This is a genomic window from Pyxidicoccus xibeiensis, assembly GCF_024198175.1.
Lineage (GTDB): Bacteria > Myxococcota > Myxococcia > Myxococcales > Myxococcaceae > Myxococcus > Myxococcus xibeiensis.
Genome location: NZ_JAJVKV010000001.1, coordinates 1,491,118 through 1,548,788, shown reverse-complemented (window position 1 = coordinate 1,548,788; position 57,671 = coordinate 1,491,118). Strand labels below are relative to the sequence as shown.

Here is a 57,671-nt window from a genome sequence, read left to right as displayed (position 1 = left end):
GGCCACGGCGGCAGGGGTGGCCAGCCGGGCCAGGGCCTCGACCGCGCGCCTGGCGGCGGCCGCGTTCTCCGAGCGCAGGAAGGCGGACAGCACCTCCACCGCCCGGTCATCCGAGCGCCACGCCAGCAGCTCCGAGGCGCGCAGGCGCAGGTCCTCGTGCTCGCTGGCCATGGCCCGGCCGAGGGCCTCGGTGACGCGGGCGTCGTTGGCGCTGGCCAGCCGCTCAATCACACCCACGCGCAGGTCGGCGTGCTCGCTGCCCAGCGCGGCCAGCAGCGGCTCCAGGCTGCCGGGCGGGCTGAGCTTCTCCAGCAGCTCGAAGGCGTAGCGGCGCACGTCCGACAGGGGCGAGTTGAGCGCGGCGGTGATGCGCGGCTTCGCCACGTCTCCACGTCCGGCCAGCTCGTCCAGCGCGGCCCGCGCCACGTCCGGGGCCAGCGAGGCCAGCGCGAGGGCCAGCGGCTCGTCGCTGCCGGCGGGGAACAGCTCCTTGAGGCCTGCCAGCGCCGCCTTGCGCACCAGCTGGTGCGGGTCCTCCAGGGCGCGCAGCAGGGCGGCCACGGCGGCGGGCGTGCCGGCGTAGCCCTCCTGCGTCAGCTTCACCACGCGGTCCACCGCGTCGCGGCGCACCCGGTGGCCCTCGTCGTCGCCCGCGGACACCTGCCGCAAGAGGCCCACGTAGGCGCCGAAGGCCAGCCGGCGCAGGTGCTGCTTCTCGGCGCTGGCGGCGGCCTCGGGCGAGGCGCCCGGCACCCCCGGCTTCACGGCGGAGAAGAGGCGCCGCAGCCAGCTCTTCGCGGGCGTGGGCTGCACGGGCGACACCGTGGGCGCCGTGTCCGGCTTCCAGGGGGCCTCCAGCGTGCGCGGGCGGGCCACCTTCTGGGCCTCGCGGAAGTAGTCCACCGGCTTGTTGCGCAGCAGCAGCACCTGGGCCGCCGCGTAGCGCTGCTCGGGCTGGTCGCTGGAGAGGGCCTCGGCGAGCCCCACCATGCGCTTCGCGCGCTCCTCCTCGGCGGGCCAGTCCTTCATGTCGCCGACCTTCTCCGGGCGCGGCGGCAGCAGGCCCTCCACCAGCTGGGCGCGCGAGGCGTCCGGCTCCGTGCGCAGCTCCAGCGCGCGGGCCGCGGCGTAGCGCACCTCGGGCCGGCCGCTGGACAGGGCGCTGGTGAGCAGGTCCGGCGGCTCGCCCCGGCGGTTGGCGCGCAAGTCACGAGCGAGGACGATGGAGAACACCATCTCCTGCACCTCGGCGGCGCGGTCTTCGAGGCCGTGCAGCAGGCCGCCGTCACCCTCCGGGCCCAGGGCCGCGAAGGAGAGGATGGTGCCGAGGCGGATGGGCAGGTGGTCGTTGCGCAGGTTGCCGGTGAGCACCGGCAGCGCGCGCGTGTCACCCAGACGCGACAGGCCGTCCGCGGCCCACGAGCGCACCGCCACGTTGGCGTGGCTCAGCGCATCCAGCAGGTAGCCCTCGTCGCCCCGGCGGCTGGCGGTGGCGAGGCCACGCGCGCCCTGCTCCTGGAGGTCGCCCAGCTCGTGCGGCACCAGCACGGTGGCGAAGAAGCTCAGCAGCCGCCGGGAGCCCAGCGTGGCCAGCGCGCGCGCGGCGCGGATGCGCAGGGGGATGAGGAAGCCGGCGGGGTACTGGCGCTCCAGGTCCTTGTCGATGATGAGGACCCGCATCGGCTCGATGATGTCCTCGGCGCCGCGCCTCGCCAGCAGCTCCGCGGCGTGGACGCGCACCTCCAGCGAGCCGGCGGCGAGGCCCGCCAGCAGCGGCCCGTTCTCGGTCTTCACCAGCCCGTCCAGCGCGTCCAGCGCGGCGATGGCGACCTCGTCCACCTCGTCGAGGACGCGCTTCAGCAGGGCCGAGCGCAGCGGCTCCGTCACGGAGGTGTGGGTGGCTCCCTGCGCTCCCACCTCGCGCACCGCCGCCTCGTTGGAGGCGAGCGCCGCCAGGTGCGGCTCGACCTGCTCCTTGCCGACGCGCTTCTTCCACGCCTGGTACGCGGCGATGGCCACGCCCGCGTTGCGGTCCTCCACCGCCTTGCGCAGCCGCTCCAACGCCCAGCCCTCGGTGCGCTCGGCCAGCACCTCCACCGCGCGGGTGCGCATGTCCGGGAAGCGCCCGGTCAGCGCGCGGTCCAGCGCCTTCTGGGGCTCCTTCTCGTTCCATGCCCACAGCGTGCGGAAGGCCTCGCTGCGCACCTTGGCGGACTCGTCCTCCAGCGCGTCGCCGAGCAGCCCCTCCGCGCCCGGCGTCGCCACGCCCAGCTTCACCAGCCGGTCCAGGCCGCGCACGCGCACGTCCTCGTGGCCGGAGCGCAGGGCGGCCTCGGCGGCGGACAGGGGCAGGTCCGCGTCCAGCGCCACCACGGCGTCCAGCGCGGCGGAGCGCACGTCCCCGTTCGCGTCGTCCAGCATCCACACCAGGCGCTCGCGGGCGCGGGCATCCTGGAGCGCCTGGAGCGAGGTGGCGGCCTGCCGGCGGATGGCGGCGTCCGGCTCGCGGGACAGTTGGAGGAGCGCGCCCAGCGCCCGGCCGTCACCGAGCTGCGCCAGGCCGCGCGCGCCGCGCACCGCCGTGTCCGGCGTGCGGCAGGCCATGGCGGCCAGCAGCGGCTCCAGGTCCGGCTCGGCGAGCGCGCCACCGACGGTGCCCTGCGCGGGCAGCGCGTCGCGGGCGGCCTGCACGTCCGCGTCGGTGAGGGGCACGTTGGCGGCGACCCCCTGGGCCCGGCGCGCACGCTGGGCCAGCCGACGGGTCACGTCCTTGGTGGCGCGAGCGAAGTCCTCGTCGCGCGTCTCCAGGGCGTGGGCCAGGGCGCGGCGCTCCAGCACGCGCACGGTGAAGGCGACGCGGCGCACGTCCGCGTCCGCGTCATCCAGCGCGCGGGCCGCCAGCGGCTGGAGCTGCGCGTGGCCCAGCAGGCCCGCTCCGGCGGCGCGGATGAGCACCTCCACCTTGAGGTGCGCGGGGCCCCGCTCGAAGGCGGTGCGCAGAGGCTCGGTGCTGCTGCCCGGCGTCACCTCGGAGAGGGCGTCCAGCGCGGCCAGCCCCACGGCGGCCTCGGAGTCCGCGAGCTTCCCGGCGATGAGGCCCGGCACCAGCGGGGACACGCCGCCCAGCTTCGCCAGGCGCTCCAGCCCCGCCACCCGGAGGTCCGCGAAGCGCGAGTCCAGCGCGGCGCGCGGCGCGGCCAGGGGCGACTCGGTCTCCAGCTTCTCGAGCGCCTCCAGCGCGGCCCGGCGCACCATGGGGTGGTCGTCGTTGAGCCGCTCGCGCAGCTTCGGACGGGCGCCGGTGCGGCCCTTCGCCGCCAGCTCCTGCGCGGCCAGCCGGCGCACCTCGGCGTCCTTGTCCGAGGAGAGCACCTGGAGGACGAAGTCCAGCGCCTCGGGCTCCTCCAGCGCGGCGGCCTCGCGCACGGACGTCTCGCGCTTGGGGCGGCCGGCCTTGAGGGACTCGGTGAGCAGGTCGAAGCCGTGCTGGAAGGTGACGTGGTCGTCCGCGGGCTTGCCGTCCGGGGCGATGCCGAAGCGGTGGGTGCGGCGGTCCTCGCCGGCCGCGAAGACGGCGCCCAGCGTGCTCTTCGCCTGGCGCGGGTTGGCCGGCGGCACGAAGGCGAGCGCGTTCACCGGCTTGCTGCCGCAGTCCAGCGTGCGCGGCTTGCGGCGCTCGTCCAGGCGCCACGCCTTCAGCTTGCCGTCGCTGCCGGCGGACCAGACGCGGTCACCGGGCTCGTCCCCGCCGGGCTCGGCGGCGGGGGTGGGCGGGAAGAGGAGGGCGAGCACGGCGCCGGCATGGCCGGAGTCCTTGTCGCCGCGCACCTCGAACTCCACCGCGCCGACGAGGTACCAGATGCGCAGCTTGCCGTCGTCGCCGCCGGACACCAGGCGCCCGTCGCGCGGGGTGAAGGCGAGCGCGCGCACCGCGCCCTCGTGGCCGGTCATGTCGCGCCGGGCGCCGGTGGCCACGGTGAAGGAGCGCACCACGCCGTCATCACCGCCGCAGGCGGCGTACGTGCCGGACGGGTCCACCGCCACCGCGCGCAAGGGCTGGGGCGAGGCCTTCCAGTCATGCACCTTGCGGGTGGACTCCCAGTCCCAGGCGCGCACGGTGCCGTCCGCGCCCGCGCTGAAGAGGAGCTTCCCGTCCGCGCCGGAGGCGAGCGCGGTGCAGCCGCCCGGGTGCACGCCGTGGAGCTGGAACTTCACCTGCCCGTCGGAGAGCGTGCCGAAGCGCACCGCCCCATCCGCGCAGCCGGCCGCCCAGCGCTCCCCAGCAAGCGAGAGGGCGAGCACCGCCGAGGGCAGCTCCGTGCTCCAGAGCACCTTGTTGCCGCTCAGGTCATACGCGGTGAGGCGGCTGGCCGCGGACGCGCGCGCCCCGCCCACCAGCAGGACGCGGGCATTGGCCGCGAGCGCACGGACCTTCTCGATGTTGCCGATGGCGAGGACGGACATGACGCTCCTTGCGGGGCGCCCTTCTTAGCACCCCGCACCGTCCGGGTGGAGGAGGATGACTCCCTGTCAGGGGGAGCAGGCCCCGGAGTAGAGCGCGGACCGGGAGAGAAATGGAAACCCCGGATGAGGTAGGCTCGCCACCTGCATCCGTGGGGGGCTCCTCCTCTTGTCCGTGCAACACAGCTCCATGGTGACGATGCGCAGCTTCACGGCGCTCGCAGTGCTCCTGACGTTCCTGGCCCCCGCGTCGCGGGCCCAGGACGTCGACGTGCCCGTGGTGGGCGCGCTCCACCGCGAATGGGGGCTGGACGACGGGCTGCCCCAGAGCTCGGCGCTGGCGCTGGCCCAGACTCCCGACGGCCACCTCTATGTCGGCACCCAGGAGGGCCTGGCCCGCTTCGACGGGAGCGCCTGGACGGTGCTGGACCACTCCTCCGCCATGCCGTGCGAGGACGTGTCGTCGCTGCTGGCCGAGTCGGATGGCACGCTGTGGGTGGGGACCGCCGGGTGCGGCCTGCTGCGCTACGCCCGGGGCGTCTTCAGCCACCACCCCACCCGCGCGAAGCAGGGGGATGATCGGGTCAACGCCCTGGAGCGCCTGCCGGACGGCACCCTGTGGGTGGCCACCGACCATGGCCTCGCGTACCACCTGCCCCAGGAGGACGGGGGCTTCGAGCTGACGTACGTGGCCGCGCTCGGCACGTCGAGCATCCTCGCGCTGGCCCCGGCGGCGGAGGGGGGCGTGTGGGTGGGCACCCTGGAGGCGGGGCTGTGGCGCGCGAGCGTGACCGGCGCCGAGCGGGTCAGCCCGCCGGGGTCGCTGAAAATGGTGACGGCGCTCGCGGCGGATGACGACGGCACGCTGTGGGTGGGCACTCGCGAGCAGGGGCTGTGGCTGCGCACGTCCACGGGGAGCCTGGAGCCGGGCCCCGCCGAGGCACCCGGGCGCATCCGGGCCCTGCGCGTGGCGCGCCACGGCGGGCTGTGGGTGGGCACGGATGCCTCGGGCTTCGGGCGCCTGAAGCGCGGGCGCTTCACGCGGGCGCAGGACGTGCCCCTCAACGCAGGCGTGGTGACCTTCCTGGAGGACACCGAGGGCAGCCTCTGGGTGGGCACCTTCTCCGCCAGCCTCCACCAGCTCCGCCGGCCCGAGGTGGAGGTGCTGGGCAAGCCCGAGGGGCTCCCCGACGACTTCATCTGGGGCATGTACGAGGACCAGGACGGGGCGATGTGGATTGGCACGACGGGCGGCCTGGCGCGCCGGGACGTGGACGGCCGCCTGACCTTGTATGGGGCCGCGGAGGGCCTGCCCCCGGGCCGCGTCTACGACATCCTCCGGGACAGGGAAGGCACGCTGTGGCTGGCCACCAGCCTGGGCCTGGCGCGCTTGCGGGAGGGCCGCTTCGAGGTGCTGCCCGAGAAAGAGGGGCCGCCGAGCGGCAAGGCCTACGCGCTCTATGAAGACCGGGAGGGCAGCCTGTGGGGCGCCACCTGGTCGGGGCTGGCGCGGCGCAAGGACGGCCAGTGGCGCGTCTTCACCGTGGCGGACGGGCTGTCGCGCAACAACGTCAGCAACCTGCGCGAGGCGCCGGGCGGAGGGCTGTGGCTGGCCACCTCGGCGGGGCTGGACCTGCTGACCGACACGGGCGTGCGCCGGGACGGGCCGGAGAAGGCGCTGGCGGGCCGGGACGTGAACGGCATCTTCCTGGATGCGCAGGACCCGTCCATCGTCTGGGCGGCGACGGACGACGGGCTGGCGCGCCTGGACGGCCGGGGCGTGGCCGTGGCGCGCAAGCGCGACGGGCTGCCCGTCAACAACCTCCTCTCCGTGGTGGACGACGGGCGGGGCTACCTGTGGGTCGGCACCAACCGGGGCATCTTCCGGGTGGCCAAGAAGGAGCTGACGGAGTTCTTCGCCGGCAGGGCCACGCGCGTCAGCGCGGTGACGTATGGGCGCTCGGAGGGGATGCGCAGCGTGGAGTGCAACATCTTCTCCAATGGCTCCCTCGTCCGCACCCGTGCGGGGGAGCTGTGGTTCGCCACCATCTCGGGCGTGGTGCGGGTGCCCGCGGCCGCCGAGCCCCGGCCGCGCGCGCCGCCGCCGCTGCACGTCACGCGGGTGCTGTCGCGCGGGGAGCCGGTGGACCTGGAGCAGGGGCTGCCGCCCGAGGTGCCGGACGTGGAGCTGCACTGGGCGGCGCTCACCTTCGTGGCGCCGGACAAGGTGCGCTACCGCTACTGGCTGGAGGGCTACGACACGGGCTGGGTGGAGGCGAAGGACCGGCGCGTGGCGTACTACACGAACCTGCCGCCGGGAGAGTACCGCTTCCGCGTCCAGGCGGAGTCCACGGACAAGCGCTGGGGGCCGGTGGAGACGGGCGTGCTGCTGCGCCGGCCGTCGCGCTTCTTCGAGGCCCCGGGCTTCCTCGTCACGGCGGGCCTGGTCGTCGCGGGCGGCATGCTGGGGGCGTACCGCTGGCGGGTGGGCCGGCTGCGCGCACGGCAGAAGGAGCTGAGCGCGCGGGTGGAGGAGCGCACGCGGGAATTGGCCACGGCCAACGCGGAGCTGCGCGAGGCGCTGGAGACGTCCGCCGAGGGCGAGCGCAGCCTGCGGCGGCTCATCGACCGGCTGCCCGTCGCCATCACCGTCTACCAGGACGACCGGGTCGTCTACGTCAACGACGCGCTGCTGAAGCTGCTGGGCTACGAGCGCTTCGAGGAGCTGGAGAGCAGGTCCCTCTTCTCCCACCTGCCCGAGGACGAGCTGGTGGTGCTGAAGGAGCGGCTGGCGGCGGTGCTGCGGGGCGAGATGCTGCCGGAGCGGCTGTCGAGGGTGCTGCGCCGGGACGGCTCGGTGGCGCTGGCGGAGGTGTGCGGGGTGTCGCTGCGCTTCGGGGGGCGGATGGCGGCGGTGTCCGTGGCGCGGGACGTGACGGAGTCGCGGCGCATGGAGGAGCGGCTGCGGCTGTCGGACCGGATGGCCGGCGTGGGCACGCTGGCGGCCGGCGTGGCGCACGAAATCAACAACCCGCTGGCGTACGTCATCGGCAACCAGCAGTTCGCGCTGGAGCGGCTGGAGCCGCTGCTGCAGGAGGCCGACGGTGAGGTGGCGCAGGTGCCGGTGGAGGCGCTGCGCGCCATCGCCGACGCGCTGATGGACGCGAGCGAGGGCGCGGGCCGGGTCCGCCACGTGGTGCGCGACTTGAAGACCTTCAGCCGGGGCGACGAGGAGACGACGCACCCGCTGGACGTGCGGCACGTGGTGGAGAGCGCGCTGGCCATCTGCCACAACGAGGTGCGCCACCGGGCGCGCGTGCGGCGCGACTTCCGGGACGTGCCCAAGGTGGTGGCCAACGACGCGCGGCTGGGGCAGGTGTTCCTCAACCTCGTGGTGAATGCCGCGCAGGCGATTCCCGACGGGCAGGCGGAGCAGCACGAGATTGCCCTGTCCACGTACACGGACGCGCGGGGGCGCGCGGTGGTGGAGGTGGCGGACACAGGGAGCGGGATTGCGCCGGAGCACCTGGAGCGCATCTTCGACCCGTTCTTCACCACGAAGCCGGTGGGGGTGGGCACGGGGCTGGGGCTGTCCATCTGCCACGGCATCGTCCACTCGCTCGGGGGAGAGATGCAGGTGGAGAGCCAGGTGGGGAAGGGCACGCGCTTCCGCGTGATACTCCCCGCCGCGGGCACGCCGGTGGAGGTTCCGAAGCCGCGTCCGGTGGAGGTGCTGCCGCCGGCCTCGCGGCGGGCCCGGCTGCTGGTGCTGGACGACGAGCCGCTGGTGGCGCGCGGCATGGCGCGGCTGCTGGCCGGGGAGTGCGCGGCGGAGAGCACGTCGAGCGCGAGGGATGCGCTGGCGCGGCTGTCGCAGGGAGAGCGGTTCGACCTGCTGCTGTGCGACGTGATGATGCCGGAGATGAGCGGCGAGGCCTTCTTCCAGCGGCTGGCGGAGGTGGCCCCGGACCAGCGGGAGCGCGTGGTGTTCATCACCGGCGGCGCCTTCACCCCCGAGGCCCGCGCCTTCCTGGAGCGGCTGCCTCCCGGGCGGTGCGTGCAGAAGCCGGTGGCGTCGGAGGTGCTGCGGGCGCTGGTGCGGGAGCAGCTGGCGCGGGCGTGAGCCGGGAGGAGGCGGAGTGGGACTGTTCGACAACCGCATCTGGCTGCGCGAGGCCCGGCGCCGCGCCCTCTTCGTGGGGAGCTTCGGCCTCTTCCGCTCCTGGATGCGGCCCGTGGTGGAACTGGAGGCCCTGCGCGAGGAGAAGGACCTCGAGTCGCTCGATGTGCTGTTCTCGTTCGGGAGGTACGAGCGAGTGCTCGCCCTCATCGACAGCGCGGGGGCCGGCCTGCCGGCGCGCGAGCTGACGGTGCGCAAGGCGGCGTGCCTGTGCCTCCTCGACCGGGACGAGGAGGCCCGGCGCACGCTGGTCGAGGCGTCGTCCCGGAGGGGAGACGCGCTGCTCACCCTCGCGATGGGGTGGCTCGCGAAGCTGCGCGGGTGGAAGGACGTCGTCCTGCCGCTGGACCTGAGCGAGGGGGCGGGGGACTTCGACTGGATTCTGGCCGCACGGTTCTCCGAGGAGCCCTCGCGCCTGGACGCGGAGCGCGCCGCGCGGTGGGGACGGGCCAACCGGCTCTTCGAGGAGGACCGCGCCCTGGTGGAGGCCCCGATTCCGGAGGTCGAGGTCTTCGCGCGCTACTTCCCCCACGACCCGGTGCTGGCGCTGTGGACAGCGGCCGTCACGGCCCGCGGCGGCACGTTGTCCGCGGAGGCGGTGGCGATTGCCACCCGCGAGTGGCCGGAGCTGTGGTGCGTGCTCGCCGTGGACCCGCTCTTCCGTCCCTCCGTCATGCCGCCGCGTCCCGCCGAGCCCGTGCTGCCAGCGCTGCTCTCCGAGACGATGCAGCTGTGGAACGTGGTGTCGGTGCTCCCCGACCCGAGCGAGGACGTCATCCCGCTGGGGGACTACTGCCCCGAGCCGTATGACTTCGACAGCCATGGCCTCTTCACGTTGGAGGACTCGAAGGGGTGGCTGAGCATGTTCGAGAGTCGGGAGCGTGCGCCCCCGTTCCGAATCACGGTGGGCCAGCAGCCGGACCGCTTCCTCGGTCGCTACGACACGGACGTGCTCGAGCCGCTGCGCACCCTGGCCCCTCACAGTGGCGATGCGTGGTTCTTCCTCCGGGACGTCAACCTGGACTTCGCGGACGAGCTCTCCCTCCGGGGCGGACGCTACGGGTTCCGCCGCTGGTCCCTCGAAGGCATGGAGTCCGACCCGGACGGCCCGTCGGTCCTCCGGATCCACGTGCTGCTGCGACAGCTTGGCCAGCGTCCGGAGGCGCGGTTCCACTCGGTGGAGTTCCAGCGCGCGCTCCGGAGCCTGGGCTGACGCCTCACTTCTCTTCGAGCGCCCCGTAGCGCACCACGCGGAAGCGCGCGCCCTGGGCCTCGCGGATGCGGGCGGCGAGCTTGTCGTGCAGCTCGGGCGTCCACGTGCTCCAGCGCTCGAAGAACTTCGCCGTGGCCGCCCTGTCACCCGAGTGCTGGAGCGCGACCACCTCCTTGAGCAGCGACGACACCGTGTCTGCGTACCTGGTGTAGTCGATGCTGAGCCGCGCCGTCTGCGGGTCCGCCTTGATGAGGCCGCGCTCCAGGAACCAGTTGAACTGCACCAGCTGCATGCGCTGGTACGGCTGGTCCTCGCGCGGGCGCACGTTCTGCAGCGTGCGGCGGATGCCCGACGCCTGCACCGTGCGCAGGGTGGCCGCGTCCAGTGAGCCGTTCTTCTGGAAGGAGTGCAGCGCGAAGAGGCTGACCAGGTCGGCCTTCATCTCCTCCATGGCGTCCGCGTAGTCCTCCAGCGCGACGTCCAGGGTGCGGCCCTTCACGTCGCGGTCCGGGCCCAGGTAGTGCCCCACCTCGTGCCAGAGCGTGCGCTGGAAGTTGCCCTCGGACGTGAGGTCCTTCGCGTGCACGTCCGCCGTGGCCGTGCGCCACACGCGCTCGTCGGAGGCGAACAGCTCCGTGTTCTTCATGATGTTCTCGCGCAGCAGGATGGTGCGGCCGTAGCGGCGCGAGTAGAGCGGGTCGTTGGGCAGGATGCTCGCCGTGTTGGTGCCGCGCGCCTGGCCGAAGTCCGCCACCACCTCGTACACGCCCACCGGGATGTCCTCGCGCACGCGCTTCTTCGCGGGGTACGGCAGCGCGTCCTCCACCGCCTGGAGGCCGCCCAGCCGCTGCCGCAGCGTCTGCGTCGCCGGCTCGTTCAGCAGCAGCACCGACAGCGAGTGGAAGGCCTTCACCCCGTAGAGCGCGTCGTCGTACGTCTCGTACGCGCCCACCTGCACGTTGAGCCGCCGGAAGCGGCCCGTCACCCAGGACGCGTCGCCGCTCTCGTAGTCGTTGCTGAGGAAGTCCCTGGCGCGGTTGCGCAGGTAGCGGGCGAGCTCCTCGTCGCCCGGCTCCAGGCGCTCCGCCGCGCGCATGAGCAGGCCGTAGGCCTTCACCAGCTCCGGGCCGTAGGCCACGGCGTAGGGCACCGCGTACAGCACCTTCGCGTCCGGCTGCTTCGCGCGGGCCTGGAGCCGCTGCTTCAGGCCGGGGTGCAGCGTGTCCAGCACCGGGTGGGCCTGGAGCACCTTGAGGTCCTGGCGCAGGTTGGCGGCGGTGGCGCGGCGCACCACCGTCAGCTCGTGCAGCAGGGCGTCGCGCTGGTCGGGGTGGGCGGCGAGGAAGGCGTCCACCTCGGCGCGGGTGGCGTCCGGCGGGTAGACGTTGCGCGCGGGCACCTGCGGGTCCACGGGCAGGAAGGCCTCGCGCGCGTTGGTCAGCGTGCTGGAGATGGGGCCCTGGTACAGGCGGTACAGCGTGAGCAGGTCCTGCGTGCGCTTGGGACTGCCCAGCTTCTTGTCCAGCGCCTGGAGCTTCGCGTGGGCCTGGAGCGCCTGGTGGTGGCGCGAAGTTTCATAGAGCTCCTGGAGGAGCTGGCCGACCTCCAGCAGGTCCTTCACCGCCGCCTGCTCATCGGCGGAGAGGCGCGAGAGGTCGGGCGCCAGGCGCACCTCCTCCGTCTTGGCGAGAATCTCCGCCACCTTCTCCTCGGGCCAGTAGCCCGGGGGCAGGGTGGGGGCGGGGGCCGCGGCATGCGCCGCGAGCGTGGCGAAGACCGTGACGGCCAGGGTCAGTGCGTGGGGGAGTCGCATGGCGCGCAAGACTGCCACGACTGCGCGGGTATTCCCGTGAAACACCCCGGGGACTGGGGCGGTACGGCCCGACAGGCGCAGGAGCGTGGCGACGACGAGGGGCCAGGGCACGCGCGGTGAGCCTGGCAACTCCGCTGAGAGTCCCGCTCTCGCTCACTTCTTGCGGAGGACCTCCGCCGGCAGGTTGCGCCGGAAGGGCCTGAGCAGCGCCGTGACGAGCGGCGCCATGGGGATGGGCAGGGCGACGAGGATGAGGATGAAGACGAGACGGACGAGGCGGACGACGAACTTCAGCAGGGCACGCGCGCGAGCGCGCACACCCGTGGCAGCGGGCTGCATGGTGGACTCCTGGGGCTGAGAGGGGTTCCGGAGACGAGCTGCTTCCGGAGCGGCTCAGCGCAGGAGCGCGCGATGGAGGAGGAAGAGGCGGCGAGACGCGGAGCGGGCGTCCGTGGCCGGAGCGGGCACCGTCGAGGAGACGGACACCACGAGCCGGAGGGGCTCCACCCTCACGGGGGCTACCTGGACGCGCTGCTCACGAAGCGGGGCGGACAGCCGTCCGGCCAGCAGGACGGCCACGGGGGCGTCCGGGCGCGGCACGGCATGCGCGGGCGTACCGCCGAGGGCGAGCGCGAGGCACGCCATCAGCAGTCGCAAGCCGCGCAGCAGGTGGTGCGGTGCCCGGAGCATTCAGCCTCAACCTTGCCACCCGGGCAGAGCTGTCAAGGTGTGGGGCTGGGGAGGGACTCGAGGCTCCACCGGCACACTGTTCGGAAATGTCGGGACATTTTCGGCGCAAAACCCCCGACATTTCCGAACAGGGACCTGCGGCCGGCCATTCGGCAAGCGCGAGCGGGCGGGCCGCGAGAGCCCATCAGCGCCGGTCGCCGCCCCGGAGCCCAGCGGCGCGGAGGTAGTACCGCGCCGTCTGTGCGAGGAACCGCAGCGGAAGGCCCGGGTCCGACAGGGCGCGGCCCAGCTCACCGCCCAGCTCCGTGAAGAGCGTGCGGAGGACCTCCAGCTTCCGCAGGTCATCCAGGTCCGACGCATACCCGAGCGCGGGCAGGCGACGCCGCCACACGGGGTTGCTGGCCAGCGTGGCGCGCACCGCGTCGAGCACGTCCAGCAGCGTGGGCGCCATCAGCCCGATGGAGATTGACAGCGCCTCCTGCTCGGTCGTCTGGGCCATGTGCCAGTGGCCGGCGGGGATGTAGATGAAGTCCCCGGCTCCCAGCGCGTGCGTCTCCACGGGCGTCGTCTCCTGCGCGGCCACGGCGCCGCTCGGCAGGGCCTCCGGGAGGGGCACGGGGTGCAGCGTGTTCTCCCGGAGGAGGTAGTCCTTGCGGCCTGCTGTCTGGAGGATGAAGACCTCCTCCGGGTCGCAGTGCCAGCCGAAGCCGTGCTGCCCGGCGGGCGTGCAGTAGAGGTGCAGGTTGATGCGGCCATGCAGCTCCGCGCTGAAGGTGCGCGCGAGCTGTGACAGGCCGGGGTGGTGCTGGTCCGGCTGGCGGAGCACGAGCGTGTAGCCCTCCGCGAACAGCTCCCGCGCCTGCTTCGCCGTCGAGGGCCGCTCGCCCGTGTACGGCACGCCCCGCCGCGCGAGCAGCACGTCACACGGCGTCTGCTCGATGAGCTCGTCGACGACGCTCCACGAGCCCAGCTCGCGCAGGCGCTCGGCCGCGGCCGGTCCGGTAAAGGGACGCTTCTGGTAGTGCTCCCGCAGGAAGCGCTCCCGGGGAAAGCCATTCAGCAGTTCGTCGAGCACCATGCGGTGCCAGCGTAACCACACCCGGGCAGGCACGCCGATGACTCCCGCGAGCCGCCGTCCCAGGGCTGCTTATCAGGCGACGAAGCGCCGCATCGCAGGTGACGCCGAGGCGCGAGGCAGGCCTCGCGGTCCTCGAGCCAGGCGGCCAGGAGTGCAGGCGACTCCCGCCCGCCCCGTTACAACCCGCCGAGCTGCGCCTCCGGATGCGCCGAGCGCAACTGCACCAGCGAGGCGAGGCAGCTCTGCCACTCGCCCTTCGCCAGTGAGCCGGTGAACTCGCCCAGCACGGGCGCCACCACGCGGGCGAAGGCCTCGTCCTCCAGGCCCAAATCCCGCACCAGCTCAATCACACGGCGCTTGGCCACGCTGGCGGACAGGCGGCGCTGCACCTCACCCTCGCGCGCCTCCTTCGCCCGTCCCGGCGGCAGGCCGAAGAGCATCCGCCGCAGGAACGTCCGCAGCGCGTCCACGTTGGCGAAGCGCTCCGTGGCGGCCACGGGGGCCTCCTTCGCACCCGAGGGCTTCCACCCCTCCGGCAGGTGCGTGGGGCGGTGCTTCTCCCAGAGCAGCCGCACGGCGAACAGGCCCACCTCGCGGTCCGCGCTCTGCATCAGCCACGCGAGCCGCTCGGCGCCGCCCAGCCGCGCGTAGTGCCGGCGGATGAGCTCCACCGCCACCTCTCGGGTGCTGCGCTTGGTGCTCTCCGTCAGCGAGAACACCTTCACCGGGTCCAGCTCCTCCGGGTGCAGCACGTGCCGCGCGTCCGCGCCCTCCTCGCCCGCCTTCAGCAGGGCGTCGTAGGCCAGGTTGCGGACCTCCTTCGCCTCCGCGTCCGCCAGCTCGTACACGCGCGTGTGCCAGCCCCAGGCCCGCAGCTCCGCGCGGACGATGGCCAGCGCGAAGCGGCGCACGTCGTCGCGCGAGTCCTGCAGCGCCGGCCACAGCTTCTCCGGCGTGTACGCCTTGCGAGGCGCCTTCGGCTTCAGCTCGTACGACTTCGACTCCGGCTGCTCGGGGCCAATCACCGGGTGGTGGCAGCGCAGGTACGTCTGCGCGAAGCCGCGCACCTGCACCGGCTGCTTCGCGCCCAGCGCCAGCTCGAACAGGCGCTCCAGGCCCGCCGCCGCGTCGCCCGCGTCGCTGAAGTCCGCCGGCATCACGTTCTCCAGCAGGTACCGGTGCGCGAAGCCGTGCAACTGCGGGTCCGCGCGCCGGGCCAGCGCCAGCAGCCAGGGCACCGTGAGCTGGCGCGGGGTGAACAGCTTGCGGTTGCCCAGCAGCGCCAGCGCCACCGCGCGGTGCTTCGAGCTGAAGACGAGCCCCTTCACCCGCTCCACGTCCAGCCCGGGCAGGCTGTCCGCGCGCATCAGCCAGTTGCCCACCGTGCCGCCGATGCGCGGGTGCGCCGTCTTGTCCAGCAGCCACTCCGGGCCGATGACGGCGGGCGCGTACGCGGAAAGCGCCTTCACCGCCAGCCCCTCCACCGGGTGCGGACGCTTCTCCAGGCGCGGGTCCTCCAGCAGCTCCTTCCAGAAGGCCACCGGCAGCTCCGTGGCCGCGTACTTGGAGGAGACGAAGCCCTTCACCCAGGCGAGCTGCTCGGAGCTGCCCAGGTACAAGTCCCGCAGGAAGGCGGCGGACAGCTCCGCGCGGTCGAAGGACTGCTCCAGCGAGCGCGCCGCGAAGCCCGTCGTCGGCTTGAACGACAGCAGCCGGCCCAGCAGCTCCAGCCCCAGCTCGCGCGGGTTGCGCTTCTCCAGCGTGGCCGCGGCGTAGGCCTTCACGTCGTTGGCGCCCTGGGCCACCAGCTCCACCAGCCGCTCGGCGGGCAGGTCCTGCGCGTGGGCTCGGGCGTACTCAATCGCATACGTACGGGCCCGGTCGCTGGGGGACAGCAGCAGCGCGAGCACCGCCTCGTGCAGGCCGAGCGCGCGCAGGCGGCCCTGGTGGAACTCGGGCGAGCCCTGCAGCGTCTCCACGAGGAAGTCGTGGGCGCTGGCCAGCGGGCGGCGGGCGAGCCTGTCCAGCCACGCGGGCGTCACCTTGCGCAGCGTCTCCGGGTGGTCCTTGCGCAGGCCCTGAATCGCGAAGCGCGCGGCCGGGTCCGAGTAGCAGGTGTCCAGCAGGCGCATCAGCGCGTCCGGCGAGCGCTTCCACGCGTCCGGGAAGGCGCGGTGCTTCACCATGTCGGCGGGCGGCTGGATGGAGAACGACGTCGCCGTGTAGTTGCCGCTGCCGTGCGCCCAGATGTGGTGGGCCACCCAGACGGAGTACCAGGACGCGTCCGCCTCGTAGTGGCGGAGCACCTCCACGGCGAACTGGGGGTAGAGCTCCGGCACGGCGGCGCCCAGGTGGCGCAGGTAGCGCCAGGCGCGGCGGCGCAGGTAGGTGAGGGTGCCGGCGGAGACCTCGCGGTTGTACCCGCCGCGGCCGCGCTCCACGTCGAAGCGCCAGGCGAGGACGCCGAAGACTTCCGCGTCGTGGCGGGCCTCGGCGAGCTTGTAGATGCGCTTGAGGCCGCCCCACAGGCCGAAGCGCAGGTCCGCGCGGCGGATGATGTCCACCAGGGCGGCGCGCGAGGCATCGGTGTTGCGCGCGTAGAGGGCGACGAGCAGGTCCGCCAGGGCGAGCCGGGGCGGGTGGGCCACGTCCTTCTGCGCGAGGTAGCGCTGCCACGCCTCGGTGGAGGCAGTGCGCCGGCTCTCGGAGCCGTGGCGGGCCTGGGCCTGGGTGAGCGTCCGCAGCAGCTTGTCGAAGGTGAAGGCGTCCTTCGGTGGCGGAGTCTCGGAGGCCTTCTCCGGCTGGGCCAGGAAGGCGATGACGGCCTCGGCCAGGTCCGGGGCCTCGGCCTGGACCAGCCGCTCGAGGTCCGCGGAGTTGAGGGCATCACTCGTCGACGTGGACATGGGTCTGGGGACTTAGCACGGCGGGCCGTATGGGAGGGGGCTCCCCAGACGGGCGGGCGTGCGTTCAAACGGCCCCTGGCACCCGTATCCGGACGCGAATCTACCCATCTGCTCGCACCAACTCAGGTTGATTTTCAACGAAATCAAATGGTTGCGAAAGCGAATGGAGCCGTTATCTACTCACGAATCTACTCATGAGTGCTCCGACCAGCGACCAGCTCCTGCAGACGATTCAGCGCCTGCAGCCGGTGCGGGTAGAGACGCTTCAGGAGCACTTCGGCGTCTCCCAGCAGACCCTGTCCCGGTGGCTCAAGGCCGCAGGGGACGCAGTGTGCCGGATGGGGCGTACCAAGGGAGCGCTGTATGTCCGCACGCGGACCGTGCCCCAACTGGGCACGCGGGTGCCAGTGCACCGGGTGGATGAGGCCGGGCAGATCCACCGGCTGGGCACACTCCACTTCCTGTCCGATGGAGGCTACTGGCTGGAGTCCGTGACAGGCCCCGGTCAGCGCTTCGAGGGACGGCCGCCGTTCGTGGAGGAGATGCGGCCCCAGGGGTACATGGGCCGGCGCTTCCGATTCCATGGCCCGAGCACGTTGGGGCCCCCGAGACGCTCATCGCGCCCTGATGACTGGGGCGACGACCAGGTGCTCGACGTCCTGAGCCAGTACGGCGAGGACTGCGCGGGGGACCTCATCCTGGGCGAGCAGTCCCTGAACCGCTACCTGTCCCTGCGCATCCTGGCCCCGGAGGTGGAGCGCGCCAACTATCCCGTGCACGCTCGTGGCTACCGTAGCGAAGGGGCGAGCTCATCGGCGGGAGGCGAGCAGCCGAAGTTCACTGCCTTTACAGGAGCGCGCCACGTCCTCGTGAAGTTCGCGGACGCGAGCATGGGCCGTGCGGGACAGCGCTGGCGGGAGCTGCTTGCGTGCGAGCAGTTGGCCCTGGAGTGCGTCCGCGCCGCTGGATTCGAGGCAGCCGACGCCGAGTGGTTCGACCTGGGCGACTACCGCTTCCTGGAGGTCGGCCGGTTTGATCGCATCGGTAGACTGGGACGGCGTGCCCTGCTGTCGCTGCGCGCCATCGACAACGAGTACGTCGGCCTGGGGAGGGGGAGCTGGACGCAGGTCGCCCTGCGCCTGCTCGTAGACCGCCGGCTCCCCAAGGAGGATGTCCGGCGCATCCGCTGGCTCGACACCTTCGGCCAGCTCATCGGTAACACCGACCGTCACCTGGGCAATGTCTCCTGCTTCGTGGAGTCTCCCGGGCGGTTTCGGCTCGCGCCCATCTACGACATGCTGCCCATGGTCTTCGCGCCGGACGGTGCGCACCTTGTCGAGCGCACCTTCACGCCCGAGCCACCGAATGCGCACAACCTGGACGTCTGGGCCGATGCCGCCCGTCACGCACTGGCGTACTGGGACCGGCTCGTCGCCTGCGCGGACTTGAGTGAGGACTTCCGCCAGCGCTGTGCCACCAGCCGGGAGGCCCTCGCCACACTCGCCTCTCGACTGCCCGCGCTCTGACCGCGCCGCATCACTTCCAGAACGCGATGATGTCCAGGAGGTCCGCGCCCGGGCCGACGATGGAGCTGCTGCTCCGGTTGTCGAACCAGGTCATGTCCACCAGCAGCGCCGCGCCGAGAATCAGCTGCCGCAGCCGTCCGTCCGTGCACTCCGGCGCGAAGTCCAGGCGGAAGGTGTCCGCGTCGGTGAACAGCTCCTGCAACACGCCGTTCCACTTCTTGCGGATGAGCGCCACCTCCACGCCCCGCTGCATCACCCGGAACGTCCAGGGCTTCAAGAGCGGCCCCTCCACCGTCGCCAGCACCGTGCCCGACGGTGTCAGCAGCTCCAGCTTCCGGCCCACCACGGAGAAGCGCTGCTCGATTCGCCCCAGCAGCCGCCCGTCCCACGCCTCCACGTTGGCGTGCGCCAGCAGGAAGCTCCACGGCCGCTCAATCGCGAGCGCCACCGTCCCGCCCAACGTCATGCACTCCATCCGCGCCTTGTAGAAGGGCCAGAAGTTGCGCTTGAGCGCCGAGCCCCAGCCGTCTCCCGTCTCGCCCACGTACACCGTGGGCCGGCCCGTGTCGTCGCACACCTCGTACTGGTTGCGCGCCTCCCACGGCACGAGGACTTCCACCAGCTCGCGCAGCTGCCGCATGCGCAGCCCCGGCCCCTCCAGCAGCCCCGTCAGCTGCAGGCGCAGCTCCCGGCTCATGTAGCGAGGGTCCCCGGGCAGCCCCTTGCCCGCGCCGGAGGGCTCCTCGGGAAGCGGCTCGCCCGCGGGCTCCGGCACGTGCCCCGGTGCCCGCTGCTCCCGGCTGCCCCAGTCCAGCTCCAGCTCCCCCGCGCTCGCCAAGTCGGGTTTGTTGCTCATGCGGGCAAGCCTAGCCGCGCGCCACCTCGGGAGGCGAGCCGGCCCCCGGACTCACCGGCTGTCGGGCACCGGCGTCCACACCGTGCGCAGCTCGTGCTCCAGCGAGGCCCCCTCGGGGATGTCCAGCTCCTCGCGGTGGACGGCGTACCGCTCCCGGTCCAGCTGTAGCAGGAAGAGGAAGGTGTAGCGCCCACCGGGCAGGCGCTCGTACACCAGCTCGGACGGGCCGCCGCCGCTCCGGGTGCGAGGCATGGACTGGTGGCGCGTCAGCGTCAGCAGCTCTTCATGCGTGGCCTCCGGAGACACCGGGCCGGGGACGAGCGCGGTGTACATGCCCGCCACGGGGTTCGGCAGCTCCAGCCGGAAGTGGAGCCTCAGCGTGGCGCCACCCGCCCGCTCGGAGATGGCCAGCGTCACCGGGCCCGTCGGGGGCAGGTACACCCGCTGGGGCATGAACTCCACGCGGCGCCCATCCGCCCCCGTCGTGCCGAGCGAGTGCACCGCGTAGTTGCCCGCCTCCATCCCCTGCAGGGCGAAGGTGCCCCCGGCCGTCTTCACGCGGGTGGTGGAGCCGGACCAGCTCAGGGGCTCCAGCATCACCGTGGTGTCCATGGGCCGGCCTTCGCGGTCCGTCACGGTGCCCTCCACCCGCGCGCCGCTGAACAGGCGCAGCTCCAGCGTCTCGTCACCCACTCCAATGCGTTGGCGCAGCAGGGGGTAGCCCCTGTGCTTCACCTTCAGCACCAGCGCGCGGGCCTCCAGCGGTGGCAGCGTGAAGGTGCCGTCCACGCTGGTTTGCGCCTCTGCCAGGGGCGAGTGCTCGGACATCCACTCGTCCTCGCCCACGATGCTCACCTGGACGCTCGCGCGGGCCACGGGCTGGGACGTCACTCCGTCCACCACCCGGCCCTTCACCTGGCGCCCGCGCGTGAGCCGCACCAGGCCCAGGTCCAAATCCCTGCCGCGCGGCACCTTCACGTCGAGCACCGCGCGCGTGAGGCCGGGCGCGTCGAACCGCAGCTCCATGGAGCCCGGGTTGTCCATGGGGAGCTCGAAGGCGCCCCCCGGGTCCCGGAAGGAGAGCTGGTTGATGGTGAAGGGCGAGACGGGGGTGCCGTCCTCCCGCACCACCCGCCCGCGCAGGTAGCCCTGGTAGAGGAGCACCAGGCGCACGTCTCCCGCTCCCGCCCGCGTCACGACCCCCGGCCGCGCCTGCCCCTTCCCGAGCTCGGGCTCGTCGAAGGTGTAGCCATTCTTCGACGCGGAGAGCACGCACGGCCCCTCCACCAGGGCGTCCACCGTGAAGCGCCCGTCCGGGCCGGTGGTGGCCGTGGACGGGCGGTGGCCATCCCGGTCCTCGGGCTGCTGCTGGAGCGTGTACGCCCGCACCTCGGCGGCCTCGACCGGGCGCCCGTGCTCGTCCACGACGACGCCCGACACCGAGTGCCCCGTGTCCAGCCGCAGCGACACCTCCACCGGCTCCGCGCCCGAGACGGAGAAGGCGTGTGACGTGCGGTGAAGGGTTCCGCCCCGGTCCAGCACCGCCTGGAGCGTGTGGCCGCCGGGAGGCAGCCCCTCGAGCGAGAAGTGTCCCTGCTCGTCGCTCATGACCAGCCGCTCATCGTCCTCGCCGTCCGAGGGGAGCTTCAGGGTGATGCGCACCTGGAAGAGCGGCGCGCCGCGGGCGTCCACCACCGTGCCCTCCACCTTCGCGCCCGTGCGCACCACCAGCCGGACTTCCGTCGTGGGAGCGTCCGCCTCCGCCTTCGTGAAGAGGTGGCTGCCGCCGCCGGCGGTGATGACGTAGCGCCCCGGCTCGGGGAGCTCGAAGAGGAAGCGCCCGTCCTCGTCCGAACTCGTGCTGCGCGCGTCGTCGGAGAGGTCCACCTCTTCCTCCAGCGGGGGCGGCTCCTCCTCCTCCACGGCGGACCTGCCCTGGTGGAAGATGAGGGGCGCGTGGTGGTTGGGCAGGTGGCGCCGGACGTTGCGCCGCCGCCGCGTGGGTCTGCCGGCCTTCATGGCCTCCACGTCCACGTCCGCCAGCGGGCGGCCCTCGGTGTCGATGACGATGCCCGCGAGGACGACGGCGCGCTCGAGGGTGAAGACGAGCGGTGGCCCGGAGGCGGACACCTCCACGTCCTCGGGCTCGAGCGCCAGGAACCCGTCGGCGTCCACGCTGAAGGAGTGCGCGCCGGGCACGAGCGGGCCGAGGCGGAACCGGCCATCCGCTCCGGTAATGGCGTCTTCGGCGGTGGGGGCGTCCTCGCCGGGGTAGGTGGACACCACGGCGCCGGTGACGGGCTGCCCGGCCTCGTCCAGGACGAGGCCCTCGACATAGACGAGGGTGCCCAGGTGCACGGTGATTTCCACGTCCGTCGCCGTCTCGTCGAGGTCCGCGTTCGCATAGCCGTGCAGGCCGTCGCGCTCCGCGAAGACCTCGTAGCTGCCGGGGGAGATGTCCTCGAGGACGAAGCGGCCGTCGCCGTCCGTCACCGCGACGTGCAGGCTGTACGGCAGCCGGACCTCGGCGCCGGGGGCCGGCCTGCCCTCGAGGAGCACCTGCCCGCGGATGCGCCGGGGCCGGTGGAGGGTGATGGACTCCAGGTCCTCGTAGGCCACGTCCAGCAGGTACGTCGGCAGCAGGCCGGGACTGGAGGCGACGAGGCTGTACTCGCCCGTGGGCAGGGGGCCGAGGCTGAACCGGCCGTCCGCGTCGGTGCTGGCGTCGAAGTAGCGCGAGTGCGCCGTGTGGAAGAGCTTCACCTGTGCCGAGGCAATGGGCCCGCCGGCCTCGTCGACGACGCGGCCCGCGATGGCGAGCCCCAGCTCCAGGACCAGGTCCACCCCGTCGCTGCCGGTGGCGACCTCCGGCGCCAGGGCGGAGTCCTCCCCGGCGAAGGCCCACAGCGCCACGGTGCCCTCGGGCAGCGCGTCGAGCACGAAGCTGCCGTCCTCCGCGCTGGTGGTGTGGGCGAGCATGGGGGCTCCGCCGCGCTCCGCCAGCACCAGCTCCGTCAGCACGTCCGTGGCCTCGCCGACGCAGTCGATGGAGGACATCGGCACGTCCGGCGTCTGGACGTCACAGGGGAGCGCGGACAGCGACTCGCCCGGCATGGCCCGGGTGGCGGACACGTCGGCGCCCGCGACGGGGTTGCCGCTCTCGTCCACCACGCGCCCGCGAACGGACAGGGTGCCGCGAGGCGGCGGGGTGGGCTCGCTCGGGCCCGGGAGTGTCCGGGTCCGGGGAGAGCGGGCCTCGCGCGCGGGGGCCTCCACGGGGTCATCATCGCGGCTGCCGACGAGCGCCACGACGGTGCCCAGCAAGAGCACGCCGAGCGCGACAGCCACCGCCGAACGCTTCCCCATGGCGTCGAATCCTCCCAACGGCGCCCACGGTAGCAGGCCGGGAGGGCTGGCTTCACCGGGGGGGGCCTACGCCTGGGTGCGTGAGGACGCCTCCGCGTCCATGCGGGCCTTCTCCGCGATGATGACGTCTCTCACGTACTCGCGCAGTGTGGGTACGTCGGGAAAGCCGGCCGGGTCCACGGGAGGCATCACCTGGACGCGGCAGTGGGACGAGGCCTCCATCACCAGGCCGTGCTTGGGGAGCGTGCGGGCGGTGCCGGTGAGGACCACGGGGATGATGGGGCACTTCATCTTCATGGCCAGGGTGAAGGCGCCGTCCTTGAAGGGCTTCACCTGGCCGTCGAAGGAGCGCGTGCCCTCCGGGAACATGAGGATGGGCACGCCGCGCGCGAGCCAGTACTCACACAGGTGCATCATCTTCGCGATGCTGACCTTGTCGCCGCGCACCAGGGGCACGTAGCGGTTGAGGCGCATGTTCCAGCCGATGAAGGGCAGCCGGAAGTTCTCCGCCTTGGAGACCCACTTGAAGGGGCTGTAGAGGCCGAAGAGGACCAGGATGTCGCCCAGCGACTCGTGGTTGGCGACCAGCACCGCCGGCTCGTGCCAGGGCAGGCGCTCGCGCCCGTCCACGCGCAGGTGCCACAGCGGATTCACATAGAAGTAGAGCTGGGCCCAGAAGCACGAGTACAGGTGCAACACGCGCCCGTTCCGGTCGAAAGGGAGCGTGACGAGCCAGAGCACCACGGCGCCCGCGAAGAGCACCACGCAGGAGACGCCGAGGAACGCCCAGAAGAAGATGGAGAGCAGGAGTTTGATAGCGCGCGCGAGTGTGCCACAGGCTGGCGCGGAGGGAAGGAGACTTGCTCAGCGCCCCGGCGGCCCGGCCTTCGCGAGCAGCTCCACGAAGGCGGTGAGGTACGGCGGCGGGCGGACGGTGCGGGGCCAGGCCGCGTGCCAGTGCCGGCGCAGGCCCCGCCGCGTCACCCGCACGGCGGCCAGCGTGCCGCGCGCCAGCTCCGGCGCCACCGCCCAGCGCGCCAGCAGCGCCACGCCCAGCCCCGCCTTGGTCAGCTCCACCATGGCCTCCGTCAGCTCCACGTGGGACACGCGCGACGGCGTCACGCCCGCGGGCACGAGGACCTGCTGGAAGAGGGTGCTCTGCGTGAGGGGGATGCTGTAGAGCAGCACGTGCTCGCGCGCGAAGTCCTCCGCGTGCAGCACGCTCCGCTTCGCCAGCGGGTGGTCCGGGGCCATGACGGCCACCAGCTCGTCCTCGAAGAGGGGCGCGCCCGCGAGCCGGCGGTGGCGCACGGGCTCGCTGACGATGCCCAGGTCCAGCGCTCCGGAGAGCAGGGCCTCCACCGGCCGGCGCGTCGCGTCCACGGCGATGCGCACCTCCACGCCCGCGTGCTTCGCGGAGAAGCGCCGCAGCACGGAGGGCAGCCAGTGGTAGGCCGTGTAGCACTCGGTGGCCAGCCGCAAGAGGCCGTGCGTCGACTGCGCGAGGCGGGACACCTCCGCCTCGGCGGACTCCACCTCCGCCACCACCTTGCGCGCGGCGTCCAGGACGCGCTGCCCGGCGCCGGTGAGCACCATGCGCCGGCCCTGCCGCTGGAACAGCTCGGCGCCCAGGCGCTCCTCCACGTCGCGCAGCTGGTGGCTCAGGGCGGGCTGGGACAGGTGCAGCACGCGCGCCGCCGCCGTCACCGAGCCCGTGTCCACCACCGCCGCCACCAGCCTCAGGTGTCTCACGTCCAGGACCATCCATTCGATTCTTGCATGGATTCATGCGGAGGATGCGCTGGACGCATGTGGACAACTTGGGGACAAGTGCGGGCAGACAGCCTTCCGAGGTGCCCCCATGAGCTTGAAGACACAGTCGCTTGCCCCCGATGCCCTGGTGGTCATCGGGGAGGCCTACGCGTCGAACGCCACGCTGTTCCTGCACGGTCGCGACGTGCTGATGGTGGATGCGCTGGGCAGCCGGGCGGACGCGGAGGCGCTGCGGCGCTTTGTCCAGGACGAGCTGCACGCGCGGGTGCGGCTGGCGGTGTGTACCCACGGGTTCAGCGACCACCTGGCGGCGCTCCAGGTGTTCCCGGAGGCGCTGGTGCTGGCGCACGAGCGCTTCGAGGACACCTTCCAGGCGGAGCGCTTCCGTACAGATGAAGAAGCGGGCTTCTTCCGCGCGCCCGAACTGCGGGTGGGTGGGCCCCTGCACCTCCAGTGGGGACGGTATGCGCTGGAGGTGTTCCCGAATGCCGGGCACACGGCGAGCACGCTGAACATCGACGTGCCCGCGCTGGACCTGCTGTTCTCCGCGGACACGGCGGTGGGGCACATGGCGTACGTCGCCTACGGGGAGCCGGCGGCCATCGACGCGGCGCTGTGGCGCTCGGAGGCGCGGGGCCGCTCGCGCGTCATCCAGGGGCACGGCGGGGTGGTGTCACCGCGCACGCTGAGCTCGGCGCGGCATTATCTGCGGGCTCTGGAAGGAGCGGTGCGCGAGGCGCGTGGGGCGCCGGAGCGCGTGCGGGCCATTGCGCTCGCGGCGTGCCTGCCGGCGGACGTGCGGGGCAGTGAGGTCGAGGCGTTCTTCCACTCGCGGAACCTGGAGGAGGTGGTCGCGCGGCGACTGTGGGCGTGAGGCCGGGGAGGGACCTGGGGTGACAGTTGCTCCCAGCAGGACTTCACGGGTAGGGTGAGGCCGCGAGCGCGACGTGTGTGGCAGGCGAAGGCGAACCGCCGAAGTTGCCTGCACACCGCCGAAAGTCGCAGGTCGACTTCCGACTCCGTGGTCCTCCTCGAGAGCAGGTGCGCTTCGATTCGGCCCAATATGAAAATCGCAATCAAACCGCTGACGGCTTCGGACTTGTCATTCTTCAAGAGTCACGCGGAACGCGCCGGACAGAAGGCAATTGCGCTGGATGGCGGCGTCTTTGTTGATGACTTCTACCCCGGGCTCAGGAAGTCGTTTGAACGGGTCATCGTCTCCCTGGTGGTTGTGGGTCCTGGAGGAAGGACCGCACACCGCTTGACGCGAAGGGTCCAGCGTTCGCCAGGCCCGAATGGCTGGTGCCTGGGTGGTGAGTTGATATGCGACTCAGACGACGAGTCCGGTCGCTTTGACTCGCTGGCTGTAGGCGATTACGGAGTTCTCGCTTTCGAAGGGGCTGGGCGGCCAGCCGTCGTGACGCTTGTTCTCGTGTCGGCGCACGATGATTCGCAGTTGCACGAAGCGATTGCGACTCGCAGCATCTTCGCCGAGCGGAATACCCTGGTCGCGGTGTCGGACTCCCTTGTGGCGGAGTTGCGGGCGGTCACCGAGGGAGCGTATCCGGGAGAGCATCCTCTTGAGGTGCTCGGTCTTCGCGACACGATCGAAGACGTGTTGTTCGGTAACACTTCGCCTGTGCTGACTTCAAGACGGCCCTCGGGCCGCTCCATGAGGATGTCACATGAAGATTTGCGTAGGCGAATCCTGGATGCGGAGGAAACCAGCCAGCGGGGCGAGGACTTGTTTGGGATGTGGCTCGTCGCAACGGGGCACGGAGAGGATGACTTCGATTGGGTCGCGCAGACTCATGTGCGATCGGCATTCGATTATGAGGTGCGCGCGGCCAGATGGGTGGACGGAGTGCCGCACGTGTTCGTTGACGTGAAGACGACGCGCGGTCCATGCGAACGGCCATTGCATATGAGCATTGGCGAGTTGCGCTTTGCTGCATCGGTCGACAACTATCGCATTGCGCGGGTGTATGAATTGGGGGGCAGTCCGACAAAGTTGCGGATTCTTTCGGGCGTCAAGGTGGTTGCCGAAAGAATCATCGCGGGTCTCGACAGTCTGCCTGCGGGTGCCACGGCGGACAGTATTCAGATAGACCCGGGGATGTTTGATACTGAGTTGGAGGCCGCGCTTGCGTGAGTGGTAGCGCGCTGGGGCCGTGAGAGGAGTGTCTCCGTCGGTGCTTCGAGTGAGCTGGCGTACTGCCCTGGGCGCTTTCATCGCCCTCCTGCTCCCGCTACCCCTGGTGCTGGTCATGGGCAGCGTCCTGCATGACAGGCAAGGAGAGTCTTCTTCGCGGCCAGGCGCGGCACGTACCGTCCCCATGCTCTCGTATGAGGAGCGCCTGAGTCGGCTGACGTACCACCGTGAATGCAGGAAGCACGCTGACTGCGAGGCGCCCCTGGCGTGCTTCATGGACCTCCAGCGCAGGCAGAAGTACTGCACCGACAGCCACTGCACGACGGATGCGCAGTGCTTGGAGGGACAGCGCTGTCACGACTTGGCCACTCCCTGGAAAGGGCTCCAGGTGCGCTGGTGCGTGGCCGTGGGTGTCCGTCAGGAAGGTGAGGCCTGCCTGGACCACGCGTTGGATCCCCGTGATGCTTGCCGGCCCGGCCTGTCGTGCTCAAGCAAGGTGGGCTGGTGTAGCCGCCCCTGTGGCCTGGACGAAGCCATACACTGCTCGGAGGGCTTCTTCTGCGCGAACGCGGAGCAGGGACGCTACTGCTTGCCAACCTGTGAGGCGCGCGGATGCCCGGAGGGCCAGCGGTGTATCCGGCACGAGGACGGTGTCTCCATGTGCGCCGTCGTCCACGGCACCGACTGCCAGCACACGCCCTGTCCCGAGGCACACGAGTGTGAGGTCGACATCGAGTCTTCCCGCCCGGCGGAGGTCTGGATGCGGTGCTTCCCTGAATGCGGCGGCAAGCGCGCCCCCTGCCCGGACGGACTCATCTGCGACCGCGGGGTGTGCCAGCCTCCCTGCGACCCGAACGCCCCCGACACCTGCGCCAAAGGCTATCACTGCACCCGCAGGTCGAAGCTCAGGAGCCCCTACCTCTGCGAACCCGACTACTGGCCGAAGCAGTAGTGCCCAAGGTCTTCTCTCGGGAGCCCGCGTTTGGGAGACACGGTTCGCGTCCACTCAGGGGAAGTTGACGTTGCGCAGCATGACGGTGTGGCCTCCCGCCTCCGCTTCCCACAGGCTGAGTGTGAAGGGGCCCTGGCGCAGGTCCTGGACTCGCGCCTGCATGATGATGCGTCCCTTCTTCCCGGCGGGGATGGGCGTCTCCTGCCAGGGGATGAGCCGGACTGGCGCCGAGCCCTCCCCGCCCAGCAGCGCCGCGCCAGCCACCCGCCAGGGCCGGGTGGCGTCCGTGTTGTTCACCTCCACCTCCACCGCCACCCAGAGCGCGGACCGGTAGGTGGTGGCGCGAACGACCCTGGGCACGTCTCTGGCGCGCGGAACCGCTTCGTTGATGATTTTGCGCGCCGCGATGCCGCTCTCGTCCAGCAGACGCGCCGCGAGAATCCCCGCGAGCCCCTCCGGCCGCCCCAACTCCGCTCGCAGCCCCTCCAGGGTGCCCTCGCACCTGCGCAGGGCGTCCCGCGCCGCGAGTGCCTCTTGCTGGAAGGAGGCCAGCGTGCGCGGGCGCCGCAGCACCTCCACCTGCTGCTCGGCCAGCGACGCGTGCGCCACCAGCACGAAGTCCGCGCCCCGGGGCAGCGCGCCATCATCCTGGAAGCGCACCGTCAACTTCAGCCGCTCGCCTGGCGTCACCCGCTCCGAGGGCACCAGGAGCAGCGAGTCTTCCAGTACGCGCACCCGCGTGAAGCGCTCGCGTCCCTCCAGCTCCACGTCCGCCAGCGGCGAGTCGAACAGCAGGTTCGTGACGCGGCCGGGGCTGACGCGGACCTCGGTGGCTGTCTCGGTCGCGACCGCCCCCAGGGGAACGTGACGCACGCCCGCCACCTCCCACCCGGCGGCTTCCAGTGGGGCCGCGCCTCCCGCCAGCAGGGGCAGCAGCAGGGCAAGGGCGGCGGTGGGGCAGGGCACGGAGCGACCTCCGAGGTCGGGCCAGGGACAGGGGAGCGGGGACGTCGTCTCCTACCATGCCCGCCGCGGCATCCGCCCGGGCTGACTACCGGAAGCGCTTCACCGCCCGCAGGTCCACGGCGTTGAGCACTCGGGGCGCCACGGGCGTGCTGCCGTCCCGGAGGACCAACCCCGCCTCGTCCTCCGCTGGTTCCTCGAACTCGATGCACACGGGGAACACACGCCCGTCCGGCAGCCGGGCCTCGGTGAAGCGCCCGTACACACGCCAGCCCCCGACGATGAGGCGCCCGGACAGCAGGGTGTCCTCCGGCATGTCGCCGAAGGCGTCGGTCGTGCGCAGCGTCTGCCAGCCCACCCGGACGTCGATATACCTGTCGCCGAGTGTCTGCACGATACGCCCCTTATCCCCCACGGCGATGTCCAGCTCCTGCTTCATGGCCTCCACGGCGCCGTCCGGGCAGGCGGCGGGGCTGAGCGGCGGCGCGGGTCGCACCTGGGCACCGGCACCGGCGCCGCCGTCACCAGCACAGGCCAGGGTGACGCAGCTGGCGGCGGTGCCTACCGCCTTCGTCAGCGGACTCATGCCCCGGGGCCGCGTCTTCATCGGAGGTGCGGGAGTGGTGTCGTCTGGCTTCACGGCGGTGTCTTCCTGGGGTGGCGTCGCGGTGGTGTCGACGGCCGCGGGGGTGGCCTCCGGCGCTCGCCGAGCCACGGCCCGCGCAGCTTCCGGCGCCTGCCCGGAGGGCGCCACTTCCCGGCCCGCCGCAGCCGGCGCAGGGCGTCCCCACGGAGGAAGGAGCATGGCGAGCGCGGCCAGCAGCGGCACGAGAAGCACCAGCCCCAGCAACACCCTTCCCGACAGCCGGGCGCGAGGGCTTCCGGAGGAGGCTGTCGCGGGGCCGGTGGAGGGTTCCCTCGGAGCGCCCGCTGCTTCCCGCTCCGAGGCGGAAGGCGCATCGAGTCTCGGGGCTTCCTCGGTGGCGTGTGATTCGACCGGAGGACGCGGGCCCCGCCGGGGTGGGCGCAGGGGCTCGCGGACCCAGCGCTCCAGCTCCGCTTCGACGTCCACTGGCACCTCGCTGTCCCCGTCGGTGGTGAGGTTGTCGGGCGCGTAGGCCGCGCACAACGTCACGTCCCACTCCGGCCCTGCGTCCGCCAGCAGCGCCTCCAGCGCGGCGCGGACCTCCCCGGCGCTCTGGAGGCGCTTCTCCGCGTCCCTGGCGAGCAACCGCAGGCACAGCGTGCTCAGCGCCTCGGGCACCCGCGCGTTGACCTCGCGCGCCGACTTGCAGCGGCCCGCCAGCAGGTCGTTGACACCTTCTGGATGGTCCGTGTCGTACGGCCGCGCCCCCGTCAGCAGCCGGTAGAGCATGACGCCCAGTGCCCACAGGTCGTGCAGCACCGTGGCTTCATAGGGCACCGACTCCCGTCGCTCGTAGCCCGCGCTCCGGTACTCCCAGGCCTCCGGCGGCTGGTAGGCAGGAGTGCCCGGCGGCAGGCCCAGGGGCGTCACGGGCGCGGCGCCCTCGTGTCCTCCCATGCCGAAGTCGATGAGCGTCACGTGGTCGCTCGCGCCCACCAGCACGTTGGCTTCCTTCAAGTCGCGGTGGAGCACTCCCACTTCGTGTACGGCTTCCAGCGCGCGGGACAGCTGCGCCAGCACCCGCACCGCCCTCCTCACGGTGGGGTTCTCCGCGTCCGCCCACTGGTCCAGCCGCCGGCCCTCCACGTACTCCATGACGATGTAGAAGAAGCGGGGCGCCTCCAGCGGGTAGTAGCCGCAGCCCAGGAACCGCACCACGTTGGGATGCTCCAGGCGGTTGAGGATGTCCACCTCGCGCCACCGCCACGCGCCCACGCGCCGGAGGTTCAGGAACTTCACCGCGAAGAGGAGTGGCCCGTGGCTCGCGAGGTGCACGGTGCCGAAGCCACCGGCGCCCAGCTGCTCCCCCATCACCAGTTCGCCCAAGCTCATTCCCGACCGCAGGGGCGGTGGTGTCGCCACGCTCACAGGTCTTCCTCCAGCACCATGAAAGGGCGCCCCAGGGCGTCCGAGGGCCTGGCCGCTCGCGAAGAGACGGGCACCGCGCGGCGCGACGGTAACAGACTCCCAGGTGCGAGCTCGTCACCCGGCGGCAAGCGCCTTCCCGCGGCGCAGTTCCTGACGCGTGCTACGCTGGCCGTGTGCCGGGGGGCGCAAATGCGACGGTTGGCCTGCTGTCTCGGGATGCTCACGCTGAGCCTGACGTCGGGCTGCCCCACCGCGCACCGGCGGGACGGCACGCTCGACCGGGCCATGCGCAAGGACATCAAGGAGGGGCTGGACACGGGAAACTGTGACCAGTCGCTCTACGAAGAGCATTGCAGGGGCAAGGAAGACAGTGAGGAGTGCCTCAGTTGGTGCTTCGAGTGAGCTGGCGTACCGCCCTGGGCGCTTTCATCGCCCTCCTGCTGCCGCTACCCCTGGTGCTGGTCATGGGCAGCGCCCTGCATGACAGGCCGCAGGGGACATCTTCGCAGCCAGGCGGAGTGGGCACCGTTCCCATGCTCTCGTACGAAGAGCGCCTGAGCCGGCTGACGTATCTCCGTGAATGCAGGAAGCCCGCCGACTGTGAGGCGCCCCTGGCGTGCGCCAGCGACATCCAGCGCAGGCAGCGCTACTGCACCGACAGCGAGTGCACGACGGACGCGCAGTGCCTGGAGGGACAGCGTTGCCACGTCCTGAACGAACCGGATGGCGAGCCTCGGGTGCGCCGGTGCGTGGCCGTGGGCGTCCGTCAGGAAGGGGAGGCCTGCCTGGACCACGCGCTGGACCCCCGTGACGGGTGTCGGCCCGGCTTGTTGTGCGCGAACCGGGTGGGCTGGTGTGGCCGGCCCTGCCGCCTGGATGAAGCCACGAGCTGCCCGGAGGGCTTCTTCTGTGGGGACGTGGAGCCGGAACCCCTCTGTCAGCCAACTTGTGAGACCCGTGGGTGCCCCGAAGGCCAGCGGTGCATCCGGCACAAGAACGGTGTCTCCGCGTGCGCCGTCCTCCACGGCACGGACTGCCAGCACACCCCCTGCCCCGAGGCGCAGGAGTGCGACATGGGGTTCGAGCCTTCGCGCCCGGCGGAAGTCTGGATGCGGTGCTTCCCCAGGTGCGGCCGGAAACGCGGGCCCTGCCCGGACGGCCTCACCTGCTCGCGAACGCTGTGCCAGCCCCCTTGCGACCCGAACGCTCCCGATGCCTGCACCACAGGCTTCCACTGCACCCGCAGGTCGAAGCTCAGGAGCCCCTACCTCTGCGAACCCGACTACTGGCCGAAGCAGTAGCGCCTCATGTCCTCCCTGGAGTCCGGACTTGAGTGCGCGGCGGCACCGGGTTGTGGCTTCATCCGCGTCAGAGCCTCCGGACCGGGCGCGTCGCTGGGGCACCCGGAGGTGGATGGATGTCCGCGCGAATCGCCCCGAGCCCCGATGACACGGACTGGCGCCTGGCTCCGGCCGTGCCGGGCCTGCTGCTGGACGTCCCATTCGTGGGCTGCTGGCGCCAGCGGCCGTCCCTGCATGTCGAGGCCGCCGCCTACGCCCGGCTCCGCCTGACGAGCGGTGGACAGCCGCTGCTCTGGTCGCGCATCGACTCAGGGTGGGAGGAGTGTGGGTTCCTTCGCGGGCCCGCACCGATGCCCTGGCGCCTTCCCTCCATCACCGCGCCGGAGGTCCGGGACGTCCGCCCGGCTCCCGCGACGGCGGAGTGGTACACCGCCTGGTCCCACCGCTTCGTGCGGGAGCTGGAGCGCGCCGAAGACTCCCTGCTGCACTCCGGCCGCTGGTGCCTGCGGCCCCTGCTTCCGGTGCCGGCGGACAAGGCCGCTCGCTATCCGTGCATTCCCTCCGCTCACGGTGGCGACACGCCCGGTGCGCCTCACTCCCTGGAGAAGGCGCTTCGCTTCGAGCCCTTCTGGACGGAGGCTTGGGACTGGATGGGAGATGAGCGGCCCGAGGTGCGGAGCGGCGCGGTGCTCTCGCTCCGAGCGCCCTCTCCCGAGAGCGACGGCCGGGTGAAGGCGTGGCGCAAGCACGCTCGCGACGGAACGCTGCCGCCCGTGCTGCTCCTCTACGTCCAGCTCGTGGGCAAGTGGCTGGTGGTGGACGGGCATGACCGGCTGCATGCGGCGCTGCTCGAAGGACTGGCTCCTCCCCTGCTGGGGCTCTGGCCCGTCCTGGAGCGGCCGGTGATGCACGGAGGTCAGCGCCGCGAGTCCGCCACGATTGGCGCAGAGGCCCGCCTCCGCGCGCGCCAGGGCCCCAAGGACATCGACGCCGCGAACCAGACGCTGCTGCGGGGGTTCGAGACCTACCACCGCGTGGCCATCACCCGCGCCTGGTGGCTCACGGGCGGCTACAAGACGTGGAGGCGCGAGGTGCTCGCGGCGCGGGAGCAGCGGCCCTTCCCCGCGGACCCCGACGAGTGGGAGTGGTTTGCTGGCGCGAGGTAGCCCGGCGTCGCGCGGCTGCTCGCGGTGCGGTGCGCAGGACGAGCCTCACGCCACCGCGCGCGGCTGCTCCAGCGCTTCGCGGGACACTGGGAGGGCCACGGTGTCCACCCAGCGCAGCAGCTCCGGTGACGCGAGGCGGGGCAGGATGACGAGCTGCGTGGTCTCCTGGGCAATGACTCGCAGCGGGCGCTCCACCTCCAGCAGCAGCGTGCCCCGCGTCGTCATCCTCGGCGCCGCGTGCGTCAGCTCCACCGCGCCCGCCAGCACCAGGAGGTGTGAGCCCGGCTCCACCACGCACTCCTGCTTCGGCGCCAGCTCCACCTGCTTGCCGTGCCGCAGCCACGCCAGCCGCGCCTTGCGGCCCAGGTGCGCGTAGCGGCTCATCCCCCGCACCAGGTCGTCGAAGCGCCGCTCCGCGAAGGTGCTCCACACGCCGCGCCGCAGCCCCGCGTCCGCCTCCAGCAGCGGCTGCAGCGCCGCGCGCGGAATCCGCACCAGCGTGGACGCCGCCGCCGTGCGCACCGACGCCGAGCGACGCTCGCCCCCCAGCATCGCAATCTCGCCGAACACCGTCCCGCTGCCGAGCTGGTTCACCACCTCTTCGCCACTCCCGGACTCCGCCGACAGCACGTAGGCCGCGCCGCGCGCCAGCAGGTACAGCTCGTCGCTCGCGTCACCCTTGCGGAACACGTAGCGGCCCGCTGGCAGCTCCATCACCTGGGCCCGCGCGGCCAGCGACTCCAGCGCCTCCGTGCCGAAGCTCCGGAACAGCTCGGACGCCTTGAGCTGACGCGCCACCTCCGAGCGCCGCAGCCGCGCGCTCCCCGGCATCCTCCGCGCCATGGCGCGCACCGCGTCCACCGGCTTGCTCAGCGAGCGCCCGCTCAGCACCCGCAGCACGCTCAGGACGTTGGCCACCGTCGCCGGCACCAGCGTCACCAGCCCGTGCCCGTCCGCGTAGCCCGGGTTCGCCTCGAGGAAGAAGCGCGCCGCCGGCTTCTCGCACTGCCGCCAGTAGTCCTGCTCCACCTCGGACTCACGCGTGCGCCAGCCCACCATGCGCAGCAGCGGGTTGGCCGGGTCCACCCGCTCCAGGCCGAACTCCGTGGCCAGCCCGTCCATGAACGTCAGCAGCTCCGACGGCACCGGCTGCCCGAGGCGCGGCCATATCTCCCCGCAGTGCTTCGCCAGCATCGAGTAGCTGGACGGGTGCACCAGCGAGCCCATGTAGTACGCCCGCCGGCCCGGGTGCCTCAGCAGATACTTCAGCACCAGCGCCAGCCCGAAGCGCGTGTTGGTGTTCGCTCCCCGGTACGCCCTCAGCGAGCCCGCCTCCGCGCGAAACACCGCCGTCGTCTCGCCGCCCAGCGGCTTCTCGAAGACGTGCAGCGCGAAGTACCCGACGATGTCCCCCGCCTCGTTCTTGTGCACCTGAATCCAGGTCTGCTCCGCCTTCGACTCCACCACGTACTTCGCGAACGACTCGCGCTCCACGCCGTCGAAAATCTGCTGGTGGACCGCGTACAGCGCGTCCGTCAGGTGCTGGCGCTCCGCCAGCGACAGCGACTTGGGGACCACGACTTCGGTGCTCGCGATACGGGGCATGGCGGTTCCTCTCGGCACGACTGGCCGCCATGCATTGCAATCGTGCTGCCATGGTCCGTGCTGGCTGGAACGGGGACGGGCTCAGGGCCCTCGGGACAGAAGGACGTTCCGCCCGTGTCGGGAAGTGCTCCGCCCGTGAGGGGAGGCGCGTTGCCCGGGAACGCGGGCGCGTGTGCCCGAGACGCAGGCACGCCCGCCCACACGGCCCACTGGCATTCAGGCCCGCGTTTCCCCCAGACGCGGGCGCGTCCGTGAGCGCCGCGCGTCACCGGGAGCCGCACCCGGCTTCACCCGGGTGTCGGGTCGCTGATGCCCCAGTCGGCCCCGCGGCTCAGGGCGACGCGGGCCGCTTCAGGCCACGGCCTCCGAAGGCATGGAGCGTCCGCGTGCCTGCGGTGTACCGCCCCCGGATGCGAGCGCCCCTGGGGACGACGAACTCCCGCCCGGCGCCGAGCGTGAAGTCCGTGCCGTTGATGCTCAGCACGTAGGTGCCCTCGAGGACGACAAGGTACTCCTCGAAGTCCTGGAGGTGCTCGCCGGTGTCCGCGTCGCTCTTCGCATGGCAGAGGGTGAGCTGGTTGCCGTCCGCGCCGTCGAACATGTGCACCTCGACGCCCGGGACGCGCAGCGCCGCGCCGTCGAGCCGGTTCCCCGGCGTCGTGAGGAACGTGGGGAAGCTGCCCAGGCCGAAGCGCGCCGCGTACTGCGCGTCGAGCACCGCCATGCGCTCCTTGTCGAAGCCCACGGAGGGCTTGCCGTCGAGCAGCGTCTCCAGATTCTCCAGGCACATGTGCCAGCCAGTGCCGTCGCGGTGCGCCCGGGCGCGGTCATCGAAGGTGCTGGTGAAGACGAGCAGGCAGCCGGGGCCCTCGGGCTTCAGCTCCCAGCGCAGCACGTCTCCCTCCCAGGAGAACTCCAGGACGCGCGGCGGGTCGAACACGGAGACCTTCCCCGTGGTCGGCGGGCCGGACTCGCCCGGGAAGACAAAGCGCAGCTCCGCGCCGGCCTCGCGCGCGCCCTCGATTCGGGCCGGGAACCAGTGGCTCAGCTCCGCGTTGTCCGTCAGCGCGCGCCACACCTTCTCCGGCCGGTGTGCGAGAAGCCGCTCGTAGCGCAGCTCGAACAGGTTGCCTTTCTTCTGAAGGGTTCCGTCCTTCATCGCTTCCTCCTGTGGGGCGGGCTCGGGGGGGTGGCGGGCCCGTCGTCCGCCATGGTGTCCAGGTGGCGCTCCAGCGCATCCAGCCGCCTGGACCAGAGCGCGCGGTACGGCGCGAGCCACGAGTCCAGCTCCAGCAGCGGCTCCGGACGCAGCCGGTACAGCCGCCGCTGCGCGTCCTGCTCCACGTCCACCAGCCGTGCGTCCTTGAGCACGCGCAGGTGCTTGGACACGGTGGGCTGCGTCAGCCCCAGCCGGTCCACCAGCTCGCCCACGGGGCGGCGGCCCTCGCGGAGCAGGTCCAGGATGCGGCGGCGGTTGGGCTCCGCCACGACGTCGAAGGCGCTCAGCATGTCCTGTATATGCTTATGGAGGCATATGCCTGTCAAGGCATGTTCATGTGAAGCGCAGGGCGGCTCCTGGGACGGGCGGGGCGGCGGCGTCAGAAGCCGCCGAACACGAAGGGCGTCCAGGCAGGCGTCACGTCGCGCACCAGGGTGCCCCCGGCGGGCACGTCCAGCTCCTCGCGGTGGACGCCCTGGAGCGAGCGCTCCACGAGGAAGAGCGTGGCGCGCCCTGGCGGGAGGTTGCGGAACGTCACGTCGCCCGGAAGCGCTCCCTCATAGGGGAACGAGCGGGCCTCCACGGGAGGGAAGTCCCGGAACAGCCGGGGCGGGGGCGCGACGCCCGGGTACAGGACGGCGAAGCCCACCGAGTCGTCCACGCGCAGCTCCAGCGTGGCCCCGGTGCGCCGCGCCGTCAGGTCGACGCGCACGGCTCCCTGGGCGGGGACCTGGACGTGCCGGGGCTCGAAGACGACGGAGCCCCGGCGGGGGCCGGGCACGAAGGCGAGCACCCGGTAGTCGCCGGGCTCCACGTCCTGCACCACTCCCGAGCCTCCGGGGACCGCGTAGGGGCGCGCCGTGAGGAGTTCTCCCTGCCGGTCCAGGTAGACGTGGGCCGTCATCGGCTTGCCCTGGGCATCCTGAATCGAGAACTCCACGCGGGCGCCCTGCACGAGGAGCACCGTGAGGTCCTCCGCGGCGTCCGTCCCCAGCTCGATGCGCCCGGGACGGTAGCCGTCCGCCTCCACGAAGAGCGGGAGCGGCCCGGCCTCCACGTGGGGCAGGGTGAAGGCCCCGCTGGCATCCGTGCGCACGACGTCCCGGTGGTTCTCGATGGGGAGGGTGGCGATTCTCGCGGGGGTGGCGAGGACGCTGGCGCCCACGACGGGCTCGGATGTCGTCGCGTCCAGCACCCGGCCCTGCACCCGGCGGCCCGGGCTTATGCGGATTTCACCCAGGTCCACGTCCATGCCCGCGCTCACCTCCACCTCGCGCAGCACCGGGGCCATTCCCTTCGCGGACAGCTCCATGCGCCAGGTGCCCGATGTCTCGACGGGACGGGAGAAGGCTCCGCGCGGGTCCGCCAGGTCCTTCCCGTTCAGGCGGAAGCGGGTGATGGGGGCACCGTCCGGCCCGGTGAGCCGGCCGTGGATGTGGCCCAGTCGCTCCAGGAAGAGGCGCACCTCCCCGCCTCCCGCGAGCACGTGGAGCCGCTGCAGCTGTGGCTGACCTCCCGTGGAGCGGGCGGCCACGAAGCGATGGTCGTCCGCGCGGACCTCCAGCCAGACCTCGTCGCCCGCGAGGTGCCGCAGCGTGAAGCGGCCGTCCGTCCCGGTGAGGGCGGAGGGCGGGAGCCCCACTGTCTCAGCCGCACGCCGCCACGTGGGCTCGGCATGCTGGGGCGGCAGCGGGAAGATCTGCACCCCGGACACCGGCTGGCCCTGCGCGTCCACCGCGAGCCCCGTGAGCGTCCAGCCCGACTCCAGGCGCAGGGACACCTCCAGCGCCTCGTTCTCTCGCAGCTCGACGGGCCGGGACGTGGAGCGCTCCACGCCGCCCGACACATGCGTCGCCTCCAGCACGAAGCGGCCCGGCTCCAGGCCCCAGAGGGAGAAGTGCCCGCGAGCATCCGTCAGGTCCTCGTCCTCTGCCCCGGTCGCTCCCTCCGCGCGCCACAGCGCCCTCAGGTCCTCGCCCTCGGCCGCGGCCGCTCCCTCCGCGCGCCACAGCGCCACCGTGGCCCCGGGGAAGGGGACACCGTGCTCATCGGTGAGCGTCCCCGACACGCGGGCCTTGCGCGGCAGCACCACCCGGACGTCCTTGGAGGGAGCGGTGACGAAGAGGTGCTCGCGGACGCGGCGCTCCTTGGCGGTGACCTCCAGCGAGAATTCGCCCGGCGCGGGGGCCTCCAGCACGAAGTGGCCCTCCTCGTCCGAGAAGCCGAAGCCCACGCTGTAGGTCTCTCCATCGCCGTCCTCGAAGTATTGCTTCAGCTCGAGGGCGACGCCGGCCACCGGATGGCCCTCGCCGTCCACCACCACGCCTTCGATGGGGACGGAGGACTCGAGCGTGAAGTCCACGCGCGCGTTCCCTGGCCCGGACTCCACGACCTCGGAGGCAAAGAGGTACCGGGGCACGGAGACCCGGACGCGATGTCTGCCGGGCTCCATGGGGCCCAGCGCGTAGTGGCCCGCGGCGTCGGTGAGCGCCTCGTGCTGCGTGGCGTACACCCGCGCGCCCGGGACGGGGGTGCCGGCGGCATCACGCACCGTGCCCTCGACGCGCAGTGCGCTGCCCAGCTCCAGGATGACCTCGGAGGGGAGCGCGTCCTGCTCCACCTGCGCGAAGGCATGCCTGTCGCCCAGCGTGGCCGAGAGCCGGTACGCGGCAGTGCCCAGCGCCTCGAAGGTGAAGCGCCCCTCCGCGTCCGTGGTGGCCACCTGCTCCAGCGTGGAGTCCTGCCGGTCGTCGCCCGTCGGCTTGCCCAGGCGCTCGGCCTGGACGCGCACGCCCGGCGCCGGACGGCCTTCGCCCAGGACGCGGCCCACGAGGCGCCGGGGACGATGGAGCGTCACCTGCTCGTGCTCGGCGCCCTTGCCGAGCTGCGGGAGCCAGCCCTCCTTCGAGAAGGCGGTGCGGTACTCCGCCAGCGGCAGCGGGCCGAGCCGGTAGCGGCCGTCCGCTCCCGTCTCCGTGTCGAAGAAGCGGGTGTGGCCGGTGTGCACCGCCGTCACCTGGACGCCGGCCAGGGGCGCGCCGTCCTCGCTGGAGACGCGGCCCTCCACCGTGACGCCCGCGCCGAGCACCCGCGTGAGGCCCTCCGTTCCGGCCGGCACCTCCGGCCACATGCCCGCGCCGCGCGCATCCATCGCCCAGAGCGCGAAGCTCCCCGGGGGCAGTCCCTCGAGGGTGAAGGTGCCGTCGCTCTCCGTGACAGTCTCGGCGTACACGGGGGCTTCCCCCTCGCGGGCGATGACGAACTCCAGCAGGGGGCCGGCGGCCTTGCTCAGGCACTTCTGGAGGGGTTCCTTCCATTCCGGTCGCTGGAGCACGTCGCCGCAGGACAGCTCGGACAGCGTGTGTCCTGCCTCGGGCCGCGTGGCGGAGAGGCGCACTCCGGCGAGCGGACCGCCGTCTCCGAGCAGGACGCCGCGGATGCGCAGGTTTCCGTCCGGGAGCGGCACGGCAGGGGGGAGGATGAAGCCCGTGCCCGTCCGGGTGGCGCTCCGGGACGGGCGCTCCGGCCTGCTGGAGGGCTCCTGCTTCCGGCTCAGGAGGGCTCCCAGCCCGAGCGCGATGGCCAGCACGGCAACGGCCACCGTCATCCCCTTGCGCATGCTCCCTCCTCGAGTCGCCCGAGAGTGTAACACCCGGGCGTCACGGCTCCGGGCGACGGAGGAGGCTGAGCGTCAACGGGGCGGAAGGGCGCTACGCCTTGCGCTGCTGGCTCTCGACCTCGCTGCGGAGACGGTCCTCCTGCGCGCGGAGCTCGGGGGTGAGCGCATCCCCGAAGTCGCTCGCCTCGAAGATGGGGCGGAGCTCGAGCACGGCCTCCTCGCCCGGCATCGGGTCGGGGCAGCGACGCGCCCACTCGACAGCCTCTTCCATCGACCGGACCTGCCACACCCAGAAGCCGGCGACGAGCTCCTTGGTCTCGGCGAAGGGGCCGTCAACGACGGTGCGCTTGTTCCCCGAGAACTGGATGCGCTTGCCCTTCACGCTCGGGTGAAGGCCATCGCCCGCGAGCATGATGCCTGCCTTGACGAGCTCCTCGTTGTACTTGCCCATCTCGGTGAGCGCCTTCTCGCTCGGCATGACGCCCGCTTCGCTGTTCTTCGTGGCCTTCACAATCACCATGACCCTCATTGATATGTCCTTTCGTTCAGGCGCCGCTGGCGCCGATGGGGTGTTCATATCCGCGACGAACGGGGCCGGGGGAGATCGACACGGCCGCGCGGGGATTTTTCTCCGCAGTGGGATTTCCGGTGTCGCCTGGCGGAAACCTCAGTGATGACGCGCGTTTATCCAGTGCGCCCGTTCGGCTGCCTCCGCTCCGGCCGGTCAAATCAGCCCGCCTGCAGCACGGAGGGCTGGGCCTGCTGAGGGGGGCTCGCGCGGGTCTCCAGCTCGTGGACCCGGGCCCCTTCGGCGGCGAAGGCCTCGCGCAGCCAGGGGTGGCAGGTGAAGGCAATCACCTGCTGGCGGGCGGAGAGCTTCGCCAGCAGGCGGATGGCGCCCCGGGCCCGCTCAGGGTCGAAGTTCACCAGCACGTCGTCCACGATGAGCGGCAGGGCGCCGCGCGTCTCGCCGAAGTCGCGCACCACGGCGAGGCGGAAGGCCAGGTAGAGCTGCTCGCGCGTGCCCCGGGAGAGCTGGGCCGCGCTCCAGTCGCGCTCGCCGTCGCTCACGCGCAGCTCCCGCTCCTCGCTGGTGGGGATGAAGACGCGGCGGTAGCGGCCCTGGGTCAGCGCGGCGAAGTGCTCGGAGGCGAGCTGCACCACGCGGGGCTGCTGGTCCTCCTCGAAGCGATGCCGGGCCCGCGCCAGCAGGGCCAGCGTCAGCCGGTCCGTGGCGTAGCGCGTGGCCAGCTCCGCGGCCTTCGCGCGGAGGGCTTCCTCCTCGATGCGCAGCCGCGCCAGCACGTCGTCGTTCTCCCAGCGCTCGAGCTGGCCGTGCACGGCGCCCAGCTCGGTGAGCACGGCCTTCAGTCGCTCCTGGGCTTCGGCGTGGCGTCCGCGCCGTGACTCCAGCGTGGAGCGCAGGCCCTCCTCGCCGCCTGCGTCACGGAGGGCCTCGCGGACCGGGGGCTCGGACAGCCCGGTGCGGGCCTCGATGCGCTGGGACAGCTCGCGCGCGCGGTGGGTGAGCTGGGCGTACCGGTGGGCCTGCGCGGCCCGGCGGCGGAATGTCTCTTCGTCGGGGCTGCCGCCCTCGGACAGCAGCGCGGCGATGGCCGCTTCTTCCTCGTGGCACAGGCCGTCCAGCCGAGCCTTCTCCGCGAGCAGCTCGCGGCGGCGCTCGTCCAGGGCCCGGCGCTCGCTGTCCTGCTCGCGGGCCGTCTCCAGCGCGGCGGCGACGCGTGCGGCTGTCAGCGCGAGGTCTGGTGTCTGCGTCGCGGGAAGTCCCGGCGCACCGGTCCCCGCTGTGCGCACCGCACTCTCAGCGGGCGTCTTCAGGCGCATCGCAACCTGGGCGGGCTCCGCCATGCCCGCTGCGCTCGAGGCGGGCCCGGCCAGGCGTGCCGCGCTCGGAGAAGCCTCCGAAGCGTCCACGATACCGGCTGTGTCGGAAGCCAGGTCCACCGGACCCGGCGCTCCCGCCTCCGTGGCCAGCCCGGCGGCCACCGCCTCCTTCCACAGCCGCGAGGCCACCTCCGCGCACGCCTGCTCATCCACCGCCAGCGCCGCTTCCTCCGTGCCCACGTCCAGCAGCCGCTGCCGCAGCGCCGCGGCATCCCGCCACAGCGCGAGCGCCGCCGACGCGGGGAGCCCGGGCGGGAAGCGCCGTGCCGTCAGGTGCGCCGCCAGCTCCGCCGTGAGCTCCGCATGCCGCGCCTCGGCCTCGCGCAGGGCCTCCTCCGCGCGCTGCTCCCCGCCCAGCGCCTCCGCATGTCCGTCGCGCAGCTTCTCCCACTCGCGGTGGAGCACCTCGCGCCGCCCGGCCCGCTCCAGCGCCTCCACGAGCGCCGCCTCGCGCGCCGCCATGTCCGCCGCCGTCACCACCGGCGCCAGGCCCGCCTCCGCGGCGGCGGCCAGCAGCTCGCGGTGCAGCAGCTCCTCGCGCGCGGCAAGCCCCGCCAGCGTCGAGCGCAGCCGCTCCTCCTCCTGCTGCTTCCACCGCTGGCGCGCGGCCTGGGCCTCCAGGCCCGCGTGGCGCGCGGCCTCCACGCGCCGCCGGGCCAGCTCCAGCACCCCCGTCAGCAGCAGCCCGCCCGCGAGGCTCAGCGCGCCCACGGCCGTCCCCGCCAGCAGCCACGCCACCACCGCGAGCACCACCGCCACCGCCGCCGCCGCCGGCACCCACCACACCGGCAGCACCAGCTCCGAGGGCGGCACCTCTCCCTGCGTGCGCATGCTCTCGAACTGCCGCCGCAGCTCCGAGCGCTGCTCGCCCAGGCGCTCCAGCTCGCCGCGCACCCCACGCAGCCGCGCCAGCCCCGCCTGCTGCTGCCGCACCTGCGCCGGCCGCACGTCCGGCAGGGCCTCCAGCTCCGCCTGGACGCGAGCCACCGCGGCACCCAGCCGCTCCCGCTCCGAGCGCGCCCGCGCCCGCGTGCCCGTGGCCTCGCGCCGCTCCGCCTCCACGGTGCCGAGCCGCGCCGCCAGCTCCTCCAGCGCCGCGCGCACGCTCGCGCTCAGGTCCAGTGCCAGCAGCCCGGGCCCATCCACCGGCAGCCCCAGTTCTTTCAGGGCGCCCTCCACCTGCCGCCGCTTCTCCACCACCGCCGCGCGCCGGGCGGGCAGGGCCCTCAGCAGCACCGCGCGCTCCGTGTACGCGGCCAGCGCCACGCGCAGCGCCTCCTCCCGGCCTCGCACCCGCGACGGCGCCGACAGCCGCTCCAGCCCTTCGTCCACGGATGCGAGCCGCTCCGCCAGTCGCGCCCCTTCGGCGCGGTAGCTCCGGCGCCGGTGCAGCGCGTCCTCCAGCCGGGCCTCTCCGCCCTCGGGGAAGCGCTCCAGCGCGGGCAGCGAGGCCAGCTCGGCCCGCGCCTCCGCCAGCGCCGCCACGTCTCCGAGCGCCGCCTCCAGCCGCGACAGGCGCTCCAGCTCGCGGCCCTCGTCGCGCAGCCGCGCCTCCAGCACCCGCTGCTCCTCGACCAGCCTGCCCAGCCGCTCCTTCTCCGCGAAGTACAGCGCCGGCCGGTTGCCCTCCTCGCGCAGCCGCGCCTGCACCTCCTCCAGCGCCTTCAGCGTCTCGTTGAGCGCGGGCTTCGTGCCGTTCGGCTTGTAGAGCTCGCTCGCGCGCTTCTCCAGCGTCGACACCACCTCCGGCAGCCGGCGCGCGCCGCGCATGCTGGCGGCGACGAGCGCCTCGGATGCGCCGCGCTGCTCGGTGAGCCGCTCGAAGCCGGCCAGCTCGTCCAGGCGGAAGGCGAACACGTCGAAGAACAGCTCGCGCGACACGTGCGCCAGCGCGTCCTCCAGCCGCTCGCGGGGCACTGGCTGCCCGTCCGGGCCCAGCACCGTCAGCTCACCCTCGGAGCGCCGGCCCGCCGCCAGGCGCCGCACCAGCAGCGGCCCCGCGTCCGTCATCAGGCGCAGCTCGCCGCCGAAGGGGCCGCCGCCCTCGGGCTCGTACCGCTCCGGCTGCCCGCGCTTCTCGAAGCCGAAGAGCATGCTGCGCAGGAAGGCCAGCAGCGTGCTCTTCCCCGCCTCGTTGGGGCCGTGGAGCAGGTGCAGCCCCGGGCCCAGCTCGCGCGTCAGCCCGGAGAAGCGGCCAAAGCCCAGCACACGCAGCGAGTCGATGCGCAGCCCTGGCTTCATGACGCGTCCTCCTCGTGCAGCGACTCCACCCCGTGCAGCCCCGCGCCCACCACCCACTCCGGCCGGGGCGCCTCCAGCACGTCCACGCCCAGCCGCTTCAGCCGCTGGCCCAGGCTGCCCAGCGCCTCCTGCTCCCACAGCCGCGCCAGCTCCTCCGGGCTCTCCGCCAGGAAGCGCGCCTCGTCCAGCAGCGTGCGCGCGAAGCCGCCCTCGGCCCGCAGCGCCTCCAGGTCCAGCTCCGGGCGCGTGCCGTCGCGCAGCGACTCCAGCAGCACGGGCGGGTGGCCTCGGGCCAGGCGCTCGCGAAGGTCCGTCTCCAGCTGCGCCAGCGCGCCGGGCCGCGCCAGCTCGCGGTGCAGCGGGCCCCGGCCGGTGAGGGTGAGCCGCACCGCATGGCCGTCCAGCTCCGCCGCGCACTGCGCCTCCACCGCCTCGCACGCGGTGGCCAGCAGCCCGTCCAGCGTGCCAATGCCAGACAATGGCAGCTCGAGCTTGTGCCAGCGCACGCCGTCCACCGGGACGAAGCGCCGCCGCATGCCGCCGTCCTCGATTTCGACGAGCATGCAGCCGCGCTCACCGGCCTCGTTGGCGTGCCGGCCCTGCGGGTTGCCCGGGTACACCGCCACGCCGCCGCCAGGCAGCGCGTGCTCGGCGCGCGTGTGCACGTGGCCCAGCGCCCAGTAGTCCAGCCCGCGTGAGCCCAGGCCCGCCGCCGTGCAGGGCGCGTAGTTGGCATGGCCCTCCGCGCCGCCCAGGTTGGCGTGCAGCAGCCCCACCGTGAAGCCCTCTTCCGTTCGGCGGTAGCGCGCGGACAAGTCATCGCGCACCTCCACGTCCGGATAGGAGATGCCCTGCACGCGGCACAGGCGCCGGCCCTCTCGCCGCACCTCCACCTCTTCCCAGTCCGGGCCGAACACCTTCACCGACGCGGGCAGGCCCAGCGTGCCGGTGTCCCCGCTCAGCGGGTCATGGTTGCCGTGGACGATGAAGGACTGGACTCCGGCGGAGTCCAGGCGGGCCAGCTCGCGGCGCAGCGCCAGGCGCGCGCGCACCGAGCGGTCCTTCACGTCGAACAAGTCCCCCGCGAGCAGCAGGAAGGCCACGCGCTCGCGCAGGCACAGGTCGACGATGCGCGTGAGCGCACGGAAGGTGGAGTCCTGGAAGCGGCCGAGCAGCGGCCCGTGGGAGGCCACCCCCCGGAACGGCGTGTCCAGGTGGAGGTCCGCGGCGTGGACGAACTTGAAGGGCATGGGGCTTCGTCAACCGTACCCGAAGCTGACCTGGCGCCCGATTTTCCGGCCCCGCACACAGGCGGGTGGTCGACACGGACCTGCCCTTTACGGCGACTCCACGTCGAATTGCCGCCACACCGGGTGTAGCTCGCGTGACACCGTCCCGCTGGCGGGGATGTCCAGCTCCTCCACGTGAATGGGGCGGCCCCGCTTCATCGGGTCGGTGCTACCGACGTGGATGAGGGTGGCGCGGCCCTCGGGTACATGGAACCAGGTGGCCTCGGACCCGAGCTTCTCAGAGGGCAGCTCCAGATGCTCCAGAGACCTCAAGTCCCAGAGCCGTCGAAGCGGGGGAATGCTCCCGGGGACGAGCAGCGTCAGGGCCCCTCCCTCCTCGGGGAGGCGCAGCTTCACCGTCGCGCCTCCCACGGCTTCCTTGAAGACGATGGGGAGCACCCCGTGCGTGAGCACCATCACGTGCTGGGGAAGGAACCAGGTCGGGCTCTGGACCTTCATCGCGGAGTCGAGCGCCGAGGCCGTCACCGTGTAGAGGCCCGGCGTCAGCGCACGCTGGACGACCCGGCCTCCCCGGGTGACCGCGGCCGGAGTGAAGTGGTGGTCGAGCTCGCCCATGATGAAGGTGACAACCGCCTCACGAGGCTGGCCGTGGCGGTCCAGCACCGTCACCTCCAGGCCCGGGCCCGGGTCCAGCGTCACCGTCAGCGGCTCGGACACGGACGTCACGAGGATGCGCTGCGGGGGGTAGCGGCGGGGGGCGAACACTTCGAGGGTGAACGGCGGCTGGCGCCGGTAGAACAAGCTGAAGGAGCCGTCCTCCGCCGTCTCCACGACGTACGGCTCGCTGCGGGGTGCCTTGTCGGTGGGGGCCCCGGCCGTTCGCGCGACGAAGACGATGGCGCCCTGCACCGGCTCGGACGTCTCCGCGTCAATCACCTTGCCGCGCGTCAAAGGGACGCGGGGCTGGGGCGGCGCGCTTCCGAGCAACAGCCCCGCGCCTGGAAGTGCGAGCGCCCAGAGGACGACGAGCCCGAGCCTGCTTCGTCGTGTCGTGTGCATGGTTCCCCTCTCGTATCGAGCCACAGCCGTCATGGGAATGCGGGTCGGTCCAACTAGAACGCCGTGGCGTCGAGTGAACGCCACACCGGGTTCAGCTCGCGTGACACCGTGCCACTGGCGGGGACGTCCAGCTCCTCGACGTGGAGCTGCTTCGGGGAGGCCGGGTTGCGAAGGAGGAGGGTCACCCGGCCCTCGGGGACGTGGTGGAAGGTGGCCTCGCCCGCGGAGTCCGCGGACATCCACCCCTCGCGAGACAGGTGGAACAGGCCCGCGGCGGTCTCGGGCGGACGCACGCTTCCCTGGACGAGCAACACGCTCCGGCTGGCGCCGTCCGGAACGCGCAGCTTCAGCGTGGCGCCTCCCACCACCTCCTTGAAGGTGAGCTGGACCGCGCCGCTGGCGGGCAGCACCACGCGCTGGGGAAGGAACCGGAGCCGCCCGCTCTCTGCTTCTCCCGGGGCCCTCACCACAATCGTGTAGGGGCCCGGCTCCAGTCCGCGCTGGACGAGCCGCCCCTCCTTGACGGTGCCGAGCCGGGGTGAGTCGAAGATGTCCTGGACGAGCGGGCCTCTCTCGTCGATGCGGGAGGGGACGGAGTCGGAGTCCTCTGCGAAGCGGACCGAGGCTTCGGGGATGGGGCCCTGGCCGTCCATCACCGTCAACTCCACGCGGGGGCCCGGGTCCAGCCTCACCGTCACCTCCTCCTTCGCGCCCGCCTCCACGGTGAGGCGCTGCTCCCGGTAGCGGCCCCTGGCGCTCACGACGAGGATGAGGGGGCCCGGGTCCAGGGGGCCCACCTTGAAGGAGCCGTCCGCGGCCGAGTCCCCACCGCGCGGCACCTCTTCCTCGTCGCCATGTTCGTTGTAGCCGCGCTTCACCAGGGGCCTGATGAAGGCGCCCTGCACCGGCAGCGACGTCTCCGCGTCCACCACCCGGCCACGGACCTCGAGGCGCGGCGTCATCCGCAGCTCGCCCAGGTCCACGTCCCGTCCGTCGTCGCGGAGGCTCACCTGGCGCACCAGCGGGCTCATGCCCCGGGCCCGGAAGAGGAGCACGATGGGGCGTGGCAGCGCGTCGATGGGCAGGGCGAAGGCGCCGGCCGTGCCCGACACGCGCCGGTCGGACACCTGGAACCACGGGAGGGGCGCACCGTCGGGTCCCACCAGCCGTCCGATGACGTGGGGGTGCCGCTTCATCACCAGCCTCACCTGGGCCGTGTCCGCGCCGACGCGAAGCCAGTCCGCCCCGTCCACACGCTGGCCTCCCTTCGAGCGCTCGGCCGAGAAGGTGTGGCCTTCCTTCGACACGGCCACGTCGTAGGCGGGCTCCGTCAGGTGCCACACGGTGAAGCGGCCGTCCGGGCCCGTGACGATGTGCCTGGAGTCGTGGGGACTGTTCTCCGAGGGGAGGCGGACCTGGAGGTACGCCCGGTCGACGGGCCTGCCGGCGTGGTCCACCACGAGGCCGGACAGGGTGCGCTCCGGCGGCATCTTCAGTGTCACCTCCAGGGGTTCTCCCGCACGCAGGTCCACCTCCCGCGAGGTCCGGTGGGCGAGCCCCTGGAATGCCCGCGCGGCCCACAGCACGTAACGGCCGGCCTTCACTCCTCGGACGTGGAAGCGCCCTGTCGCATCGGTGGGCTCGGGGTGAGGGAGCTCCGGCTTCGCGCCCTGTGCCGGGTCCTGGAGCTCCACCCAGCAGTCCGTCAGCGGGACTCCATCCGCATCCAGCACCACTCCCTTCACGGCTGCGCCCGGTCGCAGCGAGAGGTGGACGTCCTCGGCCGGCGCGCGGACCGGGAAGGGCGTGCGCAGCTGGCGAGACTCCCTGACGTCGATGCGATGGTCCCCGGCGGTGTCGGCCCTCAGGAGGAAGCGGCCGTCCTCGTCCGTCCGGGCCTCGTCCTGGAGCGCGTCGCCCTCCGGGGTGGGCCGCACGAGGGACAGCGCGAGCCCCGGCAGCGGCTGCCCCTTGGGGTCGGTGACGCGGCCGGCGACGGAGCTGGCGCGGGTGAGGGTGAGGTCCACGGGGCCCGTGTCCCGGGTGAGCTCGCGCTGCAGCGGCTCCTTCGAGGCGAGGTGCCGGCGGGACTCCACCTCGAAGCGCCAGGTGCCGGGCTCCACGGGGCCCAGGCGGTAGCGCCCGTCCTCGCCGGTGAGCGTCTCCGCCACCGGGTGGAGGCCCCGCGGCGAGACCAGGGCCACGCGAGCCCCGGCCACGGGCCGCCGCCCGTCGTCGGACACGCGGCCCTCGACGTGGAGGGCGCTGCCCGGCTCCAGGACGACCTCGGGCGGAGGCGTGGAGCCCTCCAACTGCACGCGGGCGAGCGCATACCGTCCGTCGCTCGACGCGCTGAGCGTGTACCCGTCCGCCGAGGGCAGCTGGAAGGTGAAGCGGCCCTGCGCGTCCGTGGGGGTCAGGCGGGCGCGGGTATCCGGGAGGTCGTCGCCCCGGCTCACGCGGACCTCGGCGCCCTGCACGGGGGCTCCGCCGGACAGCACGCGGCCGGTGAGCGCGTGATGGCCGTGCAGGTTCCAGGGCCTCGCGCTGGCCACCGCGAGCGCGAGGGGTTTGCCCTCGTGGGAGACGAAGGCGACGAGGGGACCGGGTGGCACCGGGCCGATACGGAAGTGGCCGTCCGCGCCGGAGGTCGCGTCGAAGAAGCGGGTGTGACGGGCGTCGAACACCGTCACCGTGGCACCGGCCAGCGGCGCGTCGTCCTCCGCCTCGACGAGGCCCTCCACCACCTCGCCCTTCCCCAGGATGAGCTTCACGCCGTCGGTGCCCGCGGGGATGCCGGAGCGCAGCACCGCCCCGTGCTCCCCCAGCGCCCAGAGCGCCAGCGGGCCTTCGGGGAGCCCCTCGAGGACGAAGGTGCCGTCCGTGGCGGTGGTGGCCTCGGCGTAGAGGGGCGCCTCTCCCTCGCGCGCGGCGACGCGCTTCAGGAGGACGTCATGCAGCCGTTCCAGGCACTCGGAGAGCCTCTTGTCCGGATGGAAGCGGTCCGGCCGTAGGACCTCCTCGACGCAGTGCTGCTCCGACAGCGTCTGTCCGGGCACCGGCCAGGTGGCGGAGACGCGGGCTCCGGCCACGGGCGTCCCCAGGCGCTCATCCATCACGGTGCCTCGGATGCGCAGGCCCGCGCTGGGCCGCCGCGTCTGGGGCGCCGGGGCAGGCTTCTCCGAGCGCGCCACCGGAGCCGGGGCCTGGAGAGGCTCGCTTCCGAGGAGCAGCCACACCCCCAGGAGCGCGAGCACTCCGAGGACGGCGAGTCCCAGCAGCCACCGACTCGTGCGCATGCTTCCCTCCAGAGCGTGGGCCAGACGCAACAGGATAGCAGAAGCGCGCGGGCTCAGTCCTGCCCGGCGTCGGCGGTCATCCGCAGCACGCCCAGGTCCAGGTCCTTCCCTCGCGAGTACGCCTCCACCTGTCGCTCCAGGCGCTCCAGGCCGTCCGCCCACAGGGTGAGGATGAAGGGGCCATCCTCCTGCATGGGAACCGCGAAGGCGCCATTCGCGTCCTCCACCGGGACGTTGTTCGCGATGAAGCTGGGAAGAGGAGCGCCATCGGGGCCCACCACGCGGCCGACGACGTGAGGCCTGCGCTCCAGGACGATGTGGAGCGGGCCCGTGTCCGGGCCTGTGCCGAACCGGTCCCCGTCCACCAGCGGAGCCCCCTTCGAACGCTCGGGGACCAGGGTGTAGCCATGCTTCCAGACGCCGACGTCATACGCGGCCTCCGTCAGGTAGCGCAGGGTGAAGCGGCCGTCCGGGCCCGTGGGGATGCTGCCCGAGGGTGGAGTGGGACGGCCATCGAGGCGCCTTTCCCGGATGCGCACCCTGCCGCGCTCGGGTGGCCAGGCCCGGAGGTAGGCGCCCTCGAGCGGCCTGCCCTCGCCGTCCACCACTGTGCCGGACAGGGTGCGCTCCGCGGCCAGCCGCAGCTCCACCTCGGGATGGACGCCGTCACCCAGCTTCACCTCGCGCGACGCCTCGCGCTTGACGCCGCCCATCTCCCGCGAGGCCCGCAGCACGTAGTCGCCGGGCTTCACGCCCTGGAGGTGGAAGCGCCCCTGCTCGTCGGTGTGCGCCTCACGGTGGGAGCCCGCGCCGTCCTCCGGCCCCCTGGCGTCCGGAAACACCCGGAACTGGTCCACCGGCAGGCCGTGCGCATCCACCACCGTCCCCTTCACGGAGGCCCCCGCGCGCATCCGGACGTGGACGTCCCTGGCGGGCGCCCGGACGGGGAGGTCCACGCCGAGGAAGCGCTGGTCGAAGACCTTGAGGCGGTATTTCCCGGGGGCGCTGGCGTCGAGGATGAAGCGGCCCTCCTCGTCCGTCCAGGCCTGCTCCAGGGGCGCGTGGAAGCCCAGCGAGTCCTCGGGCTTGGGGCGCACGAGCGACAGCTCGAGGCCCGGCAGGGGGCGCCCCTCGGGGTCGGTGACGCGGCCGGTGACGGAGCTGGCGCGGGCGAGGGTGAAGTCCACGGGGCCCATGCCCGCGGAGAGCTTGCGCTCCAGCGGCTGGCGCGTGTCGACGTACCGGTCGGCCTTCAAATAGAAGCGCCAGCCGCCGGGCTCCACGGGGCCCAGCCGGTAGCGGCCGTCCTTGCCGGTGACGGTCTCCAGCGTCGTGACGTCGGTCGACGACGACGACAGGGACACCCGAGCGCCGGCCACGGGCCGCCGCGCGCTGTCGGACACGCGGCCCTCGACATGGAGGGCGCTGCCCAGCTCCAGGAGGACCTCGGGCGAAGGCGCTGCTCCCAGCTCCACGCGGGCGAGCGCATACCGTCCGTCGCGCGAGGCGCTGAGCGTGTGCTGGCCGCTCAAGGGGAGCACGAAGCGGAAGCGCCCCTCGGCGTCCGAAGTGGCGGTGCGGTCCCTGTTGCTGGGAATGCTCTCTCCGGGAGTCACGTGCACCTCGACGCCCGGGACGGGGGCGCCTCCAGACAGCACGCGGCCGGTGAGCGGGTGCGGGCGGTGGAGTGTCACCTCCAGCTTCGCGTCATCGAACTCGAGCTCCGGGAGCCAGCCTTCGCGGGCGACGACGACGTAGAAGGCGCCGTGCGGCAGCGGGCCGACGCGGAAGCGGCCGTCCGCGCCGGTGGTCGCGTCGAAGAAGCGGGTGTGAGGGCCGTGCAGCACCGTCACCGTGGCACCGGCCAGGGGCGCGCCGTCCCCCAGGACGAGGCCCTCCACCACGCGGCCCTCCTCCAGCACCAGCTTCACGCCCTCGGTGCCGGCGGGAAGGCCGGGGTGCAGCACCGCGCCGTGCTCGGCGAGGACCCAGAGCGCCAGGGGCCCTTCGGGCAGCCCTTCGAGGACGAAGGTGCCGTCGTCGGCGGTGGTGGCCTGGGCATGGACGGGGGCTTCGCCCTCGCGCGCGGTGACGCGCTCCAGGACGAGGCCGCTCGCCATCCCCATGCAGCCGGGGAGCTTCATGCCCCGGGCCTCGGGAGGAACCCTTCCGTCATGCAAGGCCTTCAGGGGCTCTTCGGGGCAGGGCAGCTCCGACAGCGTCTGTCCGGGCTCCGGCCACGACGCGGAGACGTGGGCTCCGGCCACGGGCTCGCCCCGCACGTCCACCACGGTGCCGCGGATGCGCAGGCCCGCCGCATCGGGGCGCAGCGTCCGAGGTGCCACGAGCGCACGTGCCGGGAGTCCGGCATCCGCGGGGCGAGCCACCTGGGCGGTGTCCTGCGGCGGTGAACGCGCGCCGCCGCCGCGGAGCAGCCAGCTGCCGCAGAGCGCGAGCACTCCGAGGACGACGAGCGCGGACAGCCACCAACGCGTGCGCATGCTTCTCTCCATGGGCAGGTCACTTCATCTATGGATGATGGTGAGTTTCGTGGCGTCGAGGGTCCGCCACACCGGGTGGAGCTCGCGGGACAGCGTGCCTCCGGCCGGGATGTCCAGCTCCTCCAGGTGGAAGCGGGTGCCGTCCTCGTCGTCGAAGAAGAAGACGGTGGTCCGGCCCTCGGGCACGTGGCGGAAGGTGGCCTCGTTCTGCCGCTGCTCGCCGATGAGCGCCTGGACCCCCCAGCGGTCCAGCTCCTGCGCGTCCCGGGTGTCGGGGATGCTGCCAGGAATCAGGTGGAAGCGGGAGACGCGGCCGCTCGCCGCGCGCAGCTTCACCGTGGCGCCGCCCCCGGCTTCGTCGAGGGCCACCTGGACGACGCCGCTGGCGGGCACCACCACGCGCTGGGGATGGACGAGGAGCGCGCTTTCCTGCCGGGCCTGCCGGGCCTCCTTGAAGCCTGGCCGCACGGTATAGGTCCCCGGCTCCAGGCCGCGCTGGACGAGCCGGCCGCCGGGGGCATCCGCATCCACCGAGGTGTCGTCATCACGGTGGAAGTGGACCGACGCCGCGCGCAGGCGGCCCTGCCCGTCCTTCACCGTCACCTCCACCCGGGCGCCCGGGTCCAGGCGCACCACCACTTCCCCCGACGAGGAGTCCACCGACACGCGCTGGCGGCGGTAGTGGTGGCTCTTGCTCACCACGAGGCGGACGGTCTCCGTGTCCAGGTTCTCCAGCGTGAAGGTGCCGTCCTTGTCCGAGAGCCCGGTCTCCCCCGGGAAGTACGTCCCCTCGCGGGTGGTGAGCTCGATGAGGGCGCCCTCCACCGGCGCGGACGTCTCGGCGTCGATGACGCGGCCCCGGAGGGGGCGGCCCGGAGCCATCCGCACCACGCCCAGGTCCACATCCGGCCCCCGGTTGCGCTGCTCCACCACGCGCGCCACCGTCGCCATGCCTTCCGCCATGAAGTAGAGCTGGATGGAGCCCTGGCCGTCGATGGGTAGGGCGAACGTGCCGTCGGAGCGCTCAGGCGGGGAGTGGTTCACGGTGAAGTCGGAGAAGGGGGCGCCATCCGGGCCCACCACGCGGCCGATGGCGTGGGGCCGCCGCATCAGGACGACGTGGAGCGGCCCCGTGTCCGGGCCCACGCGGAACCCCTCGTCATCGACCGGGGCCCCCGTCGAGCGCTCGGGGACCAGCGTATAGCCATCCTTCCAGACGGTGACGTCGTACGCGGCCTCCGTCAGGTGGCGCACGGTGAAGCGGCCATCCGGGCCTGTCGGCGTGCCATTGGGCGGGCCATGGTGGCTGTTGCGGCCCTCCCGCTTCCAGTGCGGTGCGTCTTCCTGGGGCGTCCTGGCTCGGACGAAGGCGTTCTCTATCGGGCGGCCTTCGCCATCCACCACGACGCCAGTCAGCGTGCGCTCCGCGTCCACGCGCAGCTCCACGTCGGGGTGGGGGCCTTCTGCCAGCACCACCTCGCGCCAGGCCCTGCGGGCCGTGCCGTCCGTCTCGCGCGAGGCCAGCAGCACGTAGCGGCCGGGCTTCACGCCCTGGAAGGCGAAGCGTCCTTGCGCATCGGTGCGCGCGCCGCGCCGCTGGTGCGTTTCCGCCTCCGGGGCCGTCACCTCCACGAAGAAGTCCTGCAGCGGGAGGCCGTGCGCGTCCACCACCGTCCCCTTCACGGAGGCCCCCGCTTGCAGCGTGAGGTGGACGTCCTCGGAAGGTGCCCGGACGGGGAGCTCCGCGTCGAGGAAGCGCCCGTCCTGGACCTCGATGCGGTAGTCCCCGGGCGCATCGGCGTCGAGGACGAAGCGGCCGTCCTCGTCCGTCCACGTCTCCTCCTGGCGCTCGGTGTTCCCCGGGTCGTCCTCGGGGCCGGGGCGCACCAGGGTCAGCTCCAGGGCCTTCAGGGGCTGTCCCTCGGCGTCGGTGACACGGCCGCTGACGGAGCTGGCGCGGGTGAGGGTGAAGTCCACCGGGCCCGTGCCGTGGGTGAGCGTGCGCTCCTCGGGACTGACCAGGTCGACGTGCCGGTCGGCGAACACCCGGAAGCTCCAGTCGCCGGGCTCCACCGGGCCCACCTGGTAGCGGCCCTCCGCGTCGGTGACGGTCTTCAGGATGGAGGCGTAGTCGGAGGAGACGACGGCCACGCGAGCGCCAGCCACGGGCCGCCGGGCGTCGTCGGACACGCGGCCCTCCACGCGCAGGGCGCTGCCCAGCTCCAGGACGACCTCGGGCGAAGCCGCCGCGCCGAGCGTCGCGCGGGTGACCGCGTGGCGTCCGTCCTGCGAGGCGCTGAGGGTGTGCGGGCCGTCGGAAGACAGGACGATGGAGAAGCGCCCCTGGGCATCCGAGGTGACCGCGAGGGACGTGACGTCGGGGATGGCATTGCCGGGGCTCACGCGCACCGCGACACCGGGCACGGGGGCGCCGCCGGACAGCACGCGGCCGGAGAGCGGGCGCGAGCGGTGGAGCTTCAGCTCCATCACCGGACCGACGGGGGTGAGCTCCGGGAGCCAGCCCGGGTGGGCGGCGATGGCGTGGTTGGAGCCCCAGGGCAGCGGGCCGAGGTGGAAGCGGCCCTCCGCGTCGGTGGTGGCGTCGAAGAAGCGGGGGTGCTCGGCATCGAACACCGTCACCGTGGCGCCGGCCAGGGGCGCGCCGTCTCCCAGGACGCGGCCCTCCACCACGCGGCCCTCCTCCAGCACCAGCTCCACGCCCTCGGTGCCGGCGGGGATGCCGGGGCGCAGCGCCACGCCGTGCTCGGCGAGGGCCCAGAGCGCCAGGGGCCCTTCGGGCAGCCCTTCGAGGACGAAGGTGCCATCCGCGGCGGTGGTGGCCTGGGCATGGACGGGGGCCTCGCCCTCGCGCGCGGTGACGAGCTCCAGGATGAGGTCCCTCGCCAGGCCCATGCAGTCGGGGAGCTTCTCGCCCTGGTCGCTGGAGTCCCTCGCGTCGGGCCAGTCGCCCGCGGGAGGCTCGGGGCAGGGCAGCTCGGACAGTGTCTGTCCGGGCTCCGGCCACGAGGCGGAGACGTGGGCTCCGGCCACGGGAGCGCCATGGACGTCCACCACGGTGCCGCGGATGCGCAGGTGGGCGCCGGGCTGAGGGGGGCGGGGCTGCGTGGAAGGAAGATTCAGGGGCTTCGCGGACGTGGGGCGAGCCGCGCGGGCCGGGTCGGATTCCGGGGCACGCCAGTCACTTCGCAGCAGCAGCCATCCTCCCAGGAGCGCGAGCGCTCCGAGAACGACGAGTCCGACCCTCCACCCACGCGTGCGCATGTCTCTCTCTGGTGCGGGAGCGTCGCTCATTCCGTGAAGGCCACCTGCACGACGCCGCTGGCGGGCACCGAGACGCGCTGGGGATGGAAGACGGGCGTCTTCCCACGCCGGACCTCCTCGGGGTCCACCCGCACGGTATAGGTCCCCGGCTCCAGGCCGCGCTGGACGAGCCGGCCCTCGGGTGCGTCCGCACGCACCTCGGGGACTTCGCTGTCACGGTGGAAGAGGACCGACGCCGCGCGGAGGCGGCCCTGCCCGTCCTTCACCGTCACTTCCACCCGGGCGCCCGGGTCCAGGCGCACCGTCAGCGCTCCCTGCACGGAGTCCACGGGGACGCGCTGGACGCGGTAGCGGTCGCTCGCGCTCACGACGAGCACGGTGGCCTCCGCGCTCACGTTCTCCAGCGTGAAGGAGCCGTCCTTGGCCGAGGGCACGGCTTCCTCCGGGAGCTGCGTCCCGTCGCGGGTGCTGAGCGTGATGAAGGCGTCCTCCACCGGCGCGGACGTCTCGGCGTCGATGACCCGACCGTGGAGGGTGGGGCCCGGAGCCATCCGCACCACGCCCAGGTCCACGTCCGGCCCCCGGGTGCGCTGCTCCACCACACGCACCACCGTGGCCATGCCCTTGGCCTTGAAGTGGAGGGTGAGCGGGCCCTCTCCGTCGATGGGATAGGCGAACGTGCCTTCAGAAATCTCCGCCCAGATGGGGCTCATAGAGAAGTCGGAGAGGGGGGCGCCATCGGGGCCCACCACGCGGCCGACGGCATGGGGCTTGCGCGCCAGGACGAAGTGGAGCGGCCCCGTGTCCGGGCCCACGCGGAACAGCCCTTCCTCCACGAGCCGGGCTCCCGTCGAGCGCTCGGGGTCCACGGTGTAGCCCGACTTCCAGAGGGAGACGTCGTACGCGGCCTCCGTCAGGTGGAGCAGGGTGAAGCGGCCATCCGGCCCCGTCGGGGTGCCGAAGGGCGCGGTCCGGTTGTGGCTGGTGCGGCCCTCCTGCTTCCAGTGCGGTGCGCCCTGCTGGGGCGTGCGGGCCCGGACGTAGACGTCCTCGAGCGGCGTGCCCTCGCCATCCACCACGGTGCCGGACAGCGTGCGCTCCGCGTCCAGTCGCAGCTCCACGTCGGGGTGGGCGCTCGAGCCCAGCTCCACTTCGCGCCAGACCCTGCGGATGGTGCCGGCCGTCTCCTTCGAGGCCAGCAGCACGTAGCGGCCAGGCGGGAAGCCTTTGAGGTGGAAGCGCCCCTGTCCATCGGTGGTCTCGCGCTGCAGGCGGTACTCGGTCACCGCCTGCTCCGGGGGCTGCAGCTCGACATGGAAGCCCTGCAGTGGGAGGCCGCGCGCATCCACCACCGTCCCCTTCACGGAAGCTCCCTCGCGCACCACGAGGCGGATGTCCTTCGAGGGCGCCTGGACGGTGGCCCTCCCGGAGAGGAAACGCTTGTCGGAGACCCGGATGTGGTAGCGCCCGGGCGCCTTGGCGTCGAGGAGGAAGCGGCCATCCTCGTCCGTCCACGTCGCCTCCTGGCTCTCGAGGGTCAGCTTCAGGCCCGGGATGGGCCGTCCCGCGGAGTCGACGGCGCTGCCGCTGATGGAGCTGGCGGGGTCGAGGGTGAAGTCCACCGGGCCCATGCCCTGGCTGAGCGTGCGCTTCCCGGCCGAGAACACGTCGACATATCCATCGGCCTTCAGGCTGAAGTCCCAGGTGCCGGGCTCCACCGGGCCGAGCTGGTAGTGGCCGCGCGCGTCCGTGACAGTCTCCAGGATGGAGGCGGAGTCGGCGGCGCGGAGGGTCACGCGAGCGCCAGCCACGGGCCGTCGGGCGTCGTCGGACACCTGGCCCTCGACGCCCATGGCGGTGCCCAGCTCCAGGACGACCTCGGGCGGAGCCGAGGCGCCTGCCTCCACACGCCCGATGGCGTAGCGTCCAGCATGCGAGGCGCTGAGGGTGTGCGAGCCGTACTCGGACGATAGGACAAAGGAGAAGCGTCCCTGGGCATCCGAGGGGGTCTTGAGATTCTCCAAGCCGGGGATGAAATTGCCGGGGCGCATGCGCACCTCGACACCGGGCACGGGGGCGCCGCCGGACAGCACGCGGCCGGAGAGCGTGCGCGGGCGGTGGAGCTCCAGCTTCCTGTCCGTGTCGACGAGCGCGTACCTGGGGAGCCAGCCCTTGCTGGAGACGACGGCGCGGTCGGCGCCCCAGGGCAGCGGTCCGAGGTGGAAGCGGCCCTCCGCGTCGGTGATGGCGTCGAAGAAGCGGGTGTGGTTGAGGTCGAACACCGTTACCGAGGCGCCGGCCAGGGGGGCGCCGTCTCCCAGCACGAGGCCCGAGACCATGCGGCCTGCTTCGGTGAGCACGAGCTCCACGTCCTCGGTGCCGGCGGGGATGCCGGAGCGCATCATCGCGCCGTGCTCGGCGAGGACCCAGAGCGCCTGGGGGCCCTCGGGAAGATTTTCGAGGACGAAGGTGCCGTCCGCGGCGGTGGTGGTCTGGGCATGCACGGGGGCCTCGCCCTCGCGCGCGGTGATGAGCTCGATGATGAGGTTCCAGGCGAGATCCTCACAGCGGGGGAGCTTCTTGCCCTGGAAGCTCAGGTATCTCCCGTCGGGCCAGTCGCTCATGGGAGGCACGGGGCAGGGCAGCTCCGACAGCGTCTGGCCGGGCTCCGGCCACGAGGCGGAGACGTGGGCTCCGGCCACGGGAGCGCCATGGAGGTCCACCACGGTGCCGCGGATGCGCAGGTGGGCGCCGGGCTGCGGGGAGCGGGGCGGCGTGGAAGGCAGATTCAGGGGCTTCGCGGACGTGGGCCGAGCCGCACGGGCCGGGTCGGGTTCCGCGGTGCGGACGTCACCGCGCAGCAGCAGACAGCCCCCCAGGAGCACGAGGGCCACGATGACGATGAGTCCAATCCCCCACGCACGCGTGCGCACGACATTCCTCCATCCACGCCCTGGCGTGGATGCAACACGATAGCAGGGAAGGGGGACAGCGACGGGACGGCCGCCGTTGCTCGCGGGGGAAGGGGACAGCGGGATGGGGACGGCACTCGCTCCCAGCAGGCGTGGTGAATCGTTCGCGCACCCTTCAAGTGGCTCGGCGCTTCGTGGTGAGGTGGCCATGGATGGGATTGGGTTGGAGTTGGGATTCGGCGCGTGGCAGGAGCGGGCTGGCCTGGAGATGGGTGATGCACGCTGAAGCGTCGTGGCGCGGACGATGGGCCCTGGTGGTCGCCGTCACGCTCTCGCTCTTGGCGGGTTGTGCCTCGACGCCTCACGGTG

31 protein-coding genes (1 of these 31 running past the window's edge) are annotated in these 57,671 nt (G+C 72.6%); 7 read left to right on the top strand and 24 right to left on the bottom strand.

Annotated elements, in window-relative coordinates:
* Nucleotides 1–4,464 carry the 5' portion of a HEAT repeat domain-containing protein gene (locus LXT23_RS06270; protein ID WP_253979141.1) on the bottom strand. 2,070 nt of this gene lie to the left of the window's left edge, so the window shows 4,464 of its 6,534 coding nt (coding positions 1–4,464); it begins with the start codon at nucleotides 4,462–4,464; the stop codon falls past the left edge of the window.
* A gap of 172 nt (nucleotides 4,465–4,636) precedes the next feature.
* Between LXT23_RS06270 and LXT23_RS06265 the strand changes: the two genes are divergently transcribed.
* Together LXT23_RS06265 and LXT23_RS06260 are read left to right on the top strand one after the other, a co-directional pair.
* Entirely contained in the window at nucleotides 4,637–8,584 is a 3,948-nt protein-coding gene (locus tag LXT23_RS06265) for a hybrid sensor histidine kinase/response regulator (RefSeq protein ID WP_253979537.1), read from the top strand.
* Between the two features lie 16 nt (nucleotides 8,585–8,600).
* Nucleotides 8,601–9,854, top strand: a complete 1,254-nt coding sequence (locus tag LXT23_RS06260) for a hypothetical protein (protein ID WP_253979140.1) — start codon at nucleotides 8,601–8,603, stop codon at nucleotides 9,852–9,854.
* Nucleotides 9,855–9,858: 4 nt separating this feature from the next.
* Here the strand turns inward: LXT23_RS06260 and LXT23_RS06255 are convergent, their stop codons facing one another.
* The 5 genes from LXT23_RS06255 to LXT23_RS06235 all read right to left on the bottom strand — a co-directional run bounded on the left by LXT23_RS06255 (nucleotide 9,859) and on the right by LXT23_RS06235 (nucleotide 16,341).
* Nucleotides 9,859–11,667 (bottom strand): NUDIX hydrolase, encoded by a 1,809-nt coding sequence (locus LXT23_RS06255; RefSeq protein ID WP_253979139.1) that lies wholly within the window; start codon nucleotides 11,665–11,667, stop codon nucleotides 9,859–9,861.
* 153 nt (nucleotides 11,668–11,820) lie between these two features.
* Nucleotides 11,821–12,006: a hypothetical protein gene (locus tag LXT23_RS06250; RefSeq protein ID WP_253979138.1), complete on the bottom strand. Its 186-nt coding sequence runs from the start codon at nucleotides 12,004–12,006 to the stop codon at nucleotides 11,821–11,823.
* A 54-nt stretch (nucleotides 12,007–12,060) separates the two neighbouring features.
* Nucleotides 12,061–12,357 carry a hypothetical protein gene (locus LXT23_RS06245; protein WP_253979137.1) on the bottom strand — a complete coding sequence of 99 codons (297 nt, stop codon included), beginning with the start codon at nucleotides 12,355–12,357 and terminating at the stop codon, nucleotides 12,061–12,063.
* 184 nt (nucleotides 12,358–12,541) lie between these two features.
* Nucleotides 12,542–13,435, bottom strand: a complete 894-nt coding sequence (locus tag LXT23_RS06240) for a cupin domain-containing protein (protein WP_253979136.1) — start codon at nucleotides 13,433–13,435, stop codon at nucleotides 12,542–12,544.
* Nucleotides 13,436–13,611: 176 nt separating this feature from the next.
* The gene (locus LXT23_RS06235) at nucleotides 13,612–16,341 is read right to left on the bottom strand and encodes a hypothetical protein (RefSeq protein WP_253979135.1); all 2,730 of its coding nucleotides are present in this window, start codon (nucleotides 16,339–16,341) and stop codon (nucleotides 13,612–13,614) included.
* A 194-nt stretch (nucleotides 16,342–16,535) separates the two neighbouring features.
* Here LXT23_RS06235 and yjjJ point away from each other — a divergent pair, with 194 nt between their 5' ends.
* Nucleotides 16,536–17,867 (top strand): type II toxin-antitoxin system HipA family toxin YjjJ, encoded by a 1,332-nt coding sequence (gene yjjJ / locus LXT23_RS06230; RefSeq protein ID WP_253979134.1) that lies wholly within the window; start codon nucleotides 16,536–16,538, stop codon nucleotides 17,865–17,867.
* 10 nt (nucleotides 17,868–17,877) lie between these two features.
* On the opposite strand, the gene LXT23_RS06225 is transcribed toward yjjJ, so the two are convergent.
* From LXT23_RS06225 to LXT23_RS06210, 4 genes are all read right to left on the bottom strand, one after another.
* Entirely contained in the window at nucleotides 17,878–18,723 is an 846-nt protein-coding gene (locus LXT23_RS06225; RefSeq protein WP_253979133.1) for a phospholipid scramblase family protein, read from the bottom strand.
* Between the two features lie 51 nt (nucleotides 18,724–18,774).
* Nucleotides 18,775–22,089: a carboxypeptidase regulatory-like domain-containing protein gene (locus tag LXT23_RS06220; RefSeq protein ID WP_253979132.1), complete on the bottom strand. Its 3,315-nt coding sequence runs from the start codon at nucleotides 22,087–22,089 to the stop codon at nucleotides 18,775–18,777.
* Between the two features lie 66 nt (nucleotides 22,090–22,155).
* Nucleotides 22,156–22,851, bottom strand: a complete 696-nt coding sequence (locus tag LXT23_RS06215) for a lysophospholipid acyltransferase family protein (RefSeq protein WP_253979536.1) — start codon at nucleotides 22,849–22,851, stop codon at nucleotides 22,156–22,158.
* A 102-nt stretch (nucleotides 22,852–22,953) separates the two neighbouring features.
* Nucleotides 22,954–23,841: a LysR family transcriptional regulator gene (locus LXT23_RS06210; RefSeq protein ID WP_253979131.1), complete on the bottom strand. Its 888-nt coding sequence runs from the start codon at nucleotides 23,839–23,841 to the stop codon at nucleotides 22,954–22,956.
* 109 nt (nucleotides 23,842–23,950) lie between these two features.
* Here LXT23_RS06210 and LXT23_RS06205 point away from each other — a divergent pair, with 109 nt between their 5' ends.
* Both LXT23_RS06205 and LXT23_RS06200 read left to right on the top strand, forming a co-directional pair.
* A complete protein-coding gene (locus LXT23_RS06205) occupies nucleotides 23,951–24,736 on the top strand; it encodes an MBL fold metallo-hydrolase (protein ID WP_253979130.1) in 786 nt (261 codons plus the stop codon).
* A 189-nt stretch (nucleotides 24,737–24,925) separates the two neighbouring features.
* A complete protein-coding gene (locus LXT23_RS06200; RefSeq protein WP_253979129.1) occupies nucleotides 24,926–26,014 on the top strand; it encodes a protein NO VEIN domain-containing protein in 1,089 nt (362 codons plus the stop codon).
* A 1,006-nt stretch (nucleotides 26,015–27,020) separates the two neighbouring features.
* Here LXT23_RS06200 and LXT23_RS06195 read toward each other — a convergent pair.
* The gene (locus LXT23_RS06195) at nucleotides 27,021–27,932 is read right to left on the bottom strand and encodes a DUF2381 family protein (RefSeq protein ID WP_253979128.1); all 912 of its coding nucleotides are present in this window, start codon (nucleotides 27,930–27,932) and stop codon (nucleotides 27,021–27,023) included.
* A gap of 85 nt (nucleotides 27,933–28,017) precedes the next feature.
* Nucleotides 28,018–29,907, bottom strand: coding sequence for a serine/threonine-protein kinase (locus LXT23_RS06190; RefSeq protein ID WP_253979127.1), 1,890 nt, complete (start codon nucleotides 29,905–29,907; stop codon nucleotides 28,018–28,020).
* A 252-nt stretch (nucleotides 29,908–30,159) separates the two neighbouring features.
* Here LXT23_RS06190 and LXT23_RS06185 point away from each other — a divergent pair, with 252 nt between their 5' ends.
* Nucleotides 30,160–30,345: a hypothetical protein gene (locus LXT23_RS06185; RefSeq protein WP_253979126.1), complete on the top strand. Its 186-nt coding sequence runs from the start codon at nucleotides 30,160–30,162 to the stop codon at nucleotides 30,343–30,345.
* 1,015 nt (nucleotides 30,346–31,360) lie between these two features.
* On the top strand, nucleotides 31,361–32,410 hold the full coding sequence (locus LXT23_RS06180) for a hypothetical protein (protein ID WP_253979125.1): 1,050 nt from the start codon (nucleotides 31,361–31,363) through the stop codon (nucleotides 32,408–32,410).
* Nucleotides 32,411–32,455: 45 nt separating this feature from the next.
* On the opposite strand, the gene LXT23_RS06175 is transcribed toward LXT23_RS06180, so the two are convergent.
* The 12 genes from LXT23_RS06175 to LXT23_RS50290 all read right to left on the bottom strand — a co-directional run bounded on the left by LXT23_RS06175 (nucleotide 32,456) and on the right by LXT23_RS50290 (nucleotide 57,323).
* Entirely contained in the window at nucleotides 32,456–34,015 is a 1,560-nt protein-coding gene (locus LXT23_RS06175) for a cyclic nucleotide-binding domain-containing protein (RefSeq protein ID WP_253979124.1), read from the bottom strand.
* A 331-nt stretch (nucleotides 34,016–34,346) separates the two neighbouring features.
* Nucleotides 34,347–35,174, bottom strand: a complete 828-nt coding sequence (locus tag LXT23_RS06170; RefSeq protein WP_253979123.1) for an SRPBCC domain-containing protein — start codon at nucleotides 35,172–35,174, stop codon at nucleotides 34,347–34,349.
* The gene (locus tag LXT23_RS06165; RefSeq protein ID WP_253979122.1) at nucleotides 35,171–35,524 is read right to left on the bottom strand and encodes an ArsR/SmtB family transcription factor; all 354 of its coding nucleotides are present in this window, start codon (nucleotides 35,522–35,524) and stop codon (nucleotides 35,171–35,173) included. The genes LXT23_RS06170 and LXT23_RS06165 overlap by 4 nt, the downstream gene beginning before the upstream one ends.
* An 89-nt stretch (nucleotides 35,525–35,613) precedes the next feature.
* On the bottom strand, nucleotides 35,614–38,853 hold the full coding sequence (locus LXT23_RS06160) for a carboxypeptidase regulatory-like domain-containing protein (RefSeq protein ID WP_253979121.1): 3,240 nt from the start codon (nucleotides 38,851–38,853) through the stop codon (nucleotides 35,614–35,616).
* Nucleotides 38,854–38,944: 91 nt separating this feature from the next.
* Nucleotides 38,945–39,382, bottom strand: a complete 438-nt coding sequence (locus LXT23_RS06155; protein ID WP_253979120.1) for a YciI family protein — start codon at nucleotides 39,380–39,382, stop codon at nucleotides 38,945–38,947.
* 200 nt (nucleotides 39,383–39,582) lie between these two features.
* Nucleotides 39,583–42,999, bottom strand: coding sequence for an AAA family ATPase (locus LXT23_RS06150; RefSeq protein ID WP_253979119.1), 3,417 nt, complete (start codon nucleotides 42,997–42,999; stop codon nucleotides 39,583–39,585).
* Nucleotides 42,996–44,249: a metallophosphoesterase family protein gene (locus tag LXT23_RS06145; RefSeq protein ID WP_253979118.1), complete on the bottom strand. Its 1,254-nt coding sequence runs from the start codon at nucleotides 44,247–44,249 to the stop codon at nucleotides 42,996–42,998. The genes LXT23_RS06150 and LXT23_RS06145 overlap by 4 nt, the downstream gene beginning before the upstream one ends.
* 87 nt (nucleotides 44,250–44,336) lie before the next feature.
* Complete coding sequence (locus LXT23_RS06140) at nucleotides 44,337–45,308, bottom strand: carboxypeptidase-like regulatory domain-containing protein (RefSeq protein WP_253979117.1); 972 nt, start codon at nucleotides 45,306–45,308, stop codon at nucleotides 44,337–44,339.
* Between the two features lie 53 nt (nucleotides 45,309–45,361).
* Entirely contained in the window at nucleotides 45,362–48,607 is a 3,246-nt protein-coding gene (locus tag LXT23_RS06135) for a carboxypeptidase-like regulatory domain-containing protein (protein ID WP_253979116.1), read from the bottom strand.
* 53 nt (nucleotides 48,608–48,660) lie between these two features.
* Nucleotides 48,661–51,108, bottom strand: a complete 2,448-nt coding sequence (locus LXT23_RS50060; protein ID WP_267146676.1) for a carboxypeptidase-like regulatory domain-containing protein — start codon at nucleotides 51,106–51,108, stop codon at nucleotides 48,661–48,663.
* Nucleotides 51,109–51,132: 24 nt separating this feature from the next.
* Nucleotides 51,133–54,390, bottom strand: coding sequence for a carboxypeptidase regulatory-like domain-containing protein (locus tag LXT23_RS06120; RefSeq protein WP_253979115.1), 3,258 nt, complete (start codon nucleotides 54,388–54,390; stop codon nucleotides 51,133–51,135).
* 26 nt (nucleotides 54,391–54,416) lie between these two features.
* Nucleotides 54,417–57,323 (bottom strand): carboxypeptidase regulatory-like domain-containing protein, encoded by a 2,907-nt coding sequence (locus tag LXT23_RS50290; protein WP_253979114.1) that lies wholly within the window; start codon nucleotides 57,321–57,323, stop codon nucleotides 54,417–54,419.
* Between the last annotated feature and the right edge of the window lie 348 nt (nucleotides 57,324–57,671).

What these genes read in the sequence shown, in the direction of transcription:
- LXT23_RS06255 (WP_253979139.1), bottom strand. Translation starts at nt 11,667, where the DNA reads ATGCGACTCCCCCACGCACTGACCCTGGCCGTCACGGTCTTCGCCACG.
- LXT23_RS06250 (WP_253979138.1), bottom strand. Translation starts at nt 12,006, where the DNA reads ATGCAGCCCGCTGCCACGGGTGTGCGCGCTCGCGCGCGTGCCCTGCTG.
- LXT23_RS06245 (WP_253979137.1), bottom strand. Translation starts at nt 12,357, where the DNA reads ATGCTCCGGGCACCGCACCACCTGCTGCGCGGCTTGCGACTGCTGATG.
- LXT23_RS06240 (WP_253979136.1), bottom strand. Translation starts at nt 13,435, where the DNA reads ATGGTGCTCGACGAACTGCTGAATGGCTTTCCCCGGGAGCGCTTCCTG.
- LXT23_RS06235 (WP_253979135.1), bottom strand. Translation starts at nt 16,341, where the DNA reads ATGTCCACGTCGACGAGTGATGCCCTCAACTCCGCGGACCTCGAGCGG.
- yjjJ (WP_253979134.1), top strand. Translation starts at nt 16,536, where the DNA reads ATGAGTGCTCCGACCAGCGACCAGCTCCTGCAGACGATTCAGCGCCTG.
- LXT23_RS06225 (WP_253979133.1), bottom strand. Translation starts at nt 18,723, where the DNA reads ATGAGCAACAAACCCGACTTGGCGAGCGCGGGGGAGCTGGAGCTGGAC.
- LXT23_RS06220 (WP_253979132.1), bottom strand. Translation starts at nt 22,089, where the DNA reads ATGGGGAAGCGTTCGGCGGTGGCTGTCGCGCTCGGCGTGCTCTTGCTG.
- LXT23_RS06205 (WP_253979130.1), top strand. Translation starts at nt 23,951, where the DNA reads ATGAGCTTGAAGACACAGTCGCTTGCCCCCGATGCCCTGGTGGTCATC.
- LXT23_RS06200 (WP_253979129.1), top strand. Translation starts at nt 24,926, where the DNA reads ATGAAAATCGCAATCAAACCGCTGACGGCTTCGGACTTGTCATTCTTC.
- LXT23_RS06190 (WP_253979127.1), bottom strand. Translation starts at nt 29,907, where the DNA reads ATGAGCTTGGGCGAACTGGTGATGGGGGAGCAGCTGGGCGCCGGTGGC.
- LXT23_RS06185 (WP_253979126.1), top strand. Translation starts at nt 30,160, where the DNA reads ATGCTCACGCTGAGCCTGACGTCGGGCTGCCCCACCGCGCACCGGCGG.
- LXT23_RS06180 (WP_253979125.1), top strand. Translation starts at nt 31,361, where the DNA reads ATGTCCGCGCGAATCGCCCCGAGCCCCGATGACACGGACTGGCGCCTG.
- LXT23_RS06175 (WP_253979124.1), bottom strand. Translation starts at nt 34,015, where the DNA reads ATGCCCCGTATCGCGAGCACCGAAGTCGTGGTCCCCAAGTCGCTGTCG.
- LXT23_RS06170 (WP_253979123.1), bottom strand. Translation starts at nt 35,174, where the DNA reads ATGAAGGACGGAACCCTTCAGAAGAAAGGCAACCTGTTCGAGCTGCGC.
- LXT23_RS06165 (WP_253979122.1), bottom strand. Translation starts at nt 35,524, where the DNA reads ATGCTGAGCGCCTTCGACGTCGTGGCGGAGCCCAACCGCCGCCGCATC.
- LXT23_RS06160 (WP_253979121.1), bottom strand. Translation starts at nt 38,853, where the DNA reads ATGCGCAAGGGGATGACGGTGGCCGTTGCCGTGCTGGCCATCGCGCTC.
- LXT23_RS06155 (WP_253979120.1), bottom strand. Translation starts at nt 39,382, where the DNA reads ATGAGGGTCATGGTGATTGTGAAGGCCACGAAGAACAGCGAAGCGGGC.
- LXT23_RS06150 (WP_253979119.1), bottom strand. Translation starts at nt 42,999, where the DNA reads ATGAAGCCAGGGCTGCGCATCGACTCGCTGCGTGTGCTGGGCTTTGGC.
- LXT23_RS06145 (WP_253979118.1), bottom strand. Translation starts at nt 44,249, where the DNA reads ATGCCCTTCAAGTTCGTCCACGCCGCGGACCTCCACCTGGACACGCCG.
- LXT23_RS06140 (WP_253979117.1), bottom strand. Translation starts at nt 45,308, where the DNA reads ATGCACACGACACGACGAAGCAGGCTCGGGCTCGTCGTCCTCTGGGCG.
- LXT23_RS06135 (WP_253979116.1), bottom strand. Translation starts at nt 48,607, where the DNA reads ATGCGCACGAGTCGGTGGCTGCTGGGACTCGCCGTCCTCGGAGTGCTC.
- LXT23_RS50060 (WP_267146676.1), bottom strand. Translation starts at nt 51,108, where the DNA reads ATGCGCACGCGTTGGTGGCTGTCCGCGCTCGTCGTCCTCGGAGTGCTC.
- LXT23_RS06120 (WP_253979115.1), bottom strand. Translation starts at nt 54,390, where the DNA reads ATGCGCACGCGTGGGTGGAGGGTCGGACTCGTCGTTCTCGGAGCGCTC.